Below are 56,804 nucleotides of genomic sequence, written 5' to 3'. Positions count from 1 at the left end.
AGGGGTTGGTGATCGAAGTGCACGACGACGGCGCCTGGAGGCCGGGGCCCAGGCCCGGCACCGTGGGCGGCATGGGCCTGTGGGTGGCCCGCCGCCTCGCCACCGACCTCACGCTGCGCATCGGCAGCGGCGGCAGCACGGTGACGATGCGCTTCGCCGGCACGGCTTCCGCCTGAGCGGCGTTGCACGCGGCGGGCCTGCGTGCGCGGCGGGCCTGCATGCGCGGCGGACCTGCGTGCGGGCCTGTGTGCGCGGCGAGCCCCCGTGCGCGGCGGCGCACGGGGGCCTGGTGTTCTCGTCTACCGCCGGGTCCGGTTGCGCCAGCCGCTGTAGCTGCGGACGCCGGCCGTCCCGATGCCCGCCTGGTGGAGGGCCAGCAGCGTCAGGCCGAGCAGCATGAAGGTCGTGCCGGTGATTCCGCCGGGGGTCCTCGTGTTCACCAGGTCGAGCAGGAAGCCCAGCCCGAAGACGATCGCCGCGATGATCGCGAGCATGCGTGGTCACCTCGCTTCCGGGCCGCAGAGCGCGAGCAGCCGCTCCAGCACGCCCCTGTAGTCGCGCAGCGCCAGCCGGAGCTGCTCGGTGTCGGTCGTCTCCGCGCCCTTCCAGCGCTCGCGCAGCTCGCCCGTACGGGTGGTCAGCGAGCTGGTGAACGCCTCGACGACCTCCCCGACCAGGCCGTCGGCGCGCTGGACCGCCTCGCCGGGGTCGTCCACGAACGCCGTCTGCAGCTCGCGCCAGCGGGCCTGCACCTGGGCGGGGTCCTGGTCGAACAGGACCGTGCTCTGCGGGGCGGCGTGGGCGGGCGTCTCGTCGGCCTCGGCCTGCGACGCCACGAGCTTGTCGCCGTAAGGGTCCCGGACGTCGTGGGTCGGGATGCCGTGGGTCTGGACGTCGTGGGTCTGGAGGTCGTGGGTCGGGATGTCATCGGTCTGGACGTCGTGGGTCTGGAGGTCGTGGGCCCGGCCGTCGTCGGCCTGGTCGGTCGTGGGGTGCTCGTCGCCGGGGTCGTGGGTTCTCGTGTGCTCGCCGGATCTCGTGTCCTCGGGCCCGTCCGTCCGCTGCGAGGGCACCCGCAGCTCGTCGCCGTTCATCTGGTCACCGTCCTCGCGCCGTGTCCTGGAGCAGTTCCTGGAAGAGTGCGCGGTAGTGCACCATCGCCTGGCGGAGCTCCTCGGTGGAGGCCGCCTTCCTGGCCGCGCGCCCGCTGATCTCGTGTGCGGTCCGGTAGTGGTCGAGAGTCCGCGCGTGGCCGACCGACAGGTCGGACAGGCGCTGCTCGAAGTCGTCCGTCGGATAGCCCCGCTCGGCCATGACCGAGGCGACCAGCTGGTCGGCCTCCGTCACCGCGAACCCGGGGGCGTCCACGAAACGCTCCTGCACCTCGTTCCAGCGGCCGGCGTAGGCGTCGCGCGCCTGCTCCGGCAGCGGGTGGATGTCGAGCTCGGAGTGACGCTGCTCGCGGGCCAGGAGTTCCTGCTCGACGTCGTGCCGGTTGTCGTGCTCGGCCACCATGCGGTCGTACTCGGGGCCGAACCGCGTGCGTAGGCGGCTGCGGCGCTGCTGCTGTAACACGACATAGCCGACAGCGGCGACCGCCACCACCACGACCACGACGACGGCCACCCAGATCAAGGTGTCCATGTTCTTCGCCTCCGGTCTCTGTGTGTCGAGACCAGCGACTGCCCGCGAACGGGCCGCCGAAACGCCTACCTCACCGGGCTTCCAGCGCTCTGCGGGCGTCGGCGAGCACGTCCGCGACGTGTGAGCCGTCAGGGGAGGCGGGGACTTCGCGGAAGCCCTCCGCGGGGTCGTAGGTCACGTCCAGCCCGGCGTCGACGAGCCGCTGCGCCCACCGCAGCGCGGTGTTCAACCGCTCGGACGCGGGCGGCTTCCCCTGGGCGGCGGCGGACAGGTTGCGCAGGTTGGTGGCGGGCCCCGACTGGGTGTGCTCCCGGCTCAGCTTCCACGGCAGGGCCCGGCTGTGCTCGAGCATCGCCTTGGCCAGCCCGGCGGCCCGCTTGGCCTGCAGCACCCCGGACTCGCTCACACCGAAACGCGCGGCGAGCTCCTGCACGCTCAACCCCTCAGCCACGAGCCGGGCCAGCTCCGCCCGGTCGATGGTCGGCCTCCGCCCCATGGACGCCTCCCTTCTGCGCCAAGCGTAGAACAGGGCCGCCGTCCGCCGCCCGGCCTCGGGGAACAGCCGGGCCGGCCAGATGGTCGTAGTCCCTCGTCCTAACCGGGCCTCTTCATGGTCCCTGAGGCTCGCCGTGCCAGCCCCCGCAGGAAACGCCGCAGCGCGGAGCGCGGAGCCTCCTCGTCCGCGGTGGGCGCGGCCTGCGTCGCCGGCTCGCGCGCTCCGTCCTCCTCGGCGTCGCTCGGCGGGACGTAGCTCTGAGCGAGCTCGAACTCGACGGGCAGGGACCGCAGCGCGCGCATGAAGGGGGACGAGCGCCACGGTAGTTGGTTGGCGGGAAGCGCGAGCCGCAGCCTGCCGACGTGTTCGAACAGCCGCTCCACGGCGATCGTGGTGATGCGGGTGGCCAGCAGCTGGGCGAGGCAGGCGTGCGGCCCCGCGCCCCAAGCCAGGTGGGCGCGGGTGCTGCGGACGGCCTGGGGGTCGATCGCCTTCTCGAACGACGGATCGGAGTGGGCGCCGGCGATGGACAGCATGACCGGATCGCCCGCGGCGATGATGAAACGCCCCAACCGCACGTCCACTGTCGGGAAACGGAACGTGAGGTTGACCATCGGCGGATTGGCCAGCGCGACCCGGTTCACGGTCTCCTCGATGATCCCCGCCGACAGGCTCGACCGCACGTCGGGATTGGTCAGCACCTCGAGGATCGCGTTGCAGATCAGGCCCCCGGTCATGTCGCCGACGACCCCGGGCAGCATGAGGAGCTCGCGGGCCAGTTCGTCGACGGTGAAGTCCGGATGGGCCGCGAGCATGTAGGAGGGGAGGTCGTCGGCAGGGTGGCTCATCTTGGCGGCGGCCAGGTCCGTCATCGCGGCGAACAGCCGCTGCGACGCCGCGGCCGCGTCGGGACCGGCGTCGAGCACGCGCCAGGTGTCCATGAGCACGTCGTCGCCGCGCGCGGTTTCGAACCCGAAGAGGCGGTTGGCCACCATCAACGGGAGCGGTCGCGCGTACTGCGCGGACAGATCGGCCCAACCGGTGCGGGAGCCGCCTTCCGGCAGCAGGCCGATGAGGTCGTCGGCGCATCGCCTGACCGCGTCCTCCAGCATCCGGGCCTGGGGGTGGCCGCGGTCCTGGAAGGGCGCGAGCGCCGAGGTCCACGTGTCGCGAAGCCGGCGCAGCGTCATGCCGTCCTGGAAGGCCACGCTGTTGAGCTCGAAGGCGGGGAGCACAGGCCAGTCAGGCGGGAGCAGGCCCTCCGCCTTCGCCCGCCAGTTGTCGAGGCGTTTGCTCCAGACGTCGCCCTCGTTCTGCAGGACCCGCAGCACTTCGGGGTAGCCGATGACCAGCCACACCGGCACTCCGAGGAGGTCGACCGGCGCCACCGGCCCGTACCTGGCGCGCAGGCGTTCGAGGACGAGCGTGGGATGCGCGTCGTAGTCCCTGGTGAGGAGCGGTTCCACGGGCAGCGACGACAGTGGTTCACGGGTCGATGCGGTCCACGCGTCAGGCATCAAGGCGATGCACGACCTCTCTCATTCCCAAGCCTCGCAAGGCGTTCCGGCCCCGACGTGGAAGACAAAATAGGGTTTTTGTCGCACCCCGTGGGTCCGAAAAGGAGAAATTTCCGGATATGGCGTGGCACGGCGGGTGCGGTGAGATGTCGGCGACGTGGCAGGCCCGGCGCCTCCCGTCCAGACACGAAAAAGGGGCTCCGGATGATCTCCGAGCCCCTGCGACCAGTGAAATGGTCGGGACGACAGGATTTGAACCTGCGACCCCCTGACCCCCAGTCAGGTGCGCTACCAAGCTGCGCTACGTCCCGTGAAGCCTCGTGGAACTTTTCGGTGGGTTCCGCTCGGGCTTGCGTGAAGAACACTATCAGAGCGGCGGACCCCTCCGCGCCACTCCGACCGAGGCCGGAGGGGCCCGCCAGAGGCTCAGGAAGTCGCCGTGATCAGGCGCTCGTCGTGGGGGTCGTCGAGGCGGCTCAGCTGGGCCCTGCCGCGCCAGCGCATCAGCAGCACGGCGGCCGCCAGCATCAGGGCCCCGGCTCCGCACACGGCGCTGCGCGGGCCCAGCCAGTCGGAGACGGACCCCTGGAGCAGGCCGCCGACGGGGAAGGACGCGGTGTAGAACATGATCCGGCAGGCCACCACCCTGCCCCGCATGTGGTCGGCCACGATGACCTGGATCGCGGTGTTGACCGTGCTGACCACGGCCAGGAAGCTGCCGCCCACGACGACGAGGGCCAGCACGCCGAACGCGTACCCGGGGGCGGCTCCGAAGGCGACGATGGCGGCCCCATAGATCAGCAGGCCCCAGCGCACCACCTGGCCGAGGCTGACCTTGTGACTCCAGCCGGAGACCAGGGGAGCCGCGATGACGGCGCCGATGCCGAGCGAGGCGTTGAGGACGCCCAGCCCCACCGGCCCGACGTCGAAGACGCTCTCGGCGAAGACCACCGTGAACTGGAAGATGGGGTTGCCGAGGATCCCGACCAGGACCGACACCACCAGGGAGACGACGAGGCCGGGCTGGCGGCGGACGTAGCCGAGCGCCGCCAGGAACTGCCGGGTGACGCCCTCCGAGGTCGGATGGGGAGGCCGGTCGTGCCGGAAGCGGATCAGCGACAGGGCGGCCAGGACGAACGCGAACGACCCGGCGTTGAGGAGGAAGGTCCAGGCGGGGCCGAGGGCGGCCAGGAGGAGACCGGCGAGCGCGGGGCCGATCGAGCGGGCGGCGTTGAACTGCAGGGAGTTGAGCGTCACCGCCGAGTGCAGGTCGTTCCTGGGCACCAGGTCGCTGACGAACGCCTGCCAGCTCGGAATGTTGATCCCGGCGAACACCCCGCCGAGGCCGACCAGGAGCAGCAGGACGACCGGCTCCCGCAGGCCGGACGTCCAGATCAGCCAGAGCAGGAACGCCGAGACCGCCATCCCGGACTGCGTGAACAGCAGGACCCGCTTGCGGTTGCGGCGGTCCGCCAGCGAGCCGCCCGCCGGTGACAGCAGGATTCCGGGCAGGAACTGCGCGAGGCTCACCAGCCCGACCCAGAACGCGCTCCCGGTGATCTGGTAGAGGACGTAAGGCACCGAAAGGTTGCTCAACCAGCTGCCGGTGTTGGACGCGAGGGCGCCGCACCAGAAGATCGTGAAGTCCCGGTGCCTGAAGGCGCGCAGGGAGTGGCGTAACCCGCCGGGGACGGAGGTCGGGGTGGTCGGCTGGTGAGCGGGGGCTGAGATGTCCGTGATTCTCGGCTCTTGGTCCACGCCTGGATTACTCCCCACAGGAACGCCTTCTGTCGCAGACGGCGCCTCCAACGGAGGGTAATGCCACGATCGTGTGGCGCCCGCGCGAGCTTCCGGCCCGGCGATCAGCGGGCCACGTACGGGGTGGCCCTGCGGGCGCTCACGAGCGCAGCAGCACCCGGGCCTCGACGTCGACCCTCAGGTTGACGTCGGGGGCGACCGCCTCGGCGATGGCGGCCTCGTCCACGACGAGGTAGTCCAGGGCCGTCGGGTGGCGCCGGCGCAGCACCTCCTCCAGGGCCGCCATCTCCTCGTCCATCCGCTGCTCGGTGAGCGGCTCGTCGGTCTCCGTGACGAGCTGGTGCACATGGACGATCTCGCCGGACGCGGCGTCGAAGTAGACGCGGATCCGCTGCACGTGCAGTTCCGTGGACATGGGCGCCCTCATTCCCAGGGCGACAGCTTGGCCACGGCGAACGCGTAACAGTTGACCACTCTGAGGGTGACCGTGACCGACAGGCAGTTCGCCACCCACCGCGCGCTGAACGCGCCGTCGGGGTCGGGCGCGATCTCGTTGCGGACCTCGTCGGGGCTCGCCTGGTAGCGGACCCCCGAGACCCAGGCGTAGGCGGCGCCGCCGCCCGTGACGCGGGAGAGGGCGGCCTCGGCGAACGCGCTGCCCTGCCCCTCTGACCTGGCGATGGTGGTGGAGATCTCGTGCTGCCCGGAGCTGACCGCCCACAGCCCCCGGCTGTGGATGTTGGTGATGGCCATGGGACGAACGTAGGCGCCGAGCCGCGTCCGGCGCATCAGTGAGGTTCCTGGGGATATCCCTAGCCGGGCGGGGTAGGCGCAGGTCATGGGGACGCTCGTCGGCACCTCCGGGTGGCAGTACAGGGACTGGCGCGGGGTGCTCTACCCGGAAGGGGTCCCGCAGCGGCTCTGGCTGCAGACCTACAGCGAGACGTTCCCGACGGTGGAGAGCAACAACGCCTTCTACCGGCTGCCCTCGCCGGAGATGTTCGCCGAGTGGCGCGACCGCACCCCCGACGGGTTCGTCATGGCCGTCAAGGCCAGCCGCTTTCTCAGCCACATCAAGCGGCTCGCCGACCCCGAGGAGCCCGTGGAGCGGCTGATGCGCGCCGTGGCCGGGCTGAAGGAGAAGCTCGGGCCGATCCTGCTGCAACTCCCGCCGACCCTGCACGTGGACGCCGAGCGGCTCGACCGCTGCCTGGGCTGCTTCCCCGACGGCGTGCGCGTGGCCGTGGAGCCCCGGCACGTGTCCTGGTGGACCGACGAGGTACGGCAGGTGCTCGAGACGCGCGGCGCCGCGCTGTGCTGGGCCGATCGCGGCGGCCAGCCGCAGAACCCGTTCTGGCGCACCGCCCGCTGGGGGTACGTGCGCCTGCACGAGGGACGCGCCTCGCCCAGGCCCTCGTACGGCGAGGCGTCGCTGCGCACCTGGGGCAAGCGGGTGCGGGACGCAGGATGGCGCGACACGTTCGTCTACTTCAACAACGACGTCGGGGGAGCGGCTGTGCGGAACGCGCTGCGGTTTGCCAAACTCGTCTAGGTGCATACCCGTCTCTACAGAAACGGCGTCCTCGAGAAGGAAGGTTTCCCCATCGAGGACGTCTCCGACCACGTCGCCGACCCCGAGAACACCGTCTGGTTCGACCTGTGCGCGCCCACCCTGGACGAGCTCGGCGTCATCGGGGAGGAACTCGGCCTGCACGAGCTGGCCGTCGAGGACGTGGTCACCGACCACCAGCGCCCGAAGCTGGACGTCTACGACAAGCATCTGTTCATCACGGTGTACGGGGTGCACTTCGACGGGGACGTGCTCGACCCCGTCGAGATCAACGTCTTCGTCACCAGGAACGCGCTGGTCACCGTCAGGGAGAACGCGCACTTCGACATCGGCGAGGTGACCAGGCGCTGGGACTCCGCCTCGCGCCTGGCGGGCCACGGGGTGGCGTTCCTGCTGCACGGCCTGCTCGACTGCGTGGTCGACGGGCATTTCGACCTCGTCCAGGACCTCGACGGCAAGGCCGAGGAACTGGAGGAGACGCTGTTCGGCGACGAGCCCGTCGACGCCAGGGAGATGCAGCGCACCATGTACAGGCTGCGCAAGAACATGACCCGGTTCCGCAAGATCACCATGCCGATGCGCGAGGTGGTCGGCACGCTGCTCCGCCGCGACCAGGACCTCGTCGCCGCCGCCGAGATGCGGCCGTACTACGAGGACGTCTACGACCACGCGCTGCGCGTGACCGAGTGGACCGACTCCTTGCGCGACCTGCTGGCCAACGTGCGCGAGACCCGCCTGTCACAGCAGGGGTTCCGGCTGAACGAGATCATGAAGCGGGTCACCAGCTGGGCGGCGATCATCGCGGTGCCGACGGCGATCACCGGCTTCTACGGGCAGAACGTGCCGTACCCGGGCGCGGGCCAGCCGTGGGGGTTCTGGATGTCCGTGATCGCCGTGGCCCTCACCTCGGTCGGCCTCTACGCCGTCTTCAAGAAGAAGGACTGGCTGTAGGGGAGCCGGGTCAGTAGGACGGACGCGACCTGGCGGCCAGCTCGGCGACCGGGATCACGCCCGCCTGGCTGCCGTCCCGCAGCCGGACCGACGCATCGCCGTCCGCCACCTCGCGCGGCCCCACCACGAGCTGGTACGGCACCAGCCGGTGCGCCCTGATCCTGGCGCCGAGGCTGCCCCGGTCGGGACCGGCCAGCTCGGCCCGCAGCCCCGCCGCGACAGCCCGCCGCACCAGGTCCTCGGCCGCGGGCATCTCGTCGTCGGAGAGCGGCAGCACCACGGCCTGCACCGGCGCCAGCCACGCGGGGAACGCGCCGCCGTGCACCTCGATGAGCTGCGCGACCAGCCGTTCCAGCCCTCCGACGATGCTGCGGTGCACCATGGCGGGCCGGTGCCCGCCCACGTAGCTCAGCTGGAAGCGCTCAGGCTGGTACAGGTCCACCTGGACGGTCGACAGGGTCGACTCGCGCCCGGCGGCGTCGCGGATCTGGATGTCGATCTTCGGGCCGTAGAAGGCGCCCTCGCCGTGCTCCTCGTCGTAGTCGTGGCCGCGTTCGCGCAGCACGTCCCGCAGGATCTCCTCGGACCTGGCCCACAGGGCGGGGTCGTCGACGAACTTCGCGCCCTCGCCGCGCAGCGACAGCCGGTAGCGGGCGGCCCGGATGCCGAGCTGGGCGTGGGCGGTCTCGATCAGGTCGAGCGCCGCCGACACCTCGGCCGCGGCCTGCTCGGGCGGGCAGAACACGTGCCCGTCGTTGAGCTGGATGGCCCGCACCCTGGTCAGCCCGCCGAGCACCCCCGACAGCTCCGAGCGGTACATGCCGCCCAGCTCGGCGAGGCGCAGCGGCAGCTCGCGGTGGCTGCGCCGGCGCGAGGCGTAGATCAGCGCGTGGTGCGGGCAGAGGCTCGGCCGCAGCACGAACTCCTCGCCGCCGACCCGCATGGGCGGGAACATGTCCTCGGCGTAGTGCGCCCAGTGACCCGATCGCTCGTACAGCTCGCGCTTGCCGAGGACGGGCGAGTTGACGTGCTGGTACCCGTGGCGTCGTTCCAGCTCGTGGACGTAGTCCTCGATGGCTTTGCGGACCGCGGCCCCGGCGGGCAGCCAGTACGGCAGCCCCGAGCCGATCAGCGGGTCGGTGTCGAAGATCTCCAGCTCACGGCCGAGCCTGCGGTGGTCGTTCATCGAAGCCCCTTCAGGAAAGGGCGAACGACCAACTCCCGGGCGTTCGCCCGGGAAGCATGGAATCAGCGCGCCGGGACGGAGTCCGGCGTCGTCGTGACGGAAGCGCGCTGCATGACAATCACCGTAGCACTCAGCCCTTGCCCGCCGCATTGACGATACGGGTGGTCGAACGGTCGGGGATGGCCTCCAGCTCCCAGCACTCGGCCCCCAGCAGCGCGGCGGCGGCGCAGCGCCCCCCGGCGTGCGGGTCGCCCGCGGTGTGCGCGAGCGCGCCGGGACGCATCGGGGCGAGCAGGTCGATGTAGTCCTCGGGGCCGTGCGCCTCGGGCGGGCCCATGACGACGAACACGCCGGTCACGAAGCGGAGCGCGGCCAGCACCTCGGCCCGCTCCGCCGCCGGGTTGAACGGGCGGCTCTGCCCCTTCCACGCGCGCACCCGCGGGTCGTCCTCCACCCCGATCACCAGCGGCAGCCCACGCGCCGCGACCGCGCCGAGATAGCGCACGTGGCCCACGTGCAGGATGTCGAAGACCCCGGTGACGACCGCCGCACCCGGCTCGTCGAACGGCCGCACCCAGACGGCCTCCAGGCTGCTCACGCGACCTCCTCCACCGGCCGCGCGAGCAGGGCGCTCGGCTTGCTGCGCTCCCTCACAGGCGGGCACCCCTCCTAGTCGACTCGTCGATCGCAGCGTACTCGGTCGGCCATCGCGGGCGCGCAGCCGACCATGGGCAAGAGCATTCCTACCTTTTCGCGATAATCTCCCCGACCGGTGTGGCGCGTCTCATGACGTCGCCGCACATCGGGGAGGTCGCCGTGGCACCGTCGGACTTTCACAGTGACGAAGGAGCTGACGAGCCCGGCTCCCATGATCTCGTCGTCCGGCTGCCGGGGAACCCGTCCCAGGTGTCCAGGGCGAGAAGGCTGGTCACCACCGCGCTCGGGCGCGACCACCCGCTCTACGACGACGCCGTGCTGCTGACCAGCGAGCTGGCCACCAACGCGATCCTGCACACGCGCTCGGGCGCGGGCGGATCGTTCACGGTGTCCGTGCGGGCCGCCAGGGACGTCGTCCGGGTCCGGGTGCAGGACGGCGGCTCGGACGGGCCGCCGTGCGCGTGCCACGGCGGCGCGCAGGCGACGAGCGGGCGAGGGCTGCCGCTGATCGAGGCGCTCAGCCACCGCTGGGGGTTCAGCCGCGTCAACGGGACGACGACCGTCTGGTTCGAGCTGCTGCACGTCCGGGTGCCGCCACAGCGGCGGGTGGAGCTGTACTAGAGATCGAGACGGCACAGGCCCTCCGCCAGGACCTTGGTGGTGAGCCTGGTGCGGCTGTCGCAGCCCAGCTTGGCGAAGATGTGCTCCAGATGGGTCGTCACCGTGCGGACGCTCAGCACCAGGGCGGCGGCGATCTGCGGGTTGGAGTCGCCTGCCGCGACCCGGGTCAGCACGTCCACCTCCCGGCCCGTCAACTCGTACGGGAGCGCGCACCGGCGTCCGGCCACGACCGCGCCCTGCAGGCTCCCCTGGAAGCCGACCCCGGCCCTGAGCAGGCGCACCTCGTGCCAGCGGCCCTCGCGGTCGAGCCACAGGCCGTGGCGGCTCAGCTCGCGCGAGTCGATGAACGCGCGGGCCAGCCCGGCGGCCGCCGGCTCGTCCCACGGCTCGGCGCCCGGCACCTCGCGGCGGGTGCCGACCCGGTCGAACGACACCGCGCGGAACCCCGCCGGCAGCCCCACCGGGTCGATCACGCACCTGGTCAGGTCGGTGACGTGGGCGAGCATCGGGGCGACCGCCGTGATCAGGGCGCCGGTCAGCTCGGTGAACGCCGACCTGGACGCCAGGTGCAGCAGGCCCGTGTACCGGCCCTCGGCCAGGAACAGCGGCGCGGTCAGCCCGGCACGCCAGCCGTAGGGGGCGAGGTGGCGGCGGAAGTAACGCTCGGTGCTCGGCTCCGGCATGCTCACCGGGGCTCGGGTGGTCATCGCCGTGCGGTAGGCGTCGAGCGCGGCGTACTCCTCGGCGGCGTCGCCGTCGATGCGCCCGTGGCCGTCGGACACGACGCTGTGGTGGCGGCCGGTCGCCGGGTCGAACGCGACGAACTCGTACGCGTCGAGCCGCACCACGCGGCGCAGCGCCGCCATCGCGCCGTGGGCTCCACCGCCGCCGCCGATCTGGTAGCCGACCTCGGTGAACGCCTGTAGCTGGCGGACGTCCAGGGTGATCTCGGCCACCCGGCTTTTATATCACCCGACCCTTCCGTGACTCTGTCCTGACCTTCACCCCCGCTGTCACGGGTGGCCGGGCGACGGGGCCATGATCCCGTACGCTTCCTGGCATGACGGCCGACCTGGTAGCGAAGAGGGTGACGGACCTGCTGGCCCCGCAGGTGCTCGTGATCGTCATGCCGCCCGCCGTGGGGCTGATCGCGGAGGGGTGGGGCGGGGCGGTCTGGGGGCTGGTCGCCTCGGCGCTCTGCGGCGGCGTGCCCGCCGCGGTGATCGCGGTGGGCGTCCGGTCGGGGCGGCTCGACTCGCACCACATCGTCGACCGCGCCCGCCGCACCGGGCCGCTGCTCGCGGCGGTGGCGGCCGTGCTCGTCGCGCTGGTGCTGCTGGTCGCGCTGGGCGCGCCGACACTGCTGGTGGCCACGGTGACGGCGATGCTCGCCGCGCTGGCCGTCACCGTGCCGGTCACGCTGCGGTGGAAGATCTCCTTCCACGCGGCCGTCTGCGCGGGCACGGTGGTGGTGCTGACACGCGTCCTGCCCGTGGTGCCGACGGCGCTCGCCGGCGCCGCGGTCGTGGCCCTGGTGTGCTGGGCCCGGGTCCGGCTGGCGCACCATACCGGGGGCCAGGTGGCCGCAGGGGCGGCGGTCGGCGCCGTGACCACCTGGACGACGCTGGCGGCGTTCGGCCTGGCATAGCGCGGCCCACCACGAAACCCGCGCCCGGCACGCCCCGACGGGCTCGACCACGGTCGGCCGCCACGGCCCGGCGCGCCCCGACGGGCGTGCCCACCCGCCAGGACCTCACCGTTGGAGCCCGCCGCCGCGCGGATAGGGTCGGACCATGGTCGATTGGGTACGGCTTCGCCTGGATGTTGATGGTTTCGACGAAGCGGCTTTCGAGCCCTACCTGAGCAGGGCACGCGAGTCAGGCGTCGAGTTCACGACGATGGCGGAGCTCGGCGACACGGCCGGCCACCGGCGCGCCCTGTACGACCTCAACAAGACCTGCTCGGCCGACATCCCGGACCGGGGCGAGTTCTACACCTACGACGCGTACGTCACCGAGCGCATCGAGGTGCCCTCCTTCGACCCGGCCGGTGTCGCCCTCGCCCTCCACCGCGGCGCGTGGATCGGCATGACCGCGACGTCGTTGCACGAGTCGAAGGGGTACGCGTTCAGCGAGATGACCGGCGTCCTGGCGTCCTACCGCGGGCAGGGCCTGTCGCTGGCGTTGAAGCTGCTGGCGATCCGCTTCGTCCGGTCGTCGGGTTACCGGTGGCTGGCGACGTTCCACCATCCGCGCAACGCGTCCGCGATCGCGATGAACCGCCGCCTCGGCTTCGTCGACCAGGCCGGCGAGGGCTGACGCGGGTCAGCCGTACGACTTGGCGACCCCGTCGAGCAGCTGCTCAAGGGTGTCGTAGGACGGCGTGTCGACCACGTCGATGAGGTCGGCGGCGACGGGGACGTCGTGATCCGCGGCGACCTTGGCGAACTGGGAGGCGTCACCCGAGCGGAACCCGTGCTCGGCGGCGAGTCTCTGCAGCTCGGGGTCGGTGCTCAGCAGGCGCCCGACCTTGTCGCCGGACGCGTTGAGCGGCACCAGCGTGTGCTTGGACAGCACGGTCGGCGACGGGTACGTCAGCACCATCCCGGGCTTGATCCGGCCCTGCGCGGCGGCGTCCACGAACTGCGCCTCGTAGATCCAGACCAGCGGCGACGGGCCCATGCCGACCGCGAGGTACTCGTCGAACGGGCCCTCGGTGGTGTTCTCGGTGTAGCCCTGGCGCAGGAAGAGCTTGGACACCGTGGGCAGCACCTCCACCTCGGCGGTGGCGCCGTGCACGACCGTGTTGCCGTTGGCGACGTAGCTGGCGATGGCCAGGTACATGGCCGCCGAGTTCGACGTGCGCGGGTCCGTCGTGGAGACCAGGATGTTCTTGCGGACGGGATAGACCTTGTTGCCCGCGAGCTGGTCCCACCGCTTGTCCTTGGCGACCAGGGCGAGGTAGCGGGCGACGTCGAACGTCCGGACGGCCCCCTTCTTCACGACGCCCGCCTTGGTCAGCAGGTCCGCGATCGGCTGGAACGTCGCGATCGCCATCGGGGAGGAGAACGGCGTGTACTTCTGGCTGACGTGACGCTGGCGCTGGATCCTGTCGGCCGCCGGGGCGCTCGACGGGAACGCGAAGTCGTAGCGTCCGAGGTCGATCGAGGTGGCGATCTGGCGCGAACCCGCCGGGTCGACCTCGACCTTCACCCCCTTGGCGGCGAAGGCCTTGACCACCTGCGGGTCCTCGAAGAACGCCTGCTTCTCGGAGCCGATCACGCCGCGCACGGTCGCGAGCGGGGGCGGCGCGGCGGCCGGGGTCTCGGGCTCCTCCCGCCCGCCCGTCGTGACCACCACCACGACGGCGACCACGACGACCGCCGCCAGAGCCAGCGAAAGAAATCCCTTACTGCGGACCCGATCCGTCCAGACCCGCGGCGCCGCGGAGTTTTCCGGAGCGTGAATTCCCGGTGAATCGACAGTGTCGCCGGCGTTGTCGGGCGACGTTCCCGTCGCAGCGTCCGGCCGGACGTCCGCGGTCGTGTTCTGGAATGCCTGCGCAGTCGTCTCGGACGGCGTTTCCCCGCTCGCTCCCGCCGCCGTTTCCAGTTCCTGGCGGACGACGCGCTCGACCAGGACGGGGATGAAGTCCCGGACGGGACGGCCGTCGAAGCGGTGGCGGACCGTCCCCACCACGACCTCGACGTGCTCGGCGGAGTGGATGCCCGTGAAGACCTGGACCAGGTGCTCCGTCATCCGGCGGATCGCCTGCTCTTCGCGGACGGTGTCGACACTCACCACTAACTCCTCGGTGTCGCGTTGGTCAGATATCGCAGCAAGCCGCCGTGCCTGCCCGCGCCGCGCCCACCATATAGGGGTTTCGGGCCCGTCGATAACCCGAATCGGCGGCTTATTTGATCTCTTGGGAGTCAGTCATGAAAGCCGCCGGTCGCCGAAATCTTTGTTCATTTCCCGGTTGTTTTACGTTCAGCGAAAAGATATGCGGACAGTCGGATGCGTTCACAGGGACGGGCCCGCCGGGGGCGGAATAGCGGCGAGGGGCGCGGGGTTGCCCGGGATATGGAGCCGATCACGCGTGGACGGGTCCGCATCGAGCGGACCGCGAAGAGGGTACGGGTCTCACTGGGCGGGCGGATGATCGCCGACACCGTCGGCGCGCTGCTGGTGTGGGAGGTGCCGTACTACCCGACGTACTACCTCCCTCGCGAGGACGTCGCCGCCGAGCTCAAGCCCAGCGGCCACACCGCGCACTCGCCGAGCCGGGGGGAGGCGGTGCTCTACGACGTCGAAGGGGTGGCCGACGCGGCGCTGGCCTATCCCGACTCGCCGATCGAGGAACTGCGCGACCACGTGCGGTTCAAGTGGGACGCGATGGACGCCTGGTTCGAGGAGGACGAGGAGGTCTTCGTCCACCCGCGCGACCCGTACACCCGCGTCGACGTCCTGGCCAGCAGCCGGCACGTCCGGGTGGAGGTCGACGGGGTCACGGTGGCCGACTCGCACAGCCCGCACATCCTCTTCGAGACGGGGCTGCCGGCCCGCTACTACCTGCCGAAGCCGGACGTCCGTCTCGACCTGCTGGAACACACCGGCACGGCCACCAGCTGCCCGTACAAGGGCACGGCGGAGTACTGGTCGGTCAACGGCCACGCGGATCTGGCGTGGTCGTACCGCACGCCGTTCCCGGAGAGCCAGAAGATCGCCGGTCTGATCTCCTTCTACAACGAGAAGGTGGACATCTACCTCGACGGCGAGCTCCAGGAGCGTCCCGCGACCAAGTTCAGCTGATCATCGCGTCAGGTGACGACCAGCCGGTGCCGGGGTGCCCAGGAAGGCCCGGGTGGGCATCGCCGCCTGCCGGGGCGGCTCATCGTTACCGGAAAGAGACCTGGCAAGCACTTCATAGTCATGGCATAACTAGTCATGATCTGACTATGGCAAGTGAGGGCAAACGCTCCACCCTGGGGCTGACCGTGCTCGGCATCCTCGCCGGGGAGCCGATGCACGCGTACCGCATCCAGCAACTGATCAAGGACTACGGCAAGGACCGGGTCGTCAACGTCCGCCAGCGAGCCAGCGTCTACCAGGCCATCGACCGCCTGCTGCGGCTCGGGCTGATCGCCGTAGAGGGCGTCGGCCGGGACGGCGCCCGGCCGGAACGGGTCGTCTACGCCATCACCGAAACCGGCCTGGCGACGGCCAGAACCTGGATCCGGGAGATGCTCTCGACGGTGGGCGGGGAGTTCCCGGAGTTCCCGGTGGCGCTGTCGTTCCTGATCATGCTGCCCCCGCCGGAAGCGCGGGCGGAGCTGGAGGTGCGGCTGGCCGCCGTCGAGGCCGAGCTCGCCGACGTGCGGGCAGCGGTGGACCAGTCCGCCGATCTGCCACGGATCTTCCTGGTGGAAGAGGAGTACCGGCACGCGGTACTGGCCGCGGAGCAGGCCTGGCTCAACACGATGATCGCGGACCTGCGAGACGGCACGCTCACCTGGTCCCGTGAGTGGGTGCAGCAAGTCGCCGCCGAATTCAACGAGCGGCAGGAATCCGAACGGCAGGAAAGGGAAGGCAGATGAACAGAATCCCCGTACTCATCGTCGGTGGCGGCCTGGTCGGCCTCGCGAGCTCGCTCTTCCTGGCTCGGCAAGGCGTCCCGTCGCTGCTGGTGGACCGGCACCCGGGCGTGTCCATCCACGGCCGCGCCCGCGGGATCAATCACCGGACGATGGAGATCTACCGGGCGTACGGGATCGCCGACGCGGTGGAAGCGGCCGGCAAGCCGTTCGACGCCGAGGCCGGCGTGGCCCGCTGCCACACGCTCGCCGGCGAGTGGGAATGGATCTTCGACGCGGACGAACCACGGGCGTGGCCGGACCTCACCGCGGGCGTCTTCTGCATGGCAGACCAGAACAGCGTCGAGCCGATCCTGATCGAAGCCGCCCGGTCGTCCAGCGCGACGCACCGCTTCAACACCGAGCTCGTCTCGTTCGACGCCGACACCGACGGCGTCACCGCCGTGATCGAGGACCGCGCGAGCGGCGAGCGGGAGGTCTGGCAGGCCGACTACCTGGTCGCCGCGGACGGGAACCGCAGCCCGATCAGGCAGCGGCTGGGGATCGCCCGCACCGGCGAGGCGACCTTCATGAACAGCATGAACATCGTCTTCCGCGCGGACCTGTCGGCGTTCCTGCCGCGGCGGGCGCTGTTCTGGATGATCTTCAATCCTGGTTTCGCCGGCGGGCTGGTCAGCACCGCCGACCCGCGTCGCTGGCAGGCGACGGTCTCCTACGACCCGGCGGTGGAGTCGGAGAAGGACTTCACCGTGGAGCGGTGTGTCCAGCTCGTACGGGCCGCGGTGGGCCGGGAGGACCTGGCTGTCGAGATCGAAGGCGTGGCCTCCTGGCAGCAGGGTGTGGGCGTCGCCGAGCGCTACCGGCATGGCCGGATCTTCCTGGCCGGCGACAGCGCGCACGTGTGGCCGCCGGCCGGAGCACTGGGCGCGAACACCGGGGTGCAGGACGCGCACAACCTCGCGTGGAAGCTCGCCGCCGTCATCCGCGGCCGCGCCGGCGACGGGCTGCTGGACACGTACGAGGCGGAGCGACGGACGCTCGCCGCGGCGCTCGCGCCGATGATCGTCAGACATCAGCAGGCCCGGATGAGCGGAGCTCCGGAACCCGAGGAGATGGACGGCAAGGTGCAACTGCTCGGGCAGCTCTACGGTGCCGACACCGTCTTCGCCGACCGGCTCGACCTGCCTGCCCGGGCCGGCGCCCGCGCCCCGCACCTGTGGCTCGACGCCGCAGGTGTCCACGATCTCTTCGTCGACGAGTTCGTCCTCCTGTGCGACAGCGCCGAATGGGTCGACGCGGCAGCCGTCCAGTCCGTGCCGGTGCGCGCCTACCGCGCCGACCACGCCGACGGGTGGGCCGCCCGCTACGGCCACGGCGCCGTTCTGGTACGCCCCGACGGCTACGTTGCCTGGCGCTCCTCCGCCCCCGCGTCCGCGACCCTGCTGGCCCAGGCGCTCTCCCGGGCTCTCGCGACCCCCGCCTGACACATGGGGGCGCCGCGACCGGTGGCCATGAGGTCGCTGAGCGGTCAGCGCGAGCGGAGGAAGGTCAGCGCGGCCAGCACCCTGCGGTGGTCGTCGGCGTCCTGGCCGAGGTCGAGCTTGGTGTAGACGCTGGTGACGTGCTTGGCCACGGCGGCCTCCGACACATACAGCCGCTGGGCGATCGCGCTGTTGGATCTGCCCTCGGCGACCAGGGCGAGCACCTCGCGCTCCCGCGGCGACAGCGCGTCCAGCGGGTCGTGGGCGCGACGGTGGACCAGCAGCTGGCGGACCACGTCGGGATCGATGACCGTCCCCCCGCCCGCGACCGTACGCACCGCCTCCACGAACGGGATGATCGCGCCGATCCGGTCCTTCAGCAGGTAGCCGACGCCGCGCGTGCCGGCCTCCAGCAGTTCGCCCGCCGCGGTCTCCTCGACGACCTGCGACAGGACGAGGAGCCCGAGCCGGGGGTGGTCGGCGCGTAACCGGATGGCGGCCCGCAGCCCCTCGTCGCGGAAGTTCGGCGGCATGCGGACGTCCACCACGACGACGTCGGGCACATCTCGTGCGACGGCGTGCAGCAGTTCGTCGGCGCTGCCGACGGCGGCGACCACCTCGAAGCCGAACCGGGTGAAGATCCCGACGAGCCCTTCCCGCAGGAGCACCGAGTCCTCGGCGATCGTCAATCGCATGGCAGTTCCATCCGGATCACCGTCGGACCTCCTGGTGGGCTGCTGAGCGACAGGGTTCCTTCGAGCACGCCGACCCGGTCGGCCAGCCCGGTGATGCCGCTGCCCGCGGCGGGGTCGGCTCCGCCGATGCCGTCGTCGCTCACCTCAAGGGCGAGACACCTGCCAGACATTGTCGCCCTGATCGTGACCTGCCGCGCGTCGCTGTGCCTGATCACGTTGGTGAGGCACTCCGAGACGCAGAAGTAGGCCGCCGCTTCCACACCCGGAGGAGGGCGGCGCGGCAGGTCGAGGTCCAGGGTCACCGGGACGGGGCAGTGGCGGGCCAGGTCGGTGACCGCGGCCTCCAGCCCCCGGTCGGTGAGGGCGGGAGGATGGATGCCCCTGATCACGCGGCGCAGCTCGTCCAGCGCGGCCTGGGTGTGCTCGTAGGCCAGGCTGATGGCTCCCGCCGTACGTTCCGGATCCTCCCGCACGTCCAGCTGCGCCAGGCCGAGCTGCATGAGCACGGCGGTGAGCCGGTGCTGGGCGCCGTCGTGCAGGTCGCGTTCGATACGTCGCCGCTCGGCTTCGAACGCGTCGACCAGCCGCGCCCGCGACCGGGTCAGCTCGTTCATCCGCTCTTCGGGGGGCGCGGCGAGCAGGCTCCGCGCCAGCGCTCCCTGGGCCGCGGCCACCACCGTGAACAGGTACGCGCACCCGGCTGCCCCGGCCGCCACCACGAGGGCGGTCAGCCACGCGGACGGGAGGTCCGAGGCGAAGGAGACGATCGTCAGCGCGGCAACCGTCAGGATGACGCCGTCGACCGCGGGCAGGATCGTCGCCCACAGCAGCGCGTAGCCGATCTCGCGCCAGGTGGCCGAGAAGGTTCGCGCTCCCGGCTTCGGCGCGGTGACGCCCGCCGGATCGATCAGCCTCAGTCGCCACCGCTCCATGGTGGCGATGGGGCCGCTCAGCACGACGGTGACGACCACCAGCGTGATCATCGCGAACAGCAGCGCGGTCTGCCGTCCGAAGGCGGCCACCACGGCCGCCACGCCGCCGCCGGGCAGGCTGGTCAGCAGGTAGGCGAGCGCCCGCCACGGCCACGGCGAGCCGAGAAGGCGCAGCGGGTGGCCCGTGATCGCCTGCCAGGCGCTGGTGACGTCCTTCATCAGCCCTTGATCGTCCGGGTGACCTTGCCCGTGGCGTCGAGGAACCGGATCTGCGGGTTGCCGTCCTGGCCCACCCGCAGGACGATCCGCGGCGTGCCCTTGCCGTCGGCGAGCGTCACGGCCGAGGACCTGTCGGGGTTCTTGCCGACGAAGACCCGCTGCGGGCTCGGATACTTCTTCTGGAACTCGGCCATCGCCCGGTCCCGCTCCGGACCGGGCGGCATCTGCTCGATCTTCTTGCGCTCCTGGAAAATCTCCGGCAAGGACGTCGTGGGCCGGTCGTTGACCGCCAGGCCGACGCCGCGGACGCCCTCCTGCTCCATGTACCGCAGCACGAGCGTCTGGTCCTGCTTGTACTGGTCGAAGGCGAGTTGCCCGAACGCCCAGGGCTTCCCGTCGTCGACACCGCTGTCGGTGCCCATGCCGCCGGACTCGTCCCCGTCGCCGTTGTAGAAGGTCATGCCCGGACGCGCCCCGGCATTGCCCAGGTCGACCCCGTCCACGACGGCGCCCGGCGACCGCTTCTTGTTGCTCAGGACCATGCGGGTCTTCCCGTCGGCCTCCACCACGTTGATTCGCTGCACGTCGATCTCGTCGAAGGTGACCTTGCCTCTGTCCTGCGCGACGGCCTGCCCGCTGCCGGCCAGGACCGCCCCGCCGGCCACGGCGGCGGCCACGACTCCGGCCAGGAAGATGCGCATCTGCCGGAGTTGCCGCCGGACACTGGTGATTTCCGCTGATTCGGTCATGCATCAATGATCTTGGCTGCTCTGCTGGACGGCGATAGAGCTGCTTACCGATCGCGGGTAGAAGTTCTTCTACCTCCGCGCCTCCCTGCCGGCTGAGGACGGTCGGCCGGGAGCGGTGGTCAGGAGGCGGCGGGAGTCCAGGCGGGGTTGCGGCCGAGGTAGGCCAGCAGCTCCGCGACCTCGTCGCCCGGCACCGGCTCCAGCGCGGCGGCGAACGCGCCGTACGCGCGCAGCGGCTCGACGATGCTCCTGGCCACGTCCAGCAACTCCTTGGAGAGCTCCGGCGTGAGCGGCGAGGGCTGCCCGGTGGCGACCGCGATGTCCCAGGCGTGCACCGCCGCGTCGAGCGCGCACGCGCCCGCGCCGAGCGAGGGCGCCATCTTGTTCGGCGGCACCGGGGTGGGCACCTCCTCGACGTCCTTGCCGACGCCCGCCCACGCCGCCGCCGAGCGCTTCAGCGCCGCCTCCAGGTACGCCCGCGGCTCCTCGGCCAGCGTGCCCGAGGGCGCGAACGGGTTCTCGCCGGGGCCGGGCTCGCCGGTGAGGAAGGAGGCGAAGGCGATCTGGTCGCCCGCTGCGTGCTGGAGCACCTGGGTGACGGTCCACTGCTCGCACGGGGTCGGACGGTTCCAGGCGTCAGCGGGCACCCCGTCGACGGCCTCGCGCAGTGCCTGGTGCGCGGCGTCCAGCACGTCCCAGCCGGTGTTCACGCTCATCGGAGTCCCCTTCGGTCGCTTCGTGATGACTCCATATTAGCAGAACGGAATGATTCGTTCCACTCCTAGGCGGTAAGGCCTTTGATGAGCGCGTCCACTGGGGCTAGGTGAGCAGCCGGGTCAGGACGCGGGTGCCGAACTCCAGGCCCTCCACCGGGACGCGCTCGTCCTTGCCGTGGAACATGCCGAAGTAGTCGAGGTCGGGGCGGAGCATCAGCGGGGCGAAGCCGTACCCCTGGATGCCGATCCTGGCGAACGACTTGGCGTCGGTGCCGCCGCTCATCACGTACGGAACCGGCCGCGCCAGCGGGTCCTCGGCGACGAGCGAGCCCGCCAGTTCGTCGAAGAACGCCGACGGGTACGGCGCGGCCGGCGCGTCCTCCAGGTTGACGAACTCGCGGGTGATCTTCGGGCCGAGCAGCTCGTCGATCGTCGCCAGGAACTCCTCCTGCAGGCCCGGCAGGTAACGGCCGTCGACGTGCGCCTCGGCCGTGGAGGGCACCACGTTGACCTTGTAGCCGGCCTCCAGCATGGTCGGGTTGGCCGAGTTGCGGATCTGCCCCTTGAACAGGCTGCCGAGCGCGCCCAGCCGGGCGGCCTCGGCGTCCAGGCGGTCCAGGTCGATCGGCTGGCCGGTGATCTCCGACAGGCTCCTGATCAGGGCCGCGACCGACGGCGTCAGCCGCACCGGCCACTGGTGGGACGCCACCCGCGACAGCGCGTGCGCCAGCGTCGCCACCGGGTTGTCGACCGCGGGCCTGGAGCCGTGGCCGGCCACGCCGTGCGCGGTGAGCTTCATCCAGGCGGTGCCGCGCTCGCCCACCGCGATCGGGTAGACCCGGTTCTCGCCGGAGGCCACGCTGAAGCCGCCCGACTCGCTGATCGCCTCGGTGACGCCGTCGAACAGCTCCCGGTGCTCGCCCACCGCGTGCCGCGAGCCGTAGTCGCCCGTCGCCTCCTCGTCCGCGAGGAACGCCAGCACCAGGTCACGCTTGGGACGCAGCCCGCGCGCCGCCATGCCGAGCACGGTGGCGAGCGTCATCGCGCACGAGCCCTTCATGTCGACCGCGCCCCTGCCGTACACGCAGTCGTCGACGACCTCACCGGAGAAAGGGTGCAGCTCCCATTCGGACGGGTCGGCGGGCACGACGTCCAGATGGCCGTGGATCAGCAGCGCGTTGGGAGAGTCGCCGTCGATCCTGGCCACGACGGTGGTCCGGCGCGGCGCGGACTCGAACACCACCGGCTCCATCCCCGCGTCGGCCAGCAGCGTGGCGACGTACTCCGCCGCCGGGCGCTCGCCGGAGCCCGGGTTGGTGGTGTCGAATCTGATCAGGTCCGAGCAGATCTCGGCAACGCTCTTCACGCTCTTCCTTCCAGCTTGAGCGGCGGGACCTCGGGCGTGTCGAACCCGAACAGCAGCCCGTAGAAGGCCAGCTCGGCCTCCAGCACCGCGACGATAGTCTCCTCCCTGCGCCAGCCGTGCTGCTCGCCAGGGAAGGTGAGCAACGCCCACTCTTTGCCGTGTCTGTCCAGTTCGGCGACGAACCGGCGGGCCTGTCCGACGTCCACGATGGCGTCCTCCAGGCCGTGCAGCATCAGGCACGGGCCCGACGCCTGGGCCGCGTGCAGCAGCGGCGAGCGGTCGGCGTAGCGCTGCCGGGTCTCCGGCAGCGGCCCGATCAGGCCGTCGAGGTAGCGCGACTCGAAGTCGTGCGTCTCGGCGACCCAGCTCTCGGGGTCGGTGATCGCGTAGTGCGCGACGCCGCCCGCGAACACGTCGCTGTGCACCAGCGCCGCGACCGTGGTCCAGCCGCCCGCGCTGCCGCCCCTGATGGCGATCTTGGCGGCGTCGGCCAGGCCCCGCTCGACCAGGCCGCGCGCCACCTTGGCGCAGTCCTGCACGTCCACCACGCCCCACGCGGTACGCAGCCGCTCCCGGTAGGCGCGGCCATAGCCGGTGGAGCCGCCGTAGTTCACCTCGGCCACGCCGAGGCCCCTGCTGGTGAAATAGGCGATCTCCAGGTCCAGCACCAGCGGCCTGCTGCCCGTCGGCCCGCCGTGCACGAAGATCACGTACGGCGTGGGGCCCTCGGCTCCCGCCGGAGGGTACAGGTGCGCGTGCACGCCCTCGATCGTGACCGCCTCGGGGTCGGGCAGCAGGGCGCGGTCGGGCAGCGGCTTGGGCGTTGACACCACCGTGCGGCCGCCTCCGTCGAGATCGACCAGCGTCACCTCGAGCGGCGTGTACGGGGTCGCGGCCACCGCCGCCGCCTTGCCTCCGGCCGCCGACACGGTCGAGGCCCAGTAGGTGGCGTCGCCGCCGACGTCCCGCAGCTCGCCGGTGCCGGGGTCGAGCACGGACAGGAACCGGCGGTCGGCGGTGCCATGGACCACCACGAGCGGGTCGTGCGCGCCCGGCCGGTCGGCGGCGCCGGTGGCGATCGCGAACCAGGACGCGCCGGGCTTCCAGGGGGCGTCGCCGAACTCCTGGGGGAGCGGGGTGAGGTTGCGGGTCTGGCCGCCGTCGCGTCCCACCAGGTGGATGTTCCACCAGCCGGTCACGTCGGTGACGGCGTACAGGGTGTCCTCGTCGCGCCACTCGGCCTGCACGACCGACTCCTCGGGCCCGCCCGCGACCACCCGGTGCGGCCCCGCGGTGCCGTCGGGGCCGAGCGGGGCGACGCACAGCTCGGTTCCGTCCCAGGGCATGTTCGGGTGGTCCCAGCCGATCCAGGCGACAAATCCGCCGTCAGGGGAAATGCGCGGGTTCATCAGGAAATGCTGGGCTTTAACGATCGCTCGGACGGGTCCGCCGTCGAGCGGCACCGCGACCAGATCGCGCACGTCGTCCGTCTCACGGACGGCCCACACCTCGTCCCGGCCGGGCGGAAGCCACAGGTCCGCGTAGCGGGACGGCCCCTCGGGCGTGAGCGCCACCGGCTCCCCGCCGCCGTCGAGGCGGTAGACGCGCTGGTCGGCCCAGTTCGTGAAGACCAGCCCGCCGCCCGGCAGCGGGCGCCAGGACCGCCCGCCGTACTCCACCACCCGGTTGCGGGCGTTCCACCCCTGGGGCAGGACGTCGGCATGGGCGCCGTCGGGCAGGCGGCGGACCACGCACCGCCTGCCGCCCTCGCCGGGACGCGGCTCGTCCCACCAGACCTCGACCCCGGCGGGCGTGGCCACGGCCTCGACCCACTGTGGGCCGCCATCGGTGCGCGCCACATCGATCGGTCGAATACTCATATCTCACCAATTACCGTTGGAAGGGGGAAGAGTAAGCCCAGGCGGGTGGAGCACGTAGACGATGCCCCCGCTGCCCGAGCCCCTGAGCCACACGTTCTCGAACGCCGCCCGCCGGTAGACCCGGCGGACCTCCGCGTCGCCCGGTGCGGCGGGGTCGTTGACGATCACGTCGCCCTCGGCGGTGAAGCCGGTGACGACCATGATGTGCCCGCCTGTGGAGTACCCGGCGCCGGGCAGCTCATGCTCCTTGAACGACAACGAGGCGATCACCGGGATGCCCGCGCGGACGAACCCCTCCAGCTCCACCGCCGAGCGCAGCCTGGTGACGAAGCCGTCGAGGCCGAACAGGCCCGCGTAGGCGACGTTGAACGGCCAGTTGCCGGTGCCCTGGTAGCTGTGGTCGTAGATGCCCCTGGCCGCGTGGTCCACGGCCGGGCCCGGGTCGTCGTCGCCCACCCAGCCGAGCTCGTCCGCCGCCGGGCCGCGGCCCCAGAAGGCGAGGACCATCGCCACCGACGCGGGGCTGCACCAGTTCGCGCCGCCGCCGTCCCACTCGGGGTGGTGCCCGGCGTGCGCCTGCTGCGAGTGCCTCGGGACGGCCAGTTCGACCGCGTCCGCCGGAGCGTAGGGGCTCGGGACCGCGGCCGGACGCTGGGGGACGGCGGAGGCCATCACGCCCAGCGAGCCCACCTCGGCGCCGCCGTGCGCCGTGACCCGCACCCTGAACGCCACCACCGGCCGCCGCGCCACGAACGTGTCGACCGCCACGTCGCCGTCGTCGTCGCCCTGGCCGGGCACCGAGGTGCGCGGGTCGCCGTGCGCCGACCAGCGGCCCATCACGTACCACTTGGTCAGCTCGCCCGCCGTGGTGCGGGCCTGCAGCTCCACCTCGATCCAGGCGCCCGGCGGGGTCCGCGCGGTCCACGAGGGGACGAGCTGGGTCGCCGCGAAGCCGATCGGGCGCTCCTCACTGGTCCACCCGCCCGCGGGCACGTCGGAGGGCACGGTGCAGCGGGTGAAGGCGACGCGCGCCAGGTCGACGGTGAGCACCGGGCACATTCTGGTTCCGCGCCCGGCGCCGCGCATCGGAAGGTTTACGTAAAGCGAGACCTCAGAGGTAGAGGCCCGTCGACTCGTCGTGCGCCACCGGGCCGACCGCGCGGCCCTGGCGGATCGCGTACAGCTCCGCCAGCGTCGCGCCGGACGGGCCGACGCCTTCCGCCGAGCCGAGCCACTTCACGGCCTCGTCCCTGGTCAGCGCGCCGACCTCGACCTGCGCCAGGCAGCGGCCGGGACGGACCACGGCCGGGTGCAGCCGCTCCAGGTCCTCGTTCGTGGTGATCGCCACGAGCACGTCCCTGCCCTGGCCGAGCAGGCCGTCGGTGAGGTTGAGCAGCCGCGACAGGCCCTGGCCCGTCTGCGCCTTGGCCGAGGAGCTGATCAGCTCGTCGCAGTCCTCCAGGACGAGCAGCCGCCAGCGCCGCCGGTCCTCGTCGGTGTCGTAGCCGACCGCGACCTCCATCAGGTAGCCGGGGTCGTTGAACAGCCGCTCCGGATCGAGCACGCAGTCGACCTGGCACCAGTCGCGCCACTGCTGGGCCAGCGAGCGCAGCAGCGTGGTCTTGCCGGTGCCCGGCGGGCCGTGCAGGAGGATGAGACGGCCGTTCACGTCGGACGGCTTGACCGCCATCAGGGCGTCGAGCGCGCCGCGGGCCCGCTCAGGGTAGTTGCCGCTGATCTCGGCCCACTGCTGGGCCGTGATCGGCTTGTCCGAACGGGTGCCGCCGTGCGTGCCGCGCCACCAGAAGCCCATCTCGACGTGGTCGGTCTCGGGCTCGGGCTCCTCCGCGTCCTTGGTGGTCTCCTTCAGCACCGAGCTGGCCAGTTCCTCGCTGACCGCGGTGACGCTGACCGTCGCCGTGCGGTTGCGGTGCCGGATCACGCGCAGCGTCCAGCCGTCGCCGCAGATCAGCCGCGACTCGGAACCGTCTTCCACCGACGCGGTCCGCACGACGCGCCCGCTCGCGGGGGTCAGGGTGGCGTCGGGACGCACCCTCTCCAGACTCGCCAGACGCGACCACGGCTGGACACCCGTCGCGAACGGCGACAGCGCCAGCGCGTCGATGACGTCGATGGCTGAGTCGGCGTCGTCGATCCAGATGTTCATGGGGAGCTCGGGAGAGTCCGGCGCTGGGAACGGCACCTCCTTGATCACAGACATGACTCCAATGATCGGCTGCCCGGCCGGTTAAGTCGAAGGGTTTTGCCGGTTATAGCGGTATACCATCAAAATCTTGATCATGACCGGCCTATCGCCGCGCGGCCTGACCGCGGCCCGGTATGGCCGATACGTTACCGGTCTCCCTGCATGAGGACGGATCGCCCGGTACCTTGTGTCGTTGATCTAAATCACTCCTTATGCGGAGGTAATCGGGGTGCCCAGGGCGACGTTCCGCGAACGCGTGCGGTACTGGTTCGACAACACCATGTCGAAGGGGACGGTGTCGCTGATCGGCTGGCTGGCCGTGGTCTCGGTCGGTCTCATCGCGGTCGTGACCGGGCTCACGCTCTGGCTCGCTCCAGAGGAGCCCGACGGGGTCTCCGGAGCCGGGCAGGTGCTGTGGATCGCGCTCATGCACGCGCTCACCCCCAGCAAGGTCGCCAGCGACAAGGGCTCGCTCGCCTACATGACGGTCATGTTCGCCGGGTCGCTCGGCGGCATCTTCATCGTCAGCATGCTCGTCGGCCTGCTCTCCAACGGGCTCAAGCAGAAGGTGGACCGGCTGCGCAGGGGGCGCTCACGGATCGTCGAGTCCGGGCACACGGTCGTGGTCGGCTGGTCCGACCAGGTGTTCACGATCATCGCCGAGCTGGTCAAGGCGCACGCGGGACGTCCGGGCTCGGTCATCGCCGTGCTGGCGGAACGTGACAAGCTCGCCATGGAGGACGACATCCGCGAGCACGTCGGCGACCTCGGCCGGACCCGGCTGGTCTGCCGCACCGGCCGTCCCACGGAGCCGCGCGACCTCGCCCTGATGAACCTCGCCACCGCCAGGTCCGTCGTCGTGCTCTCCCCCGACGGCGAGGACCCGGACGCGCACGTCATCAAGACCCTGCTCGCCCTCGCCAAGCGCGCCGGCGTCCACCCGCCTGTGGTCGCCGCGCTCGCCTCCGGCCGCAACATCGCCGCCGCCCGCCTCGCAGGAGGCCGGGACGTCCACCTCGTCGACTCCGACGACACCGCGTCCAGGCTCATCGTGCAGTCGTCGCGCCAGTCCGGCATGTCCGTGGTCTGCATGGACCTGCTCAACTTCGACGGCGGCGAGATCTACCTGCGCGCCGACGCCGCCCTGGAAGGCCGCACGTACGGCGAGGCGCTGCACGCCTACGAGACCGCCGCCGTCATCGGCCTGCGCAGGCCCGACGGCGTCGTGCTCAACCCGTCCATGGACACCGTCATCAAGGACGCGGATCAGGTCATCCTCATCGCCGACGACGAGGCGGCCATCCGCCCGGCCGCCGGCGAGCCCGCGATCGCCGAGGCCGCGATCGCCGCCACCGAACGCTCCGGCCTCGAAGCGGAGAGCACGCTCCTGCTCAACTGGAACGGCAGGGCCGAGCAGATCATCCGCTACCTCGACGGCTACGTCGCCCCCGGCTCGGTCCTGGAAGTCGCCGCCGACCATCCGAAGGCCGGCACCGGCCTCGAGGGCCTGGGCAACCTCACCGTGAACGTCAAGGAGTACGACACCACCGACAGGTACGCCCTCGAAGCGCTCGGCGTCGGCCTCTACCAGCACGTCATCGTCCTGTCAGACGACCGCTACAGCCCCCACCACGCCGACACCCGCACGCTCATGACGCTGCTCCAGCTCCGCGACATGCAGAGCGACACCGGCGAGCACTACTCGATCGTCAGCGAGATGCACGACGAGGGCAACCGCGCCCTCGCCGAGGTCACCGAGGCCGACGACATCGTCATCAGCGACACCGTCATCGGCCTGCTGCTCGCCCAGCTCGCCCAGAACAGGCACCTCGCGGACGTGTTCGGCTACCTCTTCGACTCGCGCGGCTCCGAGATCTACCCGCGCCCGGCCGCCTCCTACGTGCGGCCCGGCACCGAGGTCAGCTTCTCCACGGTCGTCGAGGCGGCTCGCCGCAGGGGCGAAACGGCCATCGGCTACCGCAACGCCACGGGACGCAACACGCCTCCCCACTACGGCATCGTCCTCAACCCCGCCAAGTCCGACAAGATCGTGCTCACCCAGCGGGACTCCGTCATCGTTCTGGCCGAACGGTGAGGTTTTGGCGAGACTGGGCGGCGTGAGAACCATCGACTGGGTGGACGGCGCCATCGAGCTCATCGACCAGACCCGGCTGCCCGGCGAGTGCGTGATGCTCCGCATCCACACCGTCGACGAGCTGATCGACGCCATCCGGCGGCTGGCCGTCCGCGGCGCGCCCGCCCTCGGCGTGGCAGGCGCGCTCGGCGTCGCCCTGGCCGGGGAGGACCCCGGCGCCATCGCCCGGCTGCGCGCCGCCAGGCCGACCGCCGTGAACCTCGCCTGGGGCGTCGACCAGGCCGCCGCCCGCCTGCCCGAAGGCCCCCGGGCCGTGCTCGACGCCGCGCTGCGCATCCGCGACGACGACATCGCGGCCTGCGTGGCCATGGGGGAGCGCGGGGCCGACCTGCTCGACGGCGACCGCCTGCGCATCATGACCGTGTGCAACAGCGGCGGGCTCGCCGCCGTCGAACGGGGCACCGCGCTCGGCGTCGTCCAGACCCTGCACGAGCGCGGGCGGCTGGCCGAGGTCCTGGCCCTGGAAACCCGGCCGCTGCTCCAGGGCGCCAGGCTCACCACCTGGGAACTCGCCAGAATGGGCGCCCCGCACCGGCTCGTCACCGACTCCGCCGGGCCGTACCTGCTGGCCAAGGGCGGCATCGACGCCGTCCTCATCGGCGCCGACCGCATCGCCGCCAACGGCGACACCGCCAACAAGATCGGCTCCTACGCGCTGGCGCTCGGCGCGGAACGCGCCGGGGTGCCGTTCATCGTCGTCGCGCCCGAGACCACCATCGACCCCGCCACCCCGTCGGGAGAGCACATCCACATCGAGGACCGGGGCGGCGACGAGGTCGTCTCCCTCGGAGGCGTGCGGGTGGCGCCCGAGGGGACCGAGGCGCTCAACCCCGCGTTCGACGTGACGCCGCACGACCTCATCACCGCCATCGTGACGGACAGGCGCGTCATCCGGCCGTAGGCCAATTACTGCAATCCGGGGACCTGTCCGCACATCCCGCGTTACGTTGAGTCGTCACTGTCAACCCCCCCGGAGATCGGCATGGCCTTCGACCTCATCAAACGTGGTGACTGGGGAGCGCGAGCCCCGCGTGGCGACTACACACAGCTAGAGTCGACCAAGGGCACCAAGGTCCACTACACGGGCGGCCGGGTGAACCCCGCCATCGTCGACGACCATGACGGCTGCGCCGCCCTCGTCCGCTCCATCCAGAACTCGCACATGGACGGCAACGGCTGGATCGACATCGGCTACTGCGTGGACGAGGAGACGGAGATCCTCACCCAGCGGGGCTGGACGTCGTACCGCGAATTACAGGTGGGGGACATCGCGCTCACGCTCGACCACGAGCTCGGTGTCTCCCGGTGGCAGCCCGTCCTGGAGGTGTGCGTCTTCCCGGCCCGCCGCCGGGAGATGGTGCGCATGCAGGGGCCGGGGCACTCGTCCCGCACCACGCCGCAGCACCGCTGGCCCGTCGAAGGCCCGCGCCGCGAACGTCTCTGGGTGACGACGGAGACGATCGGCCACCGAGACCGGATCCTCCTCGCGGCTCCCTGCGCCGACCTGCCTGCCGAGGCGAAGTGGTCCGACGCCTTCGTGGAGCTCGTGGCCTGGTTCGGGGGGCGTCCCTCCGTGACCGTGCGCCCCGCCCACGTCACCAGGGTCAGGGCCGCGCTGAGCGCGCTCCTCGGCCGTGCGCCGGGCTGGCACGAGTCCCCCGCCGGGGACCTCGTCGAGTTCCAGCTGTCGGACGACGCCGGAAGGCGGCTCCTGGAGGCCGCTCCCGGCGGCGTCCCGGGGCTCGGCTTCCTGCTCGCCCTCACCAGGGCCCAGCTGGCGCTGCTCGTCGACACGTTCATGGTCGCGGGCGACGGCAGGCCCGCCTGGAAGGACCGGGCCGCCGCCGAGGCGTTCATGTTCGCCGCGCTGCTGGCGGGGCATTCCGCGGCCATCCGGCACACCGGGTCGTGGGAGGTCGTCCTGGAGGGGCGGCACCACCTCGCCCCCCGGGAGCGGGACGACTTCCAGATCGTCCGCGAGGAGTACCACGGCGAGATCTGGTGCCCCCGGACGGAGAACCAGAGCTGGCTCGCCCGCCGCGACGGCACCGTGTACTTCACCGGCAACACCTACGTCGCCTGCCCGCACCGCAAGGTGTTCGAAGGGCGCGGGCCGCACCACCTGCCCGCCGCCAACGGCGCGGGCCTCAACTCCGGGCACTACGCCGTCCTCGGGCTGGTCGGCAACGCCGGGCTCGTGGTGCCGCCCGACACCATGCTGCACGCCATCCTCGACGCCGCCGGCCACCTGCGCGAGTTGGGGAACGCGGGCAAGGAGATCAAGGGGCACCGCGACGGGTACAACACCGACTGCCCCGGAGAGCGGCTCTACGCGTGGGTCAAGCGCGGCGCGCCCCGTCCCGGCGGGGGCGGCGGCGAACCCGGCACCAGCGCCCCGCCGTTTCCCGGGCGGCTGTTACGGTATCCGCCGGTGACGCGCGGCGACGACGTGCGCACCTGGCAGCAGCAGATGCGCCGGCGCGGCTGGACCGTCGACGTCGACGGCGCCTACGGCCCGGAGGCGCGGGACGTGTGCCGCCGCTTCCAGCGCGAACAGCACATCGACGACGACGGCACGGTCGGCCCCCTCACCTGGCGCCTCACCTGGGAAGCCCCTTAACCCTGTCGGGACGACACGCCAGCGCGTTTGTCCGCGGCCGTGGGCGGCGGGCGTCTCAGGGGGCCGAGGGGAGCCGCGCCCGGTTGCCGGATGAGGGGAGGGGGTGGGCGTTTGCTGGGGTTATCTGACGGGGGTCCCGGTTACCGGCTCTGAACGCTTCCGCCTACTATCCGAATCATGGATCTGGCAGCCGGTTTCCCAGGGACCACCCGTGACGACTGGCGGGCGCTGGCGCTCGCCGTCCTGCGCAAGTCCGGGGTGGAGGCCGGGTCGCCCGAGGAGGCGCTGGCCGGCCACACCTACGACGATCTGACCATCGCGCCGCTGTACGACGCCTCCGACCTGCCCGCCGACCCCGGCCTGCCGGGCTCGCCGCCGTTCGTCCGCGGCTCCCGCACCTCCACCGGCTGGGACGTCAGACAGCGGCACGCGGCCCCCGACCCCGAGGCGGTCCTCGCCGATCTGGAGAACGGCGTCACCTCCCTCTGGCTGGTCATCGGCGACGACGCCATCCCGGTCGCCGAGCTGCCCACCGTCCTCAGGGACGTCTACCTCGACCTCGCCCCGATCGTCCTCGACGCGGGTCCCCGGACCTCGGAGGCGGCCGAGGCCCTCCTCGCCCTGGCCGCGGCCCGCGGCACCGCCGTCACGGGCAACCTGGGCGCGAGCCTCGCCACCCCGGCGGGCGGCGCGCCGTCCAGCCAGGATGTCGTCGTCAACCTGGCGAAGCGCTGCGTGGCCGACCATCCCGGGCTCCGAGCCGTCACCGTGGACGCCACGCCGTATCACGACGCGGGCGGCAGCGACGCAGAAGAACTCGGCTGCTCGATCGCCCTCGGCGTCGCCCACCTGCGCGCCCTTACCGGCACGGGAGCCTCCGGGACGGGACTCGGTGTTGTCCAAGCGCTTGGTCAGCTTGACTTCCGTTACGCCGCCACCGCCGACCAGTTCGCCACCATCGCCAAGCTGCGGGCCGCGCGCAGGCTGTGGGCGCGGGTCGCCGAGGTGTGCGGCGCGCCCGAGGAGGGCGGGCAGCGGCAGCACGCCGTGACGAGCTCCGCGATGATGACCGCCCGCGACCCCTGGGTGAACATGCTGCGCACCACGCTCGCCTGCTTCGCGGCCGGGGTCGGCGGCGCGGACGCCGTCACCGTGCAGCCGTTCGACACCCGTCTGAGGCTGCCCGACGCCTTCTCCCGCCGCATCGCCCGCAACACCCAGTCGCTGCTGCTGGAGGAGTCGAGTCTGGGCCGGGTCATCGACCCCGCGGGCGGTTCCTGGTACGTCGAGCGCCGTACCGCCGACCTCGCCGAGCGGGCCTGGGCCTGGTTCCAAGAGATCGAGGCGGCGGGCGGCTTCGAAGCGGCCTCCGACCTGATCGCCGAACGGATCGCCGCCACCAGGGCGCGCCGCGCCGACGACGTCGCCCACCGTCGCTTCCCGATCACGGGCGTCAGCGAGTTCCCCGACATCAACGAGAAGCCCCTCAACCGCCCGACCCCCACAGAGCCGGACCCCCGCGAGCCCAGGGCGCTCGGGACCCGTGCCGCCGAGGAGGCGGGGACGCCGCAGACGCGCGCTGGTGGAGAGGCGGGTGGCTCCGGCCGCGTCGCGGAGGTTCCTGAGGCCGGGGGACGGGTCGGCGCGAGCGGGGGTGTCGTCCGGTATGCGCAGGAGTTCGAGGCGTTGCGGGATCTCGCCGACGCCCAGCCTGAGCGGCCGAAGGTGTTCCTGGCCACCATCGGGACGGTCGCGGCGTACACCGCGCGGGCGGCGTTCGCCGGGAACCTGTTCCAGGCGGGCGGGATCGGCACCGAGAGCGCCGGGCCGGGGAGCGACCCCGAGCGGATCGCCGCGGCCTTCGCGGCGAGCGGGGCCCGGGTGGCGTGCCTGTGCTCCAGTGACCGGATGTACGCGGAGCACGCCACGGCGGTGGCCGCCGCGTTGAAACGGGCGGGAGCGAGAAAGTTGTGGTTGGCGGGGAAGGGAGAGTATGAGGGCGTTGATGGCTGTCTGTACGCCGGATGCGATGCACTCACCGTGCTCCGCACGACCTTCGAGGACCTGGAGGTGACCCGATGATTCCCGATTTCTCCGGTATCCCGTTGAACGAGCAGGGGCAGGCGCAGGGGTCGCTTCCCGGGTGGCAGGACGCCGAGGTCTGGGAGACCCCTGAGGGGATCGAGGTCCGGCAGCTCTACACCGCCCGTGACCTGGACGGGCTGGACTTCCTCCAGACCTACCCGGGAGCCCCGCCCTACCTGCGCGGCCCGTACCCGACCATGTACGTCAACCAGCCGTGGACGATCCGCCAGTACGCGGGCTTCTCCACGGCCGAGGACTCCAACGCCTTCTACCGCCGTAACCTCGCCGCCGGGCAGAAGGGCCTGTCGGTCGCGTTCGACCTGGCCACGCACCGCGGCTACGACTCCGATCATCCGCGCGTCGCCGGGGACGTCGGCATGGCCGGGGTCGCCATCGACTCGATCTACGACATGCGGCAGCTCTTCGACGGGATCCCGCTGGACCGGATGTCGGTGTCGATGACCATGAACGGCGCGGTGCTGCCCGTCCTGGCGCTGTACATCGTGGCCGCCGAGGAGCAGGGGGTGGCGCCCGAGCGGCTGACCGGGACCATCCAGAACGACATCCTCAAGGAGTTCATGGTCCGGAACACCTACATTTATCCCCCAGCGCCGTCTATGCGGATTATTTCGGATATTTTCGCGTACACCAGCGAAAAGATGCCGAAATTCAATTCGATCAGTATTTCGGGGTACCACATCCAGGAGGCCGGGGCCACCTGCGACCTGGAGCTGGCCTACACGCTCGCCGACGGCGTCGAGTACCTGCGGCGCGGCGTCGCCGCCGGGCTGGACGTCGACCGGTTCGCGCCGAGGCTGTCGTTCTTCTGGTGCATCGGGATGAACTTCTTCATGGAGGTCGCCAAGCTGCGCGCGGCCCGGCTGCTGTGGGCGAAACTGGTCGCCGGATTCGGTGCGAAAGACCCGAAGTCGCTGAGCCTGCGGACGCATTCCCAGACGTCCGGCTGGTCCCTCACCGCCCAGGACGTCTTCAACAACGTCGCCCGCACCTGCGTCGAGGCCATGGCGGCCACCCAGGGGCACACCCAGTCCCTGCACACCAACGCCCTGGACGAGGCCCTGGCGCTCCCCACGGACTTCTCCGCCCGTATCGCCCGCAACACCCAGCTGCTGCTGCAGCAGGAGTCCGGAACGACCAAGGTGATCGACCCCTGGGGCGGCTCCTACTACGTCGAGCGGCTCACCCACGACCTGGCGGAACGCGCCTGGGCGCACATCCAGGAGGTCGAGGCGGCGGGCGGCATGGCCAGGGCCATCGAGGCCGGGCTGCCCAAGCTGCGCATCGAGGAGGCGGCGGCCCGCACCCAGGCGCGCATCGACTCCGGACGCCAGCCGGTGATCGGCGTCAACAAGTACCGTCCGGACGCCGACGAGCCGATCGACGTGCTCAAGGTCGACAACAGCGCCGTCCGCGCCCAGCAGCTCGACAAGCTGCGCAGGCTCAGGGCCGAACGCGACGGCGACGCCGTGCAGCGCGCGCTCGACGCCCTCACCAAGGCCGCCGACAGCCCCACGCCCGGCCTCGAGCACAACCTGCTCAAGCTCTCCGTGGACGCGGCCCGGGCCAAGGCGACCGTGGGGGAGATCTCCGACGCGCTGGAGCGCGTCTTCGGGCGGCACGCGGGGCAGATCCGTACCATTTCCGGGGTGTATCGGGACGAGGCGGGCCCCGCCGCCAACATCGAACGCGTCCGACAGGCGTGCGCCGACTTCGAGCGGTCCGAGGGGCGGCGGCCGCGCATCCTGGTCGCCAAGATGGGGCAGGACGGCCACGACCGCGGGCAGAAGGTGATCGCCTCGGCCTTCGCCGACCTGGGGTTCGACGTGGACGTCGGCCCGCTGTTCCAGACACCGGAGGAGGTGGCGCGGCAGGCCGTCGAGGCGGACGTGCACGTCGTCGGCGTCTCCTCACTGGCCGCCGGGCACCTGACGCTGGTGCCGGCGCTGCGGCAGGCGCTGGCCGACCTGGACGCGGAGGACATCATGATCGTGGTGGGCGGTGTCATCCCGCCCGGCGACTTCGACGAGCTGCGCGCCGCCGGAGCCGCCGCGATCTTCCCGCCGGGAACGGTGATCGCCGACGCCGCCCTCGACCTCCTGGCCGACCTGCGAGCCCGTCACCGTTGAACTCCGCTCCGGACTGACGGCCGGAGCACCGGCCCGCGACTTGGCGGACCTTGGGCGGGCCGCTCTCCATGGCCCCCACTCTGGGACGATCAGATCGATCGACGCCCCCGCCCGAGGCAGGAATCGAGCGCGGCCCCGCTTCCGGACCTCCGGCCGAGGCGGGTGTCGGGCGCGGCCCTGCCTCCGGCCGAGGCGAGTGTGTGGGGGCGAGCCTGGCCGGCGGCGGAGGAGGGGCTTGGGCGTCAGTACGTCTGGCGCGGGCAGAGCGTGACCGGGATGGTCCGCTGCTGGGTCACGGGAGAGGTGATGCGCAGCGTGACGTTGTGCGTGCTGCCGGACCCCGTGAGGTTGCGGGGCGAGGTCAGGTACTGCTTGCCGTCCTCGGAGATGAAGCGCGTGGACCGGCCGACCGACTTGCCGTCGATGATCCACACGTAGCTGAAGCTCACCGGCGCGCCGTCGCGCTCCACCAGCGCCCGCAGCGTCACCTCGCCGCCGGCCCAGCAGTCGCCGTTCATGGCGCCGCCCGCGCGAACGTACCGCAGCCGCAGCCGTCCGGCCGCGGTGCTCGCCGACGGCTCGGACGTGGTGTCCGCGCCGGGCTCCTCGGTGGCCGTCCGCTCGGGAGCGGGCGAGTGGTCCTTCTTCCTGGTCCTGGACGGTGAGGCCGTGGCGGAGGGCGGTGTGGACGCGGAGCTGCCCGCCAGGTTCCGCGTCCTGGGCTGCGGCGTCGAGGGCGTCAGCCACACGATGGCCCCCGCCAGCGCCAGCGCCGACAGGCCGGACACGCCCGCGATCATCACCGTCTTGACGCGCCGCCGGCGGCCGCGCTTGGGAGGGGCGCTGACCGGCCTCTCACCTCCGGGCTGGGGGGACGCGGTGACCGGCCCCTCGCGTCCGGGTTGGAAGGGGCCGGTGACAGGTCCCTCGGTGGGTGCCGGGGTCTGGCCGCCGGCCAGGTGGTGGAGCACGTCCTGCATGGCGGGACGGCGGGCCGGGTCCTTGACGAGGCAGGCGAGCACCGTCGAGCGCAGCGGCTCCGGCAGCTCGCCGATCTGCGGCTCGTCGTGCAGGATGCGGTTGATCACGGCGGGCAGCGAGTCGTCGCCGAACGGTGGCACGCCGGTCGCCGCGAACACGATCACCGACGCCCACGAGAACACGTCAGAGGGCGCCCCCACCGGCTGCCCCGCGAGCTGCTCAGGCGCCATGTAGGCGGGGGTGCCGACGATGCTGCTCGTCGCGCTCATCCCCTGGTTCAGCGCGCGGGCGATGCCGAAGTCGGTGACGCGCGGGCCGTCACGGCCGAGCAGCACGTTGGAGGGCTTGAAGTCGCGGTGCACCACGCCCGCCCAGTGGATCGCGGCCAGCGCGGTCGCCGTCGCGACCGCGAGCAGCCGCACCTGCACTCCGGTGAGCCTGCCGGCCTGCTGGAGCGACGGCCCTTCCACATACTCGGTCACGATGTACGGACGGCCCGAGAAGGACGCGTCGAGCACCCGTGCGATGCCGGACGGCTCCACCTGGCGGGCGGCGGCGAGCTCGCCGGCGAGGCGGTCGTCGCCGGTCAGGTCGTCGCGGAGCACCTTGACCGCGACCGCCGTCCCGTTGCGCGCCTGGCCGAGGTAGACGACGCCCTGGCCGCCCGCGCCGAGCCGTCCGGCCAGCCGGTAGGGCCCCACCGCGGTCGGGTCGCCCTCCCGAAGTGGTTCGACGTTGGGCATAAGGGGAGTGACTCCTGTGACGGGTGGGACACAACGTTCCATGACCTTAGCGGCAAATTTCGGCACATGTCGGGAGTTAGGCTGATCGAGCTGGAGGAGAGGAGGAGGCCGGTGCGCTCGCTGGAGGACTACGTCCAGGGTGTCAAGGACGGATCTCGCGTCTGGATCGCCCGCGCGATCACGCTGGTGGAGTCGACCAGGTCCGACCACATCGCGCTGGCGCAGCAGCTGCTGGTGGAGCTGACCCCGCTCGCCGGCAGGGCCCGCCGGGTCGCCATCTCCGGCGTGCCGGGCGTGGGCAAGTCGACCTTCGTCGACGCCCTCGGCACCCTGCTGACCGGCCAGGGCCACCGGGTCGCCGTGCTGGCCGTGGACCCGTCCTCCACCAGGACGGGCGGCAGCATCCTCGGCGACAAGACCCGCATGGCCCGCCTGTCGACGGACCCGGCCGCGTTCATCAGGCCCTCGCCCACCTCCGGCACGCTGGGCGGCGTCACCCGGGCGACCAGGGAGGCCATGGTCGTGGTCGAGGCGGCCGGGTTCGACGTGGTGTTCGTCGAGACCGTCGGCGTCGGGCAGTCGGAGACCGCGGCGGCCGACATGGTCGACACGTTCCTGCTGCTCAGCCTCGCCAGGACGGGCGACCAGCTCCAGGGCATCAAGAAGGGCGTGCTGGAGCTGGCGGACGTCATCGCCGTCAACAAGGCCGACGGCGAGCACGAGCAGGCGGCCCGCAAGGCGGCGAGGGAGCTGGCCGGCGCGCTGCGCATGCTCCGCTCCGACAGCGCCCCGCCCCCGGTCCTCACCTGCAGCGGACTCACCGGCGCCGGGCTCGACGAGCTGTGGCGGCAGATCCTCGCCCACCAGGACGGCCTCGACGTGGCGGCCAAGCGCCGCCGCCAGCAGGTGCAGTGGACCTGGACCCTGGTGCGCGACCGCCTCCTGGCGGAGCTGCGCGACGACCCGGAGGTGGCGGCGATCACCGCGGACGTGGAGCGCGAAGTCCTCGCGGGCGCGCTCACCCCCGTCCTGGCCGCGGAGCGCCTCCTGGGGGCGTTCAAGCGGATCTGACGCGAGGAAGGCGAAGAAGGCTCGTCTCCCAGGTGTGGAGTCCTCCGCCGCAGGTGGAAATATCAACATCCGCACCACGCAGCGGAGCCGGCCGCACCCGTGATCCGTGTCACGATGGCGCGCAACCGACGCTGGGGAGGCGCGCGTGTGCGAAGAGTCGATGCTGCCCGAGACGGTCGCGGAGGCGCTGCACGAGTACGGCCGGTTGCTCGGGGAGCACGGCATCACGTGGGGCGAGCCCGAGATCTCCTACGTGAAGTTGTTCGCCACGCGCAGGGTGCTGCCCACCGCGCTGACCGACCGCTTCTGGCGGCTGGTGGTGGAGCGGCTGACGGAACGGCATCCCGGCGAACCGCTCGACCACCTCGGCACCCTGCTCGCCGAACCCGACTACGACGAGCTGCTCCGCGACACCCTCGACGGCGAGCTTCCCGGCCACCTCGCCGCCCTGCGCGTCACGGACACGGGAGCCGTCCTGGAGGGCGCCACCCACGTGGTCCTCGGGGGAGCGGGCGCGAACGGCGGGCCACCCGTTCCGCTCCTCGTCGACTCGCGGCGGAAGCACGCCGTCGTGGTCGGCGTCGACGGGGTGCGCCGCGAGCTTCCCGGGCGCGGCGCCTGGCTGGTCGACGTCGCCCCGCACGCCGAACTCACCGTCGACGGCGTGCCCGTCGAGCTGGGACGGCTCACCAGGACGGCACCGAGGGCGAGGCTGCGGCTGGTGGCCGGGGTCCCGTGCCGGTGGAGCGTCGCCGGGGCCGGTGGGCAGGGCTGGTTCCCCGACGGGGTCCCGCACCGGTACGACTTCCACGGCAGGCCGTACTTCCACGGCGACGACGTCCTGGTGGACGTCCCCGCCGAGCCGCTGACGGTCACGGTGGCGCGCGGCATGGAGCACGGTGAGGACAGCGTCCGCGTCGAGCCCGAGGCGGGTGAGCAGCGTCTGGTGCGGCTCGCCCCGCCACGGCTGTACGACGCCGCGGCCCGCGGCTGGTACGGCGGCGACCTGCACGTCCACCTGAACTGGGCGGGCGACGTGGTCGCGGTCCCCGCCGACGCCGCCGCCGCGCAGCACGGCGAGGACCTGCACGTGCTCAACCTGCTGGCGGGCAACGTGTCGGGCGGGCGCGTCTACGACCGCGAGGCGCTCCACCACTGGATCGCCGCCGACCTGCCCTGGTCCGACGCCACCCACCTGGCCAGGATGGGCGTGGAGTACCGCAACGACCTGCTCGGCCACGCCTACGCGTTCGCGTCCGAGGCCGTGCCGAGCCGCTTCCACACCGGCTTCGACGGCGACGCCGACTGGCCGCCCAACGCCGAGGGGCTGCGCGAGCTGCGCGGGCTCGGGGCGCTGGTCGGCTACAGCCACCCGTTCCGGCTGCCGATCAAGGACGGCGACCCGCCCAAGGCGATCGTCTGGCCGTGGCCGCGCAACTGCGCCTCCCGCGAGCTGGTCGCCGACGCCGCGCTCGGCCTCGTCGACAGCCTGGACGTGCTCACCCACTCCTCGATCCCGTCGACCGCGACCGTCTACCGGCGGCTGGTCGGGGCGGGCAACCGGCTCGCCGTCACCGCGGGCACCGACGCGATGATCTCTTTCACCCGGGCCGGCAACCAGTCGAACCCACCCGGCTGGGCGCGGGTGTACGCGCGGGTGGAGGGGGCGTTGACGGCCGCGTCCTACGCCGCCGCGGTGCGGGCGGGCCGCACGTTCGCCACCACCGGGCCGTGGGTGGAGCTGTCGGTCGACGGCCACGGGCCCGGCGACACGGTCGACGTCCTGCCCGGCGACCGGATCACGGTCACCGCGGGAGCGCTCGGACCCGAGGTGACCGCCGTCAGGATCCGCACCGCCGAAGGGGTCCGCGCCGCCGCCGAACGGCTGGCCGACCGGGAGGCGGGTCCGGAGGAGGTGCTGTCGGTGACGGCGGAGCTGGAGATCCACGAGCCCACGTACGTCGTCGCCGAGGTGCTCTGCGCCCCGCACGCCCGCACCCTCACCGAGACCGGCTACGCCCTGACCAGCCCCGTCTACCTGGACGTCGAGGGCAGGCGGGTCGCCAGGGAGTACGACGTGCGCTGGTGCCTGGAATGGCTGGACCTCCTGGAGGGCCTGATCAGGCAGCACGGCCGGCTGGCCGGCCGCGACCAGCTCGCCGACCACCTGGACCTGCTGGAGGAGGCGAGGGCGGTCTACCGGTCGCGGCTAGGCTGAACGCCGATGGACATCGACGCAGTGCGCGAGGCCCACCCCGACTGGCTCGGCCACCTGGAGTCGCTGGGGGGCCTGGACCTCTCCTTCCCCCGGGACCTCACCACGGAGCTGCTCAGGCTGGCCGTCCCGCACGAGGACATCGCCGCCGTCCTCGCCGACGTCCCCGAGCGGGGCAGCCGGAGGTGGTGGCTGGCGGAGCGGTGCGTCCACTCGCTGGTCTCCACCATGGGCAGCCTCGACCGGCCGCCCGCGTTCCCCTCCCGGCTGCCCGCCGGGTTCGGGCCGTACTTCTTCGTGCACGTCTTCCTCGCGGCGCTGCCGTACACGCGGGAGTACCACCGCGAGCACGGCGTCCCCGACGAGGTGTCCTGGGCGACGCTGACCGACCTGGGCCGCAACATGGCCGTGCACCGCAGGCGGCACGGCACCGGCGGCCTGCACGCGCCCTGGTGGTTCACGCTGCACGCCCGCGGCATCCTGTACGACCTGGGCAGGCTCCAGTTCGAACGCACCCGCCTCCGCGGCGCCACCGGCGAGGGCGTCGCCGCGGCGGGAGCGCCCGCCGGGCCGGGAGATCCGGCGCTCGGCGTGCACATCCCCGAGTTCAAGGGCCCGCTGACGGCGGCGGCGTGCGACGCGTCGTTCGAGCGGGCCAGAGAGTTCTTCCCGCGCCACTTCCCCGAGGAGCGGCACCAGGTCGCGACCTGCCACTCGTGGCTGCTCGACGACCAGCTCGCCGCGTACCTGCCCGGCTCCAACATCGTGGCCTTCCAGCGCCGCTTCCACCTGCTGCAACGCCTGGACGGGGGCGGCATGCTGGCGTTCGTCTTCGGGGCCGACGCCGAGGCCGCCGAGCTGCCCCGCCGCACCGCGCTCGAACGGGCGATCGGCGACCACCTCACGGCGGGCGGCACCTGGTACGCCAGGGCGGGCTGGCTCAGGTTCTAAGGGGCCTGTTCCCCGTGGGGAGCACGCCTTCGGTGCGTCCCGTCTCGTCATTTCGCCGATTTTTGAACTGTTGATCAACTCATTACGGTTTGTCGAAATGGTCTGACGAGGGGGCGTATGACGGACCGGCTCATGATCCAGCGGCAGGTCGCCGCCGAAGGGGCGCGCCGGTGGGAGACGGCGGCCACGATTCTGGAGGAGCGGCTCCGGGACGCCGCCGCCAGGATCGAGAGCCTCAACGCCGCCACGCCATGGGGCCACGACGCGGCCGGGCGGGAGTTCGAACAGGCCTACATGGCCGGCGGCGGCCCCAGCACGCTTCTCACCACGGGCGGTCGCCTGGCAGGCGAGGCCGTCAGCGCCGCACGGGTGCTGAACGACAGCGTGGCCCAGGTGGTGGAGGCGGACGCGCAGGTGGCCGCGTCCACACGGACGCGGATCGGCCAGGTGGACCCCAGGTAGGGCGGGGATGGATGTGAGCACTGGCACGGGGCGTGGGCTCCCCGCTGCCGCCCATCCGGTTGAGGTGCGGGACGACACGATCGGCAGCGCGGGCTTCGCCGAGGACGTCACTCCGGCGTGGGGCCAGGCGTTCCCCGACTGGATCGATCACCTGATCGCGCTGCTGTCGTCCGGCCAGATGTGGCCAGAGGCGAGCGAGAGCAGGCACGCCGAGCTGGCCGTGGCCTTCGAGGACTGGCGGCGGGCCGCGCTGGAGTTCGCGGAGGCCGGCGGGTCGGCTCGCGATCTCGTCCTCGAAGGCTACGCGGGGCCGTCGGCGGACCGGTTCAGGGAGCAGGCCGAGCTGCTGGTCGCGCAGGGTGGGGGGCTGCCCGCGCTGGCGGATCTGGCGCACGCCTACGCGCTGCAGCACGACAGCTTCGCCCGGGACACGCAGTACGCCAAGCTCGTGATCAACGTCTGCTTCTGGATCACCGTCACGGCGATCGGGACGACCGCCCTGACCACGCTGATCGCCCCCGTCACCGCCGCAGTGGCCAGGCAGGTGATCGGGTCCTGTGTGCAACGGTTCAGGGCGTTCGTGGACGAGGTGATCGGCTGGCTCGCGAAAGCGGCCGGTCGCCGGTACGCACCCGGTGCGATGGCGAAACCTGCCTTGCTGAGCAGGCCGGTCACCGGGAAGGGACTGCTGGCCAGGGCGGTCACGAGTCACGCGGTCAGGGAGGTGCCCTCGGAGATCGCCGAAGGGGTCATGGCGGACGCCGTCGCGCAACGAGAACAGCTTGAGCGCGGAACCCGTACCTCCTGGGACGGGAAGATGACCGCGTCCTCTGCGCTGGGAGACGGCATCGGGGCGTTGCTCGCGGGCAAGGTGGCCAGGCCCGTCTCGGCGATCGTCGGGCGCCTTCCCGGGATCAGCGCGCTGAACCGAGCCGCGGGCGGCGTGCCCGGGGTGATGAACAAGATCCGTCGTTATCCCGGGGAGGTGTTGCAGACCGGGCTGACGAGCGCGGCCGTTGCCGTGCCGTCGGGGATGCTGGCCAACGGGTTGATCTACAACCAGTGGCAGTTGCCGACGGGAGAGTCGCTGCTCGGGGCCATGATGGCGGGGGCGGCCCGCACGAACATGGCCGGCCCGTTCAGCGTGGACACGTTCCGGGCCGTGCTCCGCCCGTCCGACGCACCGCCTCCGGCCGCCACCCTCGCCCGCGACCTGTCCGGCGCTGCTCCGCGCGACGTTGGCGCTCCTGAGTCCTCCGGCGCGGCGAGGCAGGCCGACGCATCGGTGCGTCCGGGTGTCGCGGGCCACGTGGGCCCTGCGGGTCAGGTGAGCGCCTCCGGTCACGCCCTTTCGCCCGGTTACGCCGGTCAGGCTCTGGACGGTCGCGCCGGCAGCGCCAACGGCCCCGGCCACCAGGGTACGGCTCCGCCCAGTGGCACCCAACCGGCCGGCCGTGACCGGATGCCGGCGAGCCAGCCGGAGCCCGTGGGGCGAACGGAGCCGACGCAGCGCGCCGGCGTCGGGGCCGAGTCACCGCGCGACGGGGTGGGGCAACGCACCAGCGGCGCTGACTCACCGCGCGACCTGCCGGGACGCCCCGCCCAGCAGCCTCATGACAGCAGTCGTCAGGCCGTGCCGGACAGCGCACGCCCTGATCCCTCGTTCGACAAGGTGCGGGAACTCCTGGTGTCCACCAGGCTCGACACCCCCGCACCAGCCGGATTCGCAGGTGACGGGGTGAGAGCAGCCGCCACTGACGCTACGCCGGCCGCGGCCGACGGCACCGTGACGACGCCGTCAGCCGCGCGGTCAAGCGCTCCGCCCGCGACCCAGCCCGGCTTGACGCCGGCCGAGCCACCAGGTGCCGCGTCGACCACGCAGTCCGGCGTCTCGCCTGCGCACGCGCCCGCGACGCAGCCTGGCGTCTCGCCTGCACCCACCACGAGCGCGCCGCACTCGGCCCCCGCCCCTGACCTGGCCTTCGCCGCCGGGCCGCACGTCGAGCTGCACGGCCTGGACACCGAGGTCAGCCACAAGGTCACGGACGCGATGCGGCGCCTGCGGCAGGACTACGAGCCGGCCTTCCGCGCCTTGAAGCACATTCGATCAGCCGACTTCGCCGAGATCGGCGACCCGAACGTCCGGGACCTGGACGCGTTCGCGACCACAGGCGACCAGCCGGGCCTGTACTTCAGCATCTCGGCGCTCAACGAACGCGCCGCGCTACCGGAGCTCGGCGCGAGCGAGGAGGCCACTGGATGGACCGTCCCCGGCGGCGGTTCGATCGAGGGCGTCGTCCACCATGAGTTCGGCCACCACCTGGCCACCAGGCTTCTCGACGATCCGGCCGTACGAGGCGAGCTGAACATGGCCGTGCTCGATGTCCTCCGCTCCTATGACGGCTCCCTTCCCGAGGCCGTCGAGAGGAACCTGTCCACCTACGGAGCCACGAACGCGCACGACATGATCGCCGAGGCGTTCACCGAGCACCGGCTCGCCGAAAGCCCCCGCCCGCTCGCGCGGGCGATCGGTCAGGTGATCGACCGGCACCACAGCCCTGAGAACCTCCCATGGACCGGGGGCAGCCCACGCGAGCTCATCCACGCGCGCACGCGGCCGCCGTTCGGCCACGACCCCCAGGGAGGCGGGTTCCACTCCCGCGTCGACCCGCTCACCATCTCTCGAGCGGTACGCATTGAACAGGAGTACAAGGCCGCCCTCGAGGACATCTCCGTCACCGGATACCTGCGATTGCGGGAGACCCGGGAGGAACTGGTCTCGTTCATGGAGGAACTGGGTCTGCGCGACATGCGGAACTGGCGTCGCTTCCGAGACTCGTTCGACGTCACGAGTGAGACGCGCTCCTTCTACGTCAGAAGGATGATGGAGCACTTCGAGATCCCGCTGAACCGGCTCGTCGAGCCAGGCGCGCAGCAGCAGCGGCCACCCGCGGAACCCACGCCCGCCCCCTCCGCCTCACACAGCATCAGGGACCACGGTCTGCCACCGTCAAGAGGAGACGAGACTCCGCCATCCGACCCTGCGCCGAGGCTGGAACCGAAGCACGAGCCGGAACCCTCGCCGCCCCCGTCACCCACCCCGGAAGCTCCGGAAGCGGTGATCCCGGAAGCGGTGATCCCGGACGAGACCCGTCCGCCGACCCCCTGGCGCGAGGCCGCGGACGAGGCCAGGCGCATCGACGAGCTTCCGTTCAAGCAGGCCATCGACGCCGCCGCCGTCCTCATCGACCGCTACAACCTCGGCGACCTGCGAAACTGGGAGGGCTTCGTCGGCGAGTTCAAACAGAACACGCGAGCCCAGTTGTTCATCGGTGGCGAGGTGTCACAGCGGTTCGGCATCGGCCTGAACAAGCTCTTCCCGCCGCAACCGGAACCGTACAAGAGGGCGCCAGCGCAGCAGGACGCGGCCTCGTCGCGGCCACCGGACGTGAGCGAGGCCAGACGCATCGCACAGATCTTCCTGAACGACCCGCTCGCGGGCATGGACAGGGCCTGGGCCTGCGACGAGGCGACCCGGCTCATCGACGAGCACAACCTCGGCAACCTCAGCAACTGGAGGAGGCTGAAAGAGCAGTTGCAGCCGGAGCATGTCGCGTTCTGGGCCACGAACGTGGCGGTGCACTGCAAGATCCCGCGGCGGAAGCTGTACGAGGACCCGCAGCCCAGCAGGGAGGAGGAGCTGCGCCGGCGAAGGATCACCTCCGAGGAGTGGCGGAGGGGGCACCATGCGGGCCGACTGAACGTCGGGTTCCGCCGGGTGACGTTCGACGACGGCACCCACGGAGTGCTCAGGCCGGACAAGGAGACTCCGGCGGGCACGGGCGGGCGCTCAGGTCGTGAGGTCAGCGCCTACCGCCTGGACCAGATGCTCGGATTCGGTCATGTCCCCACCACCACGGCCTGGGACTGGGACGGCAAGCGCGACACGATGCAGGAGTACATGCCCGACCTGCGAACGGTCAGCTCGGTCGACGACTTCCCCGAGCGCGAGCAGGAAATGATCGCCGTTCGCCACTACCTCACCGGCCACGGCGACAGCAACTGGGGAAACCTCGGCAGGTCCGCGACGGGCGGCGTCGTGGAGTTCGACTTCGAGCACGCCTTCCCCGAGTCCGCGAAGCAGCCGATCCTGTCGAACTTCGTGGCCCGGTTCATCAGCACGGCGCGGCCACTCAGCGAGGAGACGATGACCAAGGTGAGGAAGCTGGACCCGGCCGGGATCGGCGACATGCTCAGATCGGAGGGGATCGACGACGAGGCGATCAGTGGAGCGCTGGCCCGGCTCAACGAGATGCGGGAGCGAGGGGCGATCACCGGCGAGGCCTGGCCGGGACGCATCGTGGACACCGAGGGTAGGTCGGTGAGCCGCCGCAGGTCCACGCGCCCGCCGATCGACGATGACGACGATTTCGACGGCCCCGTGTTCGACCCCACGACGGGAGTGCTGGGATGATGCGACGCCGCCCGAGCATCTGCGACGCGTGCGACCGCCTGGATCCGGATCGGCGTGCGCCCTCGTGCGAGGCGTTTCCCGACGGTATTCCCACTGAGATCCATCTCGGCGGCTTCGACCATCGCCGGCCGTACCGAGACGACCGTGGCGTTCTCTTCGTCCTGCGGGACGGCGGCGAGCGGGCGCTGCGCGCGTACGAGATACGCAGGTCGCTGTCCGTCAGGTAGCCGTGACGGGCCGCCCGCGGGATCTCCCGGCGAGGAGCGCGACGCGGGCGCGCGCACTGTCTGGCCGTGTGTGTTAAATTTTGGCCATGCGGTCAGAAATTGGAACGGACGGCCAGAAGGGTCGGACGTTCATCGAAGAGGCGAGACGGGCGCAGATCATCGCGTCCGCCGTCGAGGTGATCGCCGACCTCGGGTTCGCCCGTGCGTCCCTGGCCCAGATCGCCAAGCACGCGGGCATCAGCAAGGGCGTCATCTCCTACCACTTCGCCAGCAAGGACGCGTTGATGGAGGAGGTCGTCAACCGCCTCTACGCCGGCATCGCCGACCACGTCATGGCCAGGACGGAGGGCGTCGCCACGGCCACCGAGCTGCTGAGAACGCACATCCTGTCGGTCGCCGAGCACATGCGCGGCCACCGCACCCAGCTCAAGGCGCTGGGCGAGATCTTCTACAACCTGCGCGACGCCGACGGCCAGCCCCGCTACGGCATCAACGCCAACGAGGAGGTCTACCAGGCGCTGGAACAGATCTACCGCCTCGGCCAGGAGAGCGGAGAGTTCCGGCAGTTCGACGTCCGGGTGATGGCGATCACCCAGTCGTCGGCCATCGACAACATGTTCGCCTACTGGGTCGTCCGCCCCGGGCACGACCTCGACGCGCACGCCAGAGAACTAGCCGACCTCTTCGAAAGGGCGGTCCGATGAAGGCCGAACCGCGAGCCACCCCCGCCTCCACCCCCACCCCGACCCTCACCCGCCCGCGCCTGTTCGCCATCGACAACCTGCGTATCGTGCTCACGGCGCTGGTCGTCGCCCACCACGTGGCCCTCACCTACGGCAACATGCCGCTCTGGTACTACAACGAGCCCGCGCGCGACGGCTCCGGCGTCGTGCTGGACATCCTGGTCACCTTCAACCAGGCGTTCTTCATGGGCTTCTTCTTCCTCATCTCCGGCTTCTTCACCCCCGGCTCGTACGACCGCAAGGGCGGCAGGGCGTTCCTGCGCGACCGGCTGGTACGGCTCGGCATCCCGCTGATGGTCTTCCTGCTGCTGCTGCGCCCCCTGGTGACCCTCGGCACCTACGGCGCCTACAAGCACCTGCCGTACTGGCAGTTCTACCTCGGCTCCTGGGACCCGGGGCCGATGTGGTTCGTCGAGGTGCTGCTCGTCTTCGCCGCGCTCTACGTCCTCTGGCGGCGCTTCGGCGGGCCCGCGCAGGAGCGCCCGTCGGCGCCGAAGGCGCGCTGGATCGTGCTGTTCGCGCTCGGCCTGTCGGTGGCCACGACGCTGTGGCGGATCCCGGTGCCCGTCGACACCTACGTCCCGGTGCTGGGCCTGCCCACCCCGTACTTCCTGCCGCAGTACGCGAGCATGTTCGTGCTCGGGCTCATCGCCTTCAGGCGCGGCTGGTTCCAGGCCCTGTCGCGCCGGGCCGGGCGGATCGGCCTGCTCGTCGCCGCCCTGTCGAGCGCGGTGCTGCTGCCGCTCTCCGGCATGACCACGGGCCTCGTCGCGACCGCCGTGACGGCCACCTGGGAGTCCACGTTCGCGGTCAGCATCATCATCGGGCTCGTCGTGCTGTTCAGGGAGCGGTACAACCATCAGGGCCCGCGCGGCAGGTTCCTGTCGGACCAGGCGTTCACCGTCTACATCATCCACCCGCTGGTGCTGGTCGCCGTCGGCTACGCGCTGAGCGGGCTGCACGCGATCGCGATCGTCAAGTTCGCCGTCGCGGCGGCCGTTTCCCTGCCGCTGTGCTGGGGGCTGGCCTACCTGGTGCGCTCGCTGCCCGGAGCCAAGCGGGTGCTGTGAGCATCGCGGGCAGCGGCGCCGCCCGCCCGTCGCGGACGCACACGTAGGCGACCGTGCCGACGGCCACCAGGTCGCCGCCGTGGCGGGGGCGCACCCGCAACTGGGAGATCACCCGAGGCGCCCTCCGTGATCAGCCGTCGTAGAAGGAGTCCAGCGTCGAGGCGTAGCGCTCCTCCACGGCCTTGCGCCTGATCTTCAGGCTCGCCGTCAGCTCGCCCGTCGCCACCGTGAAATCCTCGGCGAGGATCGCGAACTTCTTGATCGTCGCGTAACCGGCCTGGTCGGCGTTGACCTGGTCGACGGCCTTCTCGACCTCCGCGCGCATGCGGGGGTGCTCGCGCAGGTCCTCCGGGTCCTTGGGCAGGCCCTCGGCCTCGGCCCACGGGACGACCACGTCCATGTCCAGCGTCACCAGGGCCGTGCAGTAGTTGCGCCGGTCGCCGTGCACGAACACGTGCGACAGGTACGGGCAGGCGGCCTTGATCCGGCCCTCCAGGTAGGTGGGCGCGACGTACTTGCCCCCCGAGGTCTTGATCAGCTCCTTCTTGCGGTCGGTGATGCGCAGCCGCCCGGCGGAGTCCAGCTCGCCGATGTCGCCGGTGCGCAGCCAGCCGTCCTCCAGCGCCTGCGCGGTCTCCTCCGGCAGGCCGTGGTACCCGCGCATGATGCCGCGCCCGCCGATCAGGACCTCGCCGTCGTCGGCGATGCGGACCCGGGTGCCGGGCAGCGGCGGGCCGACCGTGCCGAACCGCACCGTGTCGGGAAGGTTGAGGAAGCTGCCCGCCGCCGACTCGGTCAGGCCGTAGCCCTCCAGGATCGTCAGCCCGGCCGCGTCGAAGAACTCGGCGATGTCCTGCGACAGCGGCGCGGCCCCCGAGATGAAGAAGCGGATCCGGCCGCCGAACCGCTGCCGCAGCTTGGCGAAGACCAGCCGGTCCGCCAGGGCGTACTCGGCGCGCGTGGTCAACGGGATGGCGGCGCCGCGCTGCCTGGCCCGGCAGACCCGGAGGCCGGTCGCGCGCGCCCAGCCGAACAGGCGTTCCTTGACGCCGCCCTCGCGCTGGACGGTGGCCACCACCGTGTTGTGGATCTTCTCGAAGATGCGCGGCGCCGCCGCCATGAAGGTGGGCCGCAGCGTGCCGAGGTTGTCGGCGATCTGGTCCAGGCGGCCGTCGATCGCGGTGGGCACACCGATGTCGATCATCACGACCTCCAGCAGCTTGCCGAACGAGTGCGACAGGGGCAGCCAGAGGAAGTGCAGGTCGTCGCCGGAGAGCAGGTTCAGGTCGCGCACCGCGCGCGAGACGTAGAGCCAGTTGTCGTGGGTCAGTTCCACGCCCTTGGGCCTGCCGGTGGTGCCGGAGGTGTAGATGAGCGTGGCCAGGTCGTCGGGGCCGATGGCGTCGACCATCGCGTCGTACCCGCCCGTGTCGTCCGTGTCGTCCGTGTTGTCAGGGGCGCGCACGGAGTCGAGCGTGACCACCCAGCCGTCGTCGCCCGGCGTGCCGTCGATGACCACGACGTGGGTCACGCCGGGCAGTTCGCTCCGTACCGACCTGAGCTTGGCCACCTGGGCGTCGTCCTCGGCCACCACGATCGTGCTGCCGGAGTCGCCGATCACGAACGCCGACTCGGCCGCCGTGTTCGACGGGTAGATCGTGGTGGTCGCCGCGCCGGTGGACAGCACCGCCAGGTCGGCGAGGATCCATTCCAGCCTGGTCGAGCTGAGGATCGACACCGTGGTGCCGGGACCCACCCCCAGCGCGGCCAGGCCGAGCGCCAGCTCCCGCACCTGTTCGCCCACCTCGCGCCAGGTCACCGAGGTCCAGTCGTCGCCGGACCGGGTGCGGTACGCCTCGGCGTGCGGGGTGGCCGTGATCCGGTCGCGCAGCAGGGCGGGAATGCTCGACATACCTGACCTCCCGGAGAGTGACTGCTGCCGACTCTAGGACGGGACGCCGGGTCCGTCGATGGTCTTGGCCCGGGGAGACACGCACCCGACGAGGCTCCCGGTGCGCACCTCCCACGCCCCGCAGGAACAGCGCAGGTAGGAGACCAGGCCGTCGGAGGTGGCGTGCGTGGAGACGACGGTGAGAGCGAGGGGATCGTGCGGGTTTCCGGAGTGCATGACCCCAATCTGATGTAATGGCCTTATGCATTTCAATGCTTACGGCGGCAACGGGGCGGCCCTGGCGGCCGACCTCGTCAACGCCACCGACTTCAGCCCCTCGGCGCTGGAGCCGATCCTCACGGCGAACGGCATGCTCAGGCCCGAGCTCACCCCCGAGCAGGCGGAGCGGCTGAAGGAGTGGGCGCGTGAGCTCGAACCGGTCTTCGGCGAGCAGGACCAGGACGTCCAGATCAAGCTGATCAACGACCTGCTGGACGTCACCGCGTCCAAGCCGTACGTGAGCGCGCACGACGGGCGCGAGCCGCACCTGCACTTCTTCTCCGTCGACGCCGACATCGTCTCCAGGGCCAGGGACACCACCGCGGGCGGGCTGGCCATGGCCATCTGCTTCTCCGGCGGACGGCGGCTCGGGCGGTGCGACCGTGAGGGGTGCCAGACCGTCTACGTCGACACCTCGCGCAACGGCCGCCGCAGGTTCTGCTCGCTGGCCTGCGCCAACAGGGTGAACGTGGCCGCGCACCGGGCGAGAGGGGTTGCCAGGTGAGCGATCGGTCGGATAAAGTTCCGCGCGCCGTATAGCCGAGCCCTGGGGGCAGTTGACGTGAGGATCTGAGGTCGCGGGCACCGCGCCGTTCCGCCCTGTCGTGGGCACGTGCGCACCTTCCTGGACCTCGGCGAGATCCTTGCGCTGCGCATTCGCAGTGTTTCCCGCAAAGTCACGAAATTTCGACTTTTGTGATGGGAGCCGCCTCATGTCTTTCGCCATCGTCATCGACCACGTCTCCTTCGGCTGGCCCGACGGGACCCCGGTGCTGGACGGCCTCGACGCCGCCTTCCCCGCCGGGCGCACCGGGCTGATCGGGGTCAACGGGTCCGGCAAGTCCACCCTGCTCAGGATCGTCGCGGGCGAGCTGACCCCGCTGTCGGGGTCGGTCAGCGTCGCGGGAGCGGTCGGCCACCTGCCGCAGAACCTCGCGCCGGCCGCCGTGCGCACCACGTCCGACCTGCTCGGGATCGGCCGCGCCCGCGCGGCGCTGCACGCCATCGAGGCCGGGGACGTCTCCGAGGAGCACTTCGCGGCCGTCGGCGACGACTGGGACGTCGAGGAACGCGCCAGGGCCGAGCTGGACCGGCTCGGGCTCGACCACGTCGGCCTGGACCGCACCGTCGCCACCCTGTCGGGCGGTGAGACCGTCATGGTGGCGCTGGCCGCGCAGTTCCTCAAACGTCCGGACGTGCTGCTGCTCGACGAGCCCACCAACAATCTCGACCGCGAGGCGCGGGAGCGGCTGTACGCGGCCGTCGCCGCCTGGCAGGGCGTGCTCGTTGTCGTCAGCCACGACCGTGAGCTGCTCGAACGCGTCGACCAGATCGCCGACCTGCGCGACGGCGGCGTGCGGATGTACGGGGGCAACCTGAGCGACTACGAGGAGCTCCTCGCGACCGAGCAGGACGCCGCCGAGCGCATGGTCAGGGTCGCCGAGGCCGACGTCAGGAGGCAGCAGCGTGAGCTGGTCGAGGCCCGCATCAAGCTCGACCGCCGCAAGCAGTACGGCAGGAAGATGTACGCGTCCAAACGCGAACCGAAGATCATCATGCAGGAGCGGAAACGGCAGGCCCAGGTGGCGGCGGGCAAGCACCGCACCATGCACCTGGAGAAACTGGAGGAGGCCCGTGACCGGCTGACCGAGGCCGAGCAGGCCGTCCGCGACGACGCGGTGATCCGGGTCGAGCTGCCGGACACCGAGCTGCCCGCCGGCCGCACGGCCCTCCTCCTGCCGCTGGAGCGCGGCGCGGAACCGGTCGAGCGGGGTGCTGGACCGTCCGGGGGCGGGCGGCGGCTCGCGGAGCTGGTCGTGCGCGGGCCCGAGCGGATCGCGCTGCTCGGGCCGAACGGGTCGGGCAAGACCACGTTGCTCCGGCGGATCGTCGAGCACGGCGCGCACGTGCCCGTCAGGTACCTGCCGCAGCGGCTCGACCTGCTGGACGACTCGCTCAGCGTGCTCGACAACGTGCGGGCCCTGGCGCCGTCGGCGTCCGTGACCGAGGTCCGCGCCCGCCTGGCGCGGTTCCTGTTCAGGGGCGAGCGGCCCGGGCAGCAGGCCGCCACGCTGTCGGGCGGCGAACGCTTCCGGGCGACGCTGGCCGCGCTGCTGTCGGCGGAACCGGCGCCCCAGCTGCTCCTGCTTGACGAGCCGACCAACAATCTGGACCTGCCCAGCGTCCGCCGGCTCGCCCAGGCGCTGGCGGGCTACCGGGGCGCGCTGATCGTGGCCAGCCACGACCTGCCGTTCCTGGAGACCCTCGGCATCACCAGGTGGCTCAGGCAGGACAGGTACGACGGCCTGTCGGAATCCTGATTGACGCGTAGGGATCAACCGGGCGATAGTGTGGCAGGTGTCTGCCCCCCGATTGATCTCCTGCGCGCTCGCCCTGGCGGCCCTCACCGCGTCCACCGTGGCGTGCACCTCGACGGTTCCAGGGCCGACGGGCGGCGAGCCCGTGGCCAGAGGGGTCGCGGGCGGGCCCGTCAGCAACCCGTCCGGCACCAGTGCCGACCCGAGCGCGACCGCGCCGGCGGCGCTCACCGCCGACGCCTACAAGAGCGAGCTGAGCGGCCGGCACAAGACGATGCTCGACGCGCTCAACTCGATGGCGGGCGCCCGCACGGTCAAGACCCTCAACCAGCGTCTCGGGACGGCCGAGCAGGCGCTGGAGAGCTCGGCGGACGAACTGGCCGCGCTGTCGCCTCCGCAGGAGGTCAAAACCCAGCACGACGCGTACGTCACCAGCCTGCGCGACCTCGCCTCCTCGCTCGGCTCCAGCGCCGGCAAGGTGGGCAGCCGCGCGCTGTGCACCTCCTCGGCCGTCCTCACCGACCTGAACGGCCAGCTCAAGGCGCTCGACCAGGCGGGGGAGGCGCTCCAGGGCGCCGGCGGCTTCCCGGCCGACGTGGTCACGGTGAAGGCCAAGGGCAAGCAGAACAGGCGCCTCGGCAACGGCCACTACCTGCGCAAGGACACCCTCAACGGCCGCAGCTCGCTGCAGATCGACAACGGCGGCTCCCGCGACGCGGTCGTCACCGTGGTGAAGGGCGGCTCCAAGGCGTTCAGCGTCTACGTCCGCAAGAAGTCGAAGTTCAAGGTGCGGGGCGTGCGCGACGGCACGTACAAGATCTTCTTCACGCACGGCGTCGACTGGGACGGCAAGAGCAGCTCGTTCACCCGCGACTGCAGCTTCGAACGGTTCCAGAAGTCGGTGAAGTTCAAGACCACCTACACCGCCACGCAGATCCTCTGGCACGACTGGCGGATCACCCTGCACGCCATCTCCGGCGGCAACGCCAAAACCTCGGACGTGGACCCGGAGCAGTTCCCCGGCTGACGGCGAGGCCGCGCACCTCCCGGTGCGCGGCCCTCGGCAGATCAGGTCGAGAAGAGCATCCCGACCCAGCTCCGCTGCCGGTGGTGGCCGTAGTGACCGCCGTGGCCGCCGTGCGGAGCCCCCCAGGACGGCCCGTGCGCGGGCGGCGGAGGCGGGGGAGCGGCGTGCCACGACGACTCCATCTGGGTGAGGGTCTCGAGCTCGCCGTAGTCGAGGAAGATCCCACGGCAGTTGTCGCACTGCTCGATGTGGACCCCGTTACGCTCGTATGTCCGCATGTGACCGCGGCATTTGGGGCACTGCATCTACTCGGTCTCCTTGGCCTCGGGTTCTGAGGAGCAACCTACCGCGCGCGACCCCTGTCACGCTCGGACGATTCTGTTGCACGACTCGATCAACGAGTGTTCCACCTCATCCAGTTCCCGGCCCTCGCGCTCGGCGTTGACGACGGCCACGGCGGCCAGCTGCACGGTCAGCGCCCTGGCGGGCAGGTCGAGCCGCCGCCAGGGGTCGTCGCCGCCCAGCGCGGGCCCGCCCGACGCCAGGTAGGCGCCCAGGAACCGGTTCCAGACGGCCGGGTCGAGCAGCCCGGCGGCGAACCAGGCGGCGGGCCTGGCCAGGTCCCAGGCGGGATCGCCGATGCCCAGGTCGTCGACGTCGATGAGCAGCCAGCGGTCGCGGTGGACCAGCTGGCCCAGATGCCAGTCGCCGTGCGTCAGTAAGCCGGGCAGCAGCGGCTCGGGCTCGGGCAGCTCCTCGAACGTACGGCGGACGAGCCGCTCGACGGGCCCGTCACCGGACATCCGCCGCACCGCGCGCGCCGCCCTCGCGGGCCCTCCGGCCGCGGGTAACGCGGGCACCAGCGTGAGCGGGACGGCATGTAACCGGGCCAGCAGCCTCGCCCCCGCCTCCCACGGGGCGCCGTCGGGATCGTCGTGGGCCACCGGACGTCCGGCGGGCCAGACCGTGACCGCGCGTCCCGCCACGCTCAGCACCTCGGGCTCCAGCGGGGCCAGCATCACCCCGCTCAGCGCGGCGGAGGCCACCGCGCGCAGCCGCGGCCGCAGCGACTCCACGTCGTCGCGGCGCGAGTGCGCCTTCACGACCACCTCGCCCCTGCGCAGCACGACCACGTCGGTCCTGGTGGGGTGGAGCATGGTCGGCCCCGTACCGCCGTACGCATCCGCGACGCCCGCGAGCTCCTCCGCCAGCCGCCCGCTCTCCAACTCCTCCGCCGGCCGTCCGACCTCCCGCTTCCCGCCGAGATCGGGACCCGCGCCTGTGACGGTCGTGTGCTCGCCGTCCCGGCGGGTGCGCCCGCCTGCGACGCCGCTGTCCAGACCCGCTCGCTCCTCCTTCAGACCCACTCGTACAGACTATGGGGCGGTATGGGCGGTGCATGCCGCCGGACACGATCGCCGGATCGGACCAAACCTCCGACCAGACCTGCGGCAACGCCAGCCGCTTAACTTTTGGCGTGTGCCACGGTGTACCAGTCGCGGCCCGTGAGTGCCGCCTCTCACGGAATATACGCGGAATGATCTTGCCGCCCCCTGCGGCTCCCCACGCAGGGGTTCCGGAGTGACGGCGGTGGCCGGCTGGGCCGAAGTCCTGTCGCCCTCGAAGGCGCTCGTCCTCGCGTCCGTGCCGCGCGGCATGCGCCGCACCCCCGACCAGCAGACGTTCCTGCGCGCCCTGCGAGAAGACCCTGACGTGCTGGCCCTCCGCTACGACGGGTACGGCAACCTGCTCCGTGTCGCCCAGGTGATCGCCTGGGCGGCCGACTGGACGACCATGTGCTCCCGGCCGACGATCGCAAGGATCTGCGAGCGCACCGGCCTGTCCAAGGCGACAGTGAAGCGCTGGGTCAGGTGGCTCAGAGAGCGCGGCTGGCTCGGTGTGGTCGAGGAGGGCACCACGGTCCGCTTCCGCAAAGGCACGAGCGCGGGCCTGGAAGACGACGGCCTAGGCAACCGCGCGGCCGTCTGGGTGCTGTGCATCCGTCGCGACATCACGCCTGTTTCGACCGATTACACCAGCTCTGACCAGGATAAACGCATAAGTGAACCCCCCTCTGTCTCTCTCCCTGAGAGAGACAAGAAAGATCCCACGCGCACGCGCGAGGCACTCCGCGATGGCCGCCGCAGCCCACGAATCTCGCCGACATGGGCATTGCACGAATCGCCGAGGACCAAACGCGACAGACTCGCAGCCTGCGAACGCCTCCGGCAGGAGTCGAACGTGCTCCGGCACATGACGCCCTGGTACCTGCGCTGGATGCTGCGGGCCTTCCTCGTCGCTGGCTGGACAGTGGCCGACGTGCTGCACGCGCTGGACGTCCGCCCCGACGACAGCCGGTGGACATACACGTGGTCGAGCGTGGACGAGCTGCGGCACATTCCCGGCTGGGTGCGGCATCGCCTCGCTGCCTGGCTCGACGACGACGGCCAGGCGCTGCCGTCGCGGTCGCAGCGCGCGGCCGCGACCGACGCCCGGCGCCGCGAGGAGCAGGAGGAGCGCGGGCGGGCGCGGGAGTTCATGGAGGCCGCAGCCGGTGTCGAGCTCGTTGACGAACCTCGGGTGAGTCGTGCGGAAGCGCTGGCACCGCCGCCTGTGGTCGACGTCACGCTGCGGTCGGGCCCGAACGAGGCGTTCCGGGCGGCTCGTGCGGAGATGGCGCGGCACCGCGAGGAGCGGGAGGCGGAGATCGTCGCGGCGCTGGCGCGGAGGCGGCGGTGAACCAGCAGGAGGGCGTGGCCATGCTGCGCACGGTGCTGGCGCAGCCGTCGCCCAGGGCAGCGGCCGCAATGCGTGAGCGCGACTGGAGCAGGCTCGCCGGCGGGAGGCTGCGCGGGATCCGGGCCGGTGGAGGCTGGCGGACGCCGCGGCGGCTGAGGTGATCGAGCAGGCGGCCCACGAGGCCCTCCGCTCGAGTCCGTGCGACCAGCCCCAAAGTAGCTGTGAGTGACCAGGGTCCCCTGACGGCTTGACATAAAGGAACTTCTCAGGCAGCAACCCCGATGAGTTGCATTTGATGCGACGACTCATCGGAGTGCGCGCGGAGTGGTGATGTGCAGCTGGAGTGCTGGTGGAGGTGTGCATCGGGTC

52 protein-coding genes and 1 tRNA gene (1 of these 53 running past the window's edge) are annotated in these 56,804 nt (G+C 71.5%); 27 read left to right on the top strand and 26 right to left on the bottom strand.

What is annotated here, in order from left to right; genetic code table 11:
* Positions 1–176, top strand: partial view of an ATP-binding protein gene (locus ABT294_RS26960; protein ID WP_350809054.1) — the 3' end only. It extends 187 nt beyond the left edge of the window; only the last 176 of its 363 coding nucleotides appear in the window; its start codon lies beyond the left edge, outside the window; its stop codon occupies positions 174–176.
* A 123-nt stretch (positions 177–299) separates the two neighbouring features.
* Here ABT294_RS26960 and ABT294_RS26955 read toward each other — a convergent pair whose 3' ends face one another.
* The 9 genes from ABT294_RS26955 to ABT294_RS26915 form a co-directional block, all read right to left on the bottom strand.
* On the bottom strand, positions 300–494 hold the full coding sequence (locus ABT294_RS26955) for a hypothetical protein (RefSeq protein WP_350809053.1): 195 nt from the start codon (positions 492–494) through the stop codon (positions 300–302).
* A gap of 6 nt (positions 495–500) precedes the next feature.
* Positions 501–1,094, bottom strand: coding sequence for a hypothetical protein (locus tag ABT294_RS26950; RefSeq protein ID WP_350809052.1), 594 nt, complete (start codon positions 1,092–1,094; stop codon positions 501–503).
* Between the two features lie 4 nt (positions 1,095–1,098).
* Positions 1,099–1,644, bottom strand: coding sequence for a hypothetical protein (locus tag ABT294_RS26945; protein WP_350809051.1), 546 nt, complete (start codon positions 1,642–1,644; stop codon positions 1,099–1,101).
* Positions 1,645–1,714: 70 nt separating this feature from the next.
* Positions 1,715–2,140 carry a helix-turn-helix domain-containing protein gene (locus tag ABT294_RS26940; RefSeq protein WP_350809050.1) on the bottom strand — a complete coding sequence of 142 codons (426 nt, stop codon included), beginning with the start codon at positions 2,138–2,140 and terminating at the stop codon, positions 1,715–1,717.
* Positions 2,141–2,238: 98 nt separating this feature from the next.
* Positions 2,239–3,606 (bottom strand): cytochrome P450 family protein, encoded by a 1,368-nt coding sequence (locus tag ABT294_RS26935; RefSeq protein ID WP_350809049.1) that lies wholly within the window; start codon positions 3,604–3,606, stop codon positions 2,239–2,241.
* A gap of 285 nt (positions 3,607–3,891) precedes the next feature.
* Positions 3,892–3,968 (bottom strand) — tRNA-Pro (locus ABT294_RS26930).
* Between the two features lie 115 nt (positions 3,969–4,083).
* Complete coding sequence (locus ABT294_RS26925) at positions 4,084–5,415, bottom strand: MFS transporter (protein WP_350809048.1); 1,332 nt, start codon at positions 5,413–5,415, stop codon at positions 4,084–4,086.
* Between the two features lie 139 nt (positions 5,416–5,554).
* Positions 5,555–5,830, bottom strand: a complete 276-nt coding sequence (locus ABT294_RS26920; RefSeq protein WP_350809047.1) for a hypothetical protein — start codon at positions 5,828–5,830, stop codon at positions 5,555–5,557.
* 8 nt (positions 5,831–5,838) lie between these two features.
* Complete coding sequence (locus ABT294_RS26915) at positions 5,839–6,168, bottom strand: hypothetical protein (protein WP_350809046.1); 330 nt, start codon at positions 6,166–6,168, stop codon at positions 5,839–5,841.
* 85 nt (positions 6,169–6,253) lie between these two features.
* Here ABT294_RS26915 and ABT294_RS26910 point away from each other — a divergent pair, with 85 nt between their 5' ends.
* On the top strand, positions 6,254–6,967 hold the full coding sequence (locus tag ABT294_RS26910; RefSeq protein ID WP_350809045.1) for a DUF72 domain-containing protein: 714 nt from the start codon (positions 6,254–6,256) through the stop codon (positions 6,965–6,967).
* Positions 6,968–7,936 carry a magnesium transporter CorA family protein gene (locus ABT294_RS26905; RefSeq protein ID WP_350809044.1) on the top strand — a complete coding sequence of 323 codons (969 nt, stop codon included), beginning with the start codon at positions 6,968–6,970 and terminating at the stop codon, positions 7,934–7,936.
* Positions 7,937–7,946: 10 nt separating this feature from the next.
* Here ABT294_RS26905 and thrS read toward each other — a convergent pair whose 3' ends face one another.
* Both thrS and ABT294_RS26895 read right to left on the bottom strand, forming a co-directional pair.
* Positions 7,947–9,122 carry a threonine--tRNA ligase gene (thrS, locus tag ABT294_RS26900; RefSeq protein WP_350809043.1) on the bottom strand — a complete coding sequence of 392 codons (1,176 nt, stop codon included), beginning with the start codon at positions 9,120–9,122 and terminating at the stop codon, positions 7,947–7,949.
* A gap of 130 nt (positions 9,123–9,252) precedes the next feature.
* Positions 9,253–9,720 (bottom strand): adenylyltransferase/cytidyltransferase family protein, encoded by a 468-nt coding sequence (locus ABT294_RS26895; protein ID WP_350809042.1) that lies wholly within the window; start codon positions 9,718–9,720, stop codon positions 9,253–9,255.
* A gap of 218 nt (positions 9,721–9,938) precedes the next feature.
* Here ABT294_RS26895 and ABT294_RS26890 point away from each other — a divergent pair, with 218 nt between their 5' ends.
* Positions 9,939–10,400, top strand: coding sequence for an ATP-binding protein (locus ABT294_RS26890; RefSeq protein WP_350809041.1), 462 nt, complete (start codon positions 9,939–9,941; stop codon positions 10,398–10,400).
* Here ABT294_RS26890 and ABT294_RS26885 read toward each other — a convergent pair.
* Complete coding sequence (locus ABT294_RS26885; RefSeq protein WP_350809040.1) at positions 10,397–11,356, bottom strand: helix-turn-helix transcriptional regulator; 960 nt, start codon at positions 11,354–11,356, stop codon at positions 10,397–10,399. The two genes, ABT294_RS26890 and ABT294_RS26885, sit on opposite strands and share 4 nt — an antisense overlap.
* A gap of 104 nt (positions 11,357–11,460) precedes the next feature.
* Between ABT294_RS26885 and ABT294_RS26880 the strand changes: the two genes are divergently transcribed.
* Together ABT294_RS26880 and ABT294_RS26875 are read left to right on the top strand one after the other, a co-directional pair.
* Entirely contained in the window at positions 11,461–12,048 is a 588-nt protein-coding gene (locus tag ABT294_RS26880) for a hypothetical protein (protein WP_350809039.1), read from the top strand.
* 145 nt (positions 12,049–12,193) lie between these two features.
* On the top strand, positions 12,194–12,718 hold the full coding sequence (locus tag ABT294_RS26875; RefSeq protein WP_350809038.1) for a GNAT family N-acetyltransferase: 525 nt from the start codon (positions 12,194–12,196) through the stop codon (positions 12,716–12,718).
* 6 nt (positions 12,719–12,724) lie between these two features.
* On the opposite strand, the gene ABT294_RS26870 is transcribed toward ABT294_RS26875, so the two are convergent.
* Positions 12,725–14,200, bottom strand: a complete 1,476-nt coding sequence (locus ABT294_RS26870; RefSeq protein WP_350809037.1) for a three-helix bundle dimerization domain-containing protein — start codon at positions 14,198–14,200, stop codon at positions 12,725–12,727.
* Positions 14,201–14,482: 282 nt separating this feature from the next.
* On the opposite strand from ABT294_RS26870, the gene ABT294_RS26865 reads away from it, so the two are divergent.
* The 3 genes from ABT294_RS26865 (at position 14,483) to ABT294_RS26855 (ending at position 17,477) form a co-directional block, all read left to right on the top strand.
* On the top strand, positions 14,483–15,211 hold the full coding sequence (locus ABT294_RS26865; RefSeq protein WP_350809036.1) for a DUF427 domain-containing protein: 729 nt from the start codon (positions 14,483–14,485) through the stop codon (positions 15,209–15,211).
* Between the two features lie 146 nt (positions 15,212–15,357).
* Positions 15,358–15,996 (top strand): PadR family transcriptional regulator, encoded by a 639-nt coding sequence (locus ABT294_RS26860; RefSeq protein ID WP_350809035.1) that lies wholly within the window; start codon positions 15,358–15,360, stop codon positions 15,994–15,996.
* Entirely contained in the window at positions 15,993–17,477 is a 1,485-nt protein-coding gene (locus tag ABT294_RS26855; RefSeq protein WP_350809034.1) for an FAD-dependent monooxygenase, read from the top strand. The genes ABT294_RS26860 and ABT294_RS26855 overlap by 4 nt, the downstream gene beginning before the upstream one ends.
* 44 nt (positions 17,478–17,521) lie before the next feature.
* Here ABT294_RS26855 and ABT294_RS26850 read toward each other — a convergent pair whose 3' ends face one another.
* The 8 genes from ABT294_RS26850 to ABT294_RS26815 form a co-directional block, all read right to left on the bottom strand.
* Positions 17,522–18,169 (bottom strand): LuxR C-terminal-related transcriptional regulator, encoded by a 648-nt coding sequence (locus ABT294_RS26850; protein WP_350809033.1) that lies wholly within the window; start codon positions 18,167–18,169, stop codon positions 17,522–17,524.
* A complete protein-coding gene (locus ABT294_RS26845) occupies positions 18,160–19,320 on the bottom strand; it encodes a sensor histidine kinase (RefSeq protein WP_350809032.1) in 1,161 nt (386 codons plus the stop codon). Before ABT294_RS26845 ends, ABT294_RS26850 begins: the two co-directional genes overlap by 10 nt.
* Positions 19,320–20,069 (bottom strand): hypothetical protein, encoded by a 750-nt coding sequence (locus ABT294_RS26840; RefSeq protein WP_350809031.1) that lies wholly within the window; start codon positions 20,067–20,069, stop codon positions 19,320–19,322. Before ABT294_RS26840 ends, ABT294_RS26845 begins: the two co-directional genes overlap by 1 nt.
* Positions 20,070–20,188: 119 nt before the next feature.
* Positions 20,189–20,785, bottom strand: a complete 597-nt coding sequence (locus ABT294_RS26835; protein WP_350809030.1) for a TIGR03086 family metal-binding protein — start codon at positions 20,783–20,785, stop codon at positions 20,189–20,191.
* Between the two features lie 103 nt (positions 20,786–20,888).
* Positions 20,889–22,151 carry a M20/M25/M40 family metallo-hydrolase gene (locus ABT294_RS26830; protein WP_350809029.1) on the bottom strand — a complete coding sequence of 421 codons (1,263 nt, stop codon included), beginning with the start codon at positions 22,149–22,151 and terminating at the stop codon, positions 20,889–20,891.
* A complete protein-coding gene (locus ABT294_RS26825; RefSeq protein ID WP_350809028.1) occupies positions 22,148–24,031 on the bottom strand; it encodes a dipeptidyl-peptidase 5 in 1,884 nt (627 codons plus the stop codon). The genes ABT294_RS26830 and ABT294_RS26825 overlap by 4 nt, the downstream gene beginning before the upstream one ends.
* Positions 24,032–24,034: 3 nt before the next feature.
* Positions 24,035–25,090: a C39 family peptidase gene (locus ABT294_RS26820; protein WP_350809027.1), complete on the bottom strand. Its 1,056-nt coding sequence runs from the start codon at positions 25,088–25,090 to the stop codon at positions 24,035–24,037.
* Between the two features lie 52 nt (positions 25,091–25,142).
* Entirely contained in the window at positions 25,143–26,252 is a 1,110-nt protein-coding gene (locus ABT294_RS26815; RefSeq protein WP_350809026.1) for a DUF5925 domain-containing protein, read from the bottom strand.
* Between the two features lie 214 nt (positions 26,253–26,466).
* Here ABT294_RS26815 and ABT294_RS26810 point away from each other — a divergent pair, with 214 nt between their 5' ends.
* The 5 genes from ABT294_RS26810 to scpA all read left to right on the top strand — a co-directional run bounded on the left by ABT294_RS26810 (position 26,467) and on the right by scpA (position 35,244).
* Positions 26,467–28,332 carry a CASTOR/POLLUX-related putative ion channel gene (locus ABT294_RS26810; protein ID WP_350809025.1) on the top strand — a complete coding sequence of 622 codons (1,866 nt, stop codon included), beginning with the start codon at positions 26,467–26,469 and terminating at the stop codon, positions 28,330–28,332.
* Positions 28,333–28,354: 22 nt separating this feature from the next.
* Entirely contained in the window at positions 28,355–29,293 is a 939-nt protein-coding gene (mtnA, locus tag ABT294_RS26805; RefSeq protein ID WP_350809024.1) for an S-methyl-5-thioribose-1-phosphate isomerase, read from the top strand.
* An 81-nt stretch (positions 29,294–29,374) separates the two neighbouring features.
* Positions 29,375–31,012 (top strand): peptidoglycan-binding protein, encoded by a 1,638-nt coding sequence (locus tag ABT294_RS26800; protein WP_350809023.1) that lies wholly within the window; start codon positions 29,375–29,377, stop codon positions 31,010–31,012.
* Positions 31,013–31,189: 177 nt separating this feature from the next.
* Positions 31,190–33,094 (top strand): methylmalonyl-CoA mutase subunit beta, encoded by a 1,905-nt coding sequence (locus ABT294_RS26795; protein WP_350809022.1) that lies wholly within the window; start codon positions 31,190–31,192, stop codon positions 33,092–33,094.
* Positions 33,091–35,244: a methylmalonyl-CoA mutase gene (scpA, locus tag ABT294_RS26790; protein WP_350809021.1), complete on the top strand. Its 2,154-nt coding sequence runs from the start codon at positions 33,091–33,093 to the stop codon at positions 35,242–35,244. The genes ABT294_RS26795 and scpA overlap by 4 nt, the downstream gene beginning before the upstream one ends.
* Positions 35,245–35,486: 242 nt before the next feature.
* Here the strand turns inward: scpA and ABT294_RS26785 are convergent, their stop codons facing one another.
* Entirely contained in the window at positions 35,487–36,968 is a 1,482-nt protein-coding gene (locus ABT294_RS26785) for a serine/threonine protein kinase (RefSeq protein ID WP_350809020.1), read from the bottom strand.
* Positions 36,969–37,034: 66 nt separating this feature from the next.
* Between ABT294_RS26785 and meaB the strand changes: the two genes are divergently transcribed.
* The 8 genes from meaB to ABT294_RS26745 all read left to right on the top strand — a co-directional run bounded on the left by meaB (position 37,035) and on the right by ABT294_RS26745 (position 48,181).
* Complete coding sequence (meaB, locus tag ABT294_RS26780; protein ID WP_350809019.1) at positions 37,035–38,039, top strand: methylmalonyl Co-A mutase-associated GTPase MeaB; 1,005 nt, start codon at positions 37,035–37,037, stop codon at positions 38,037–38,039.
* A gap of 145 nt (positions 38,040–38,184) precedes the next feature.
* A complete protein-coding gene (locus ABT294_RS26775; RefSeq protein WP_350809018.1) occupies positions 38,185–40,257 on the top strand; it encodes a CehA/McbA family metallohydrolase in 2,073 nt (690 codons plus the stop codon).
* Between the two features lie 6 nt (positions 40,258–40,263).
* Positions 40,264–41,205 (top strand): acyltransferase domain-containing protein, encoded by a 942-nt coding sequence (locus ABT294_RS26770; protein WP_350809017.1) that lies wholly within the window; start codon positions 40,264–40,266, stop codon positions 41,203–41,205.
* A gap of 117 nt (positions 41,206–41,322) precedes the next feature.
* Positions 41,323–41,667 (top strand): hypothetical protein, encoded by a 345-nt coding sequence (locus ABT294_RS26765; RefSeq protein ID WP_350809016.1) that lies wholly within the window; start codon positions 41,323–41,325, stop codon positions 41,665–41,667.
* A gap of 64 nt (positions 41,668–41,731) precedes the next feature.
* Entirely contained in the window at positions 41,732–46,141 is a 4,410-nt protein-coding gene (locus tag ABT294_RS26760; protein WP_350809015.1) for a WXG100-like domain-containing protein, read from the top strand.
* Positions 46,138–46,368: a hypothetical protein gene (locus ABT294_RS26755; protein WP_350809014.1), complete on the top strand. Its 231-nt coding sequence runs from the start codon at positions 46,138–46,140 to the stop codon at positions 46,366–46,368. The genes ABT294_RS26760 and ABT294_RS26755 overlap by 4 nt, the downstream gene beginning before the upstream one ends.
* A gap of 86 nt (positions 46,369–46,454) precedes the next feature.
* Positions 46,455–47,072: a TetR/AcrR family transcriptional regulator gene (locus ABT294_RS26750; RefSeq protein ID WP_350809013.1), complete on the top strand. Its 618-nt coding sequence runs from the start codon at positions 46,455–46,457 to the stop codon at positions 47,070–47,072.
* Positions 47,069–48,181, top strand: a complete 1,113-nt coding sequence (locus ABT294_RS26745; protein WP_350809012.1) for an acyltransferase family protein — start codon at positions 47,069–47,071, stop codon at positions 48,179–48,181. The genes ABT294_RS26750 and ABT294_RS26745 overlap by 4 nt, the downstream gene beginning before the upstream one ends.
* A 130-nt stretch (positions 48,182–48,311) precedes the next feature.
* Here ABT294_RS26745 and ABT294_RS26740 read toward each other — a convergent pair whose 3' ends face one another.
* A complete protein-coding gene (locus tag ABT294_RS26740) occupies positions 48,312–50,093 on the bottom strand; it encodes an AMP-dependent synthetase/ligase (protein ID WP_350809011.1) in 1,782 nt (593 codons plus the stop codon).
* 33 nt (positions 50,094–50,126) lie between these two features.
* Entirely contained in the window at positions 50,127–50,309 is a 183-nt protein-coding gene (locus ABT294_RS26735) for a hypothetical protein (RefSeq protein WP_350809010.1), read from the bottom strand.
* Positions 50,310–50,334: 25 nt separating this feature from the next.
* On the opposite strand from ABT294_RS26735, the gene ABT294_RS26730 reads away from it, so the two are divergent.
* From ABT294_RS26730 to ABT294_RS26720, 3 genes are all read left to right on the top strand, one after another.
* Positions 50,335–50,856 (top strand): CGNR zinc finger domain-containing protein, encoded by a 522-nt coding sequence (locus ABT294_RS26730; RefSeq protein WP_350809009.1) that lies wholly within the window; start codon positions 50,335–50,337, stop codon positions 50,854–50,856.
* 208 nt (positions 50,857–51,064) lie between these two features.
* Entirely contained in the window at positions 51,065–52,672 is a 1,608-nt protein-coding gene (locus ABT294_RS26725) for an ABC-F family ATP-binding cassette domain-containing protein (RefSeq protein WP_350809008.1), read from the top strand.
* 37 nt (positions 52,673–52,709) lie between these two features.
* Entirely contained in the window at positions 52,710–53,696 is a 987-nt protein-coding gene (locus tag ABT294_RS26720) for a hypothetical protein (protein WP_350809007.1), read from the top strand.
* Between the two features lie 41 nt (positions 53,697–53,737).
* On the opposite strand, the gene ABT294_RS26715 is transcribed toward ABT294_RS26720, so the two are convergent.
* Positions 53,738–54,001: a TFIIB-type zinc ribbon-containing protein gene (locus ABT294_RS26715; RefSeq protein WP_350809006.1), complete on the bottom strand. Its 264-nt coding sequence runs from the start codon at positions 53,999–54,001 to the stop codon at positions 53,738–53,740.
* Between the two features lie 57 nt (positions 54,002–54,058).
* Positions 54,059–55,063 carry a phosphotransferase gene (locus ABT294_RS26710; RefSeq protein ID WP_350809005.1) on the bottom strand — a complete coding sequence of 335 codons (1,005 nt, stop codon included), beginning with the start codon at positions 55,061–55,063 and terminating at the stop codon, positions 54,059–54,061.
* Between the two features lie 214 nt (positions 55,064–55,277).
* Here ABT294_RS26710 and ABT294_RS26705 point away from each other — a divergent pair, with 214 nt between their 5' ends.
* Together ABT294_RS26705 and ABT294_RS26700 are read left to right on the top strand one after the other, a co-directional pair.
* Positions 55,278–56,435, top strand: coding sequence for a helix-turn-helix domain-containing protein (locus ABT294_RS26705; protein ID WP_350809004.1), 1,158 nt, complete (start codon positions 55,278–55,280; stop codon positions 56,433–56,435).
* The gene (locus tag ABT294_RS26700) at positions 56,432–56,596 is read left to right on the top strand and encodes a hypothetical protein (RefSeq protein ID WP_350809003.1); all 165 of its coding nucleotides are present in this window, start codon (positions 56,432–56,434) and stop codon (positions 56,594–56,596) included. Before ABT294_RS26705 ends, ABT294_RS26700 begins: the two co-directional genes overlap by 4 nt.
* The last annotated feature ends 208 nt before the right edge of the window (positions 56,597–56,804 follow it).

Origin of the sequence: Nonomuraea sp. NPDC000554 (assembly GCF_040300065.1) — a bacterium.
Lineage (GTDB): Bacteria > Actinomycetota > Actinomycetes > Streptosporangiales > Streptosporangiaceae > Nonomuraea.
Note: the sequence above shows the minus strand (reverse complement) of the source record. Positions and strands in the feature narration are given on the sequence as shown.

What these genes read in the sequence shown, in the direction of transcription:
- ABT294_RS26875 (WP_350809038.1), top strand. Translation starts at nt 12,194, where the DNA reads ATGGTCGATTGGGTACGGCTTCGCCTGGATGTTGATGGTTTCGACGAA.
- ABT294_RS26770 (WP_350809017.1), top strand. Translation starts at nt 40,264, where the DNA reads ATGGACATCGACGCAGTGCGCGAGGCCCACCCCGACTGGCTCGGCCAC.
- ABT294_RS26880 (WP_350809039.1), top strand. Translation starts at nt 11,461, where the DNA reads ATGACGGCCGACCTGGTAGCGAAGAGGGTGACGGACCTGCTGGCCCCG.
- ABT294_RS26915 (WP_350809046.1), bottom strand. Translation starts at nt 6,168, where the DNA reads ATGGCCATCACCAACATCCACAGCCGGGGGCTGTGGGCGGTCAGCTCC.
- ABT294_RS26825 (WP_350809028.1), bottom strand. Translation starts at nt 24,031, where the DNA reads ATGAGTATTCGACCGATCGATGTGGCGCGCACCGATGGCGGCCCACAG.
- ABT294_RS26740 (WP_350809011.1), bottom strand. Translation starts at nt 50,093, where the DNA reads ATGTCGAGCATTCCCGCCCTGCTGCGCGACCGGATCACGGCCACCCCG.
- ABT294_RS26845 (WP_350809032.1), bottom strand. Translation starts at nt 19,320, where the DNA reads ATGAAGGACGTCACCAGCGCCTGGCAGGCGATCACGGGCCACCCGCTG.
- ABT294_RS26715 (WP_350809006.1), bottom strand. Translation starts at nt 54,001, where the DNA reads ATGCAGTGCCCCAAATGCCGCGGTCACATGCGGACATACGAGCGTAAC.
- ABT294_RS26860 (WP_350809035.1), top strand. Translation starts at nt 15,358, where the DNA reads ATGGCAAGTGAGGGCAAACGCTCCACCCTGGGGCTGACCGTGCTCGGC.
- ABT294_RS26950 (WP_350809052.1), bottom strand. Translation starts at nt 1,094, where the DNA reads ATGAACGGCGACGAGCTGCGGGTGCCCTCGCAGCGGACGGACGGGCCC.
- ABT294_RS26835 (WP_350809030.1), bottom strand. Translation starts at nt 20,785, where the DNA reads ATGAGCGTGAACACCGGCTGGGACGTGCTGGACGCCGCGCACCAGGCA.
- thrS (WP_350809043.1), bottom strand. Translation starts at nt 9,122, where the DNA reads ATGAACGACCACCGCAGGCTCGGCCGTGAGCTGGAGATCTTCGACACC.
- ABT294_RS26910 (WP_350809045.1), top strand. Translation starts at nt 6,254, where the DNA reads ATGGGGACGCTCGTCGGCACCTCCGGGTGGCAGTACAGGGACTGGCGC.
- ABT294_RS26940 (WP_350809050.1), bottom strand. Translation starts at nt 2,140, where the DNA reads ATGGGGCGGAGGCCGACCATCGACCGGGCGGAGCTGGCCCGGCTCGTG.
- ABT294_RS26795 (WP_350809022.1), top strand. Translation starts at nt 31,190, where the DNA reads ATGGATCTGGCAGCCGGTTTCCCAGGGACCACCCGTGACGACTGGCGG.
- ABT294_RS26745 (WP_350809012.1), top strand. Translation starts at nt 47,069, where the DNA reads ATGAAGGCCGAACCGCGAGCCACCCCCGCCTCCACCCCCACCCCGACC.
- ABT294_RS26945 (WP_350809051.1), bottom strand. Translation starts at nt 1,644, where the DNA reads ATGGACACCTTGATCTGGGTGGCCGTCGTCGTGGTCGTGGTGGTGGCG.
- ABT294_RS26850 (WP_350809033.1), bottom strand. Translation starts at nt 18,169, where the DNA reads ATGCGATTGACGATCGCCGAGGACTCGGTGCTCCTGCGGGAAGGGCTC.
- ABT294_RS26735 (WP_350809010.1), bottom strand. Translation starts at nt 50,309, where the DNA reads ATGCACTCCGGAAACCCGCACGATCCCCTCGCTCTCACCGTCGTCTCC.
- ABT294_RS26755 (WP_350809014.1), top strand. Translation starts at nt 46,138, where the DNA reads ATGATGCGACGCCGCCCGAGCATCTGCGACGCGTGCGACCGCCTGGAT.
- ABT294_RS26725 (WP_350809008.1), top strand. Translation starts at nt 51,065, where the DNA reads ATGTCTTTCGCCATCGTCATCGACCACGTCTCCTTCGGCTGGCCCGAC.
- ABT294_RS26815 (WP_350809026.1), bottom strand. Translation starts at nt 26,252, where the DNA reads ATGTCTGTGATCAAGGAGGTGCCGTTCCCAGCGCCGGACTCTCCCGAG.
- ABT294_RS26730 (WP_350809009.1), top strand. Translation starts at nt 50,335, where the DNA reads ATGCATTTCAATGCTTACGGCGGCAACGGGGCGGCCCTGGCGGCCGAC.
- ABT294_RS26800 (WP_350809023.1), top strand. Translation starts at nt 29,375, where the DNA reads ATGGCCTTCGACCTCATCAAACGTGGTGACTGGGGAGCGCGAGCCCCG.
- ABT294_RS26840 (WP_350809031.1), bottom strand. Translation starts at nt 20,069, where the DNA reads ATGACCGAATCAGCGGAAATCACCAGTGTCCGGCGGCAACTCCGGCAG.
- ABT294_RS26920 (WP_350809047.1), bottom strand. Translation starts at nt 5,830, where the DNA reads ATGTCCACGGAACTGCACGTGCAGCGGATCCGCGTCTACTTCGACGCC.
- ABT294_RS26865 (WP_350809036.1), top strand. Translation starts at nt 14,483, where the DNA reads ATGGAGCCGATCACGCGTGGACGGGTCCGCATCGAGCGGACCGCGAAG.
- ABT294_RS26750 (WP_350809013.1), top strand. Translation starts at nt 46,455, where the DNA reads ATGCGGTCAGAAATTGGAACGGACGGCCAGAAGGGTCGGACGTTCATC.
- ABT294_RS26820 (WP_350809027.1), bottom strand. Translation starts at nt 25,090, where the DNA reads ATGTGCCCGGTGCTCACCGTCGACCTGGCGCGCGTCGCCTTCACCCGC.
- ABT294_RS26785 (WP_350809020.1), bottom strand. Translation starts at nt 36,968, where the DNA reads ATGCCCAACGTCGAACCACTTCGGGAGGGCGACCCGACCGCGGTGGGG.
- ABT294_RS26955 (WP_350809053.1), bottom strand. Translation starts at nt 494, where the DNA reads ATGCTCGCGATCATCGCGGCGATCGTCTTCGGGCTGGGCTTCCTGCTC.
- meaB (WP_350809019.1), top strand. Translation starts at nt 37,035, where the DNA reads ATGTCGGGAGTTAGGCTGATCGAGCTGGAGGAGAGGAGGAGGCCGGTG.
- ABT294_RS26765 (WP_350809016.1), top strand. Translation starts at nt 41,323, where the DNA reads ATGACGGACCGGCTCATGATCCAGCGGCAGGTCGCCGCCGAAGGGGCG.
- ABT294_RS26855 (WP_350809034.1), top strand. Translation starts at nt 15,993, where the DNA reads ATGAACAGAATCCCCGTACTCATCGTCGGTGGCGGCCTGGTCGGCCTC.
- scpA (WP_350809021.1), top strand. Translation starts at nt 33,091, where the DNA reads ATGATTCCCGATTTCTCCGGTATCCCGTTGAACGAGCAGGGGCAGGCG.